Consider the following 55435-nt stretch of genomic DNA (forward strand, 5'->3'; position numbering starts at 1 on the left):
CTGGATGGCTCCGTGATCGGCCGCAATATGCAGCGGCACCGGCATCAGGAGTTCATCCGTTTCCTGAACGCCATCGAAGCCGAGATGCCCGCGGACAAGGCCATCCACGTCATTCTCGACAATTACGCGACCCACAAGCAGCCCAAGGTCCGTGCCTGGTTGGCCAGACATCCGCGCTGGACCTTTCACTTTGTTCCGACGTCCTGCTCGTGGCTCAATGCCGTCGAGGGCTTCTTCGCCAAGCTCACGAGACGCCGCCTGAAGAACGGCGTCTTTCATTCCGTCGTCGATCTACAGGCTGCCATCAATCGCTTCATCAAGGAACATAACCAGGACCCGCGCCCCTTCGTCTGGAAGGCCGATCCAAACGAAATTATCGCCTCTGTGAGGCGCGGGCACCAAGTGTTGGAATCAATCCACTAGATGCGCGCAGGGTAAGTCCGAGCACGCCACGCGGCGCGACTTCGAGGTCCAGTTCCACTATCCCTCCTCTGCTCGCGCGATCGCCCGCGCAAGCCGCCGATCTTGTCTTCAAAAATGATGACGCGCCCAGCTGCGCACGCGGCACCTATCTGTGCCGCCGTATCCTGCTCGTGGGTAAAGACGCGCGCGTTGCCGCAGATCGTCATGTTCACCCAGATTTTTTGAAACTGAGCCATTTTGTTACAAATCAACTAATGAGACCTGTGCGCGGGTGGGCGTAGACAGGCGCGTCAATTGCTGATTCTATGGGCTTTCCAAGGAGGAGAGCGGCCGTGGCGCAGCGTTCAATTGGTCAGGAGCGGTTTGGATTTTCAGGGTCGGAGCGCACGACGTCATCGCTGGACGCGCTTGTATCGCTGATTGATTGGCATGCGGTCGTGGTTCTTCTCGATCCGCTTTATCCCGCCTCCAAAGGTGAGCCCGCCTGGCCGCCCCTAGCAATGTTCAAAGCGCTCCTCTTGTCGATCTGGTACGATCTTTCCGATGTAAAGCTGGCTGAGGCCCTGGACGACCGGGCCTCTTTTCGCCGCTTCTGTGGGTTTTCCGCTAATGAGGCGACGCCAGAGCGTACCGCGTTTGTCAGGTTCCGTCGGCTGCTGGTCGCGCACCAACTGGACCGATCGCTGTTTGGAACCGTGACCATGCAGCTCAAGGCCAAGGCTGTGACGGTCAAGACCGGTACACTGGTGGATGCCACCATCATTGCCTCCGCCAGTGAAGACGATGATGACGCGCGCTGGGTGAAGCACAAAAGAAAACGGGCTGTCCACGGCTTCAAGGCCCACGTGGGCGCCGATGCCGATACCGCCTTGGTCGAGGAAGTATCGATCACATCGGCAAATATCAATGACGGCAAAGCAGGCCCCGATGCCTTGCCCGATAATCCTGGTGAGGTTTTTGCCGACAGCGCCTATCGCGGCAATCATTTTTGTGATGCCGTGCTGGCCAAGGGCGGCATTCCCCGGATCGTCGCGACTGGCATGTGGGGCCGCGACGAAGCTGAAACGCTCCGCAAGCTCCATGAATGGAACCAACCGATCCATCGCGTGCGCGCCCGCATTGAGAAGATCTTCGGTACATGAAGCGATGCTACGGCCTGCGCCGAATGCGATGGCGAGGTCTCGCCAAAGCCGCCGTCCAAGTCCACCTCACCGCCATCGCCTACAACCTCAAGCGCACGATGAATATCCTCTCCGTTCCAGCATAATATCCCCTCCGACTGCAAAGCGCAGGCCGGATCGATAAATCATCGAATATCGGCGCGATTACATAGCTCTACGCCCACCCGCGCACAGGTCTCATAAGGGATAAACTGGTAGGTTGCTACCGGTACGGAGGTTCTATTCGGAATGCTCGAAGGAATCGAACCGGTGTCACACATATTAGCGGGGGAAGACGGCGGCGAATCGCATACGTCTGCATCCGCTTGAGCAGGATTGTAGAGGAATAGGTAGCAGGGGTTATTTTTCTTTTCCGAAAGGATCAGGTCCAAAGCGCGCAATAAGCCTAATCCCTACATTATGAATATAAAGATTTTTCCTCCATGTAACCCGGCTGTGATAGCGACCAATCGCTGTCCAGTAATTTCGCACGCCCTGCAATTCAGTCAGAAATATCCAGCGTGCGGTGTACACATTGAAGCAGGCCTCATGTTGGAGCCGATGCCATATCTCAGATTCCGATCGGTGAACCAACGCCGAAATTCGCGGCACCCACCAACTGTTGATCTGCAAGGGACCCAAATCATAGCTGCCGTCAACGTTCCTGATCTTGGCTCCAATCCACCCTGCTTCCTGATCTCGAAGCCCCCAGAGCGTCTTTTCCAACCAGCCCTTTCCATTCGATGCAAGCCGAATACACCGTGCCACCTCGACATCCCCAGCAAGCTGCGTTGCCTTAGCGGGAGTTATATGCACGATTGACATGCTTATGACGATCATTGCTGCCGTCAGCAGGCCCCAAAGATTGCTCATCGATCCTGCCCCCTCGTATGATGGGGGCCCTGATTATGGGTCGGTTCCGGCGTAGGCCGATCACGCTCGATGAATGAACGCAAAAATGACTCAATCTGCTCGGTGACCGATCGCGCTCTACCTGCCAGCTTTTCAGGCAAACTCAACCCTTCCGCGCGCGACCTGGGGTTTGCCGAACCCAAATGTTCTCGCCTCTCCCACCGCTGCAGTTCCTGCTCGATGCGTTGACGGCGTAGTGTTTCCCCATGTCGCCCCAAGAAATTACGCCGTCTATCTCGATCAAGGCGGCCAAGACCTTCCAGGGACGACGTCTTTTCACCAGAGTTCCGCTCCAATTTCTTCGCTAATTTCTCCCTGTCTTCCGTCCAGAGCTTCACACCGAAGCGCGATCGGGTAATCGCCGTGTAGAAATTCTGACCATTGACGAGACTTGACCCAATCGGAGCCAAAATATATGCCCGCGCATAGGTCTTGGACTGAGACGAATACACGGTCTCGGCATAGCCATGGTCCCAAGTCTTGTGTATCGACAAGTCTACGGTCTGGATTCTAGCCTCCCGATCCCACCTGATCGTCGCAAACGATCCATCGAGCTTTTCGACCGTGCCCCGCTCGGCATTTTTCAGATCAAGTTCCTTGTTGGCCAGTCGCCACTGAACACGATCCCCTGCCGCCAGATCACGTTCGCCCTGCTCGAATACATTGACCTGCCGGGGTCGCGTCGAACGTGGGCCCCACCGGATAACCCGCCCCTGCTCATCAACCAGGCGTACGATTTGCCGACCATTCTCATTGCGGCCAAGTCCTGCCACGCGATATTCCGCGTCCCGGACGATACCGATCTCGGCAATGGCGCGCCCAAATTTCACGACCTGCCCACCCGAATAAAACCGCGCGAACCGCTTCTCTTCATCGGTCATCCCCGCCGGTGACAAAATCTGGAGACGGCTCTCCTCGACCGCGATGCCCCCCTCCTTCTGGAGCGCTTCCCGTATCTGGGCGTTGACAGCCAGGCGAGTTGCATTTTCAAGCACGAGAATGTTCGTGCCAGCGCGATGCTCCGGTTTGAGCCGGGTCCACTCCCTCACCATGTCCTTGGCAAGCTCATCCACGCTCTCCCCACTTACGACCTTATCGAGCGCAGCGAGCGAAGCAGAATAGTCGGCCTCCCGCGCGCGCGTGACCGCCGCCTTCATTGACTTGGTTTCCTGCCGTACCGACTCCTTGAGTTCCGCGGTCGGTAATCCCAGTCGTTGCAGCAACCAGAAGGCTTTGCCCTGCTCGATGGCGCCGGTCTGGTGATCGTCACCCAGGAGGAGAAGGCGGGCACCGGTTTTCCGGCTGATCTCCAGCACACGGGAAGCTTGCCGATTGCCGAGCTGCCCGGCCTCATCCAGCACCAGCACATGACGGTCAGTGATACCATGCCCGCCCCCGGCAAGCAGGCTGGCAACGGTCCGGGACTCGATGCCGGCATCCTGCCCGAGCTTCAAGGTCGCCGACGAGGTCGGGGCGGTCGCGATGAGGATGGTCCCTGGCTCCGCAGCCTCTTTGAGCGTCTTGACCAGCGTTGATTTCCCCGAACCGGCCACCCCATGGATGCCATTCACCCGGTCGCGGGAGGTCGCGACAGCCACCAGCGCCTGTTCCTGGGCAGGCGTCAAGCCTGCCTTTTCGAGAGCGACCAGCAGCCGGTCCGCAGACGCGATGGGCCGAGCATCGTTCAGCGCAAGCGCAAGATGCTGGGTCAATGCCAGCTCAAGACGGGCGGTTTTTCTCGTCGTGCGCCCCCGGGTCAGTATCCGGTCGCCCGTTTGCTCGTGCGTTGCCAGGAGCTTGCGCCGTGCCTCATGGGCTTCGATCATCGGGCGGACGTCAGACAAGCGCACTTCCCCAACATGGGAAGCGAGGCCGAGACGGAATATGCGTCCCAGATTGTTCACCGCTTCGCGCGATTCCGCCTGTCGCATGCCGAACAGGGCGGCCCGGCCGACGTCAGCGGTCTGTGGAACGATCTCCCTGCTGTCCTTTCGGCTCAATAGGTCAAGACCTTCGTGATACCGTTCCGATCGTTGCTGCCATTGCTCCCGCAGCGCCTCGATACCGACCTTCTGCTTGGGAGGTCGGGTCGCATAGAAGGAGGCCTGGCGTCCGGCCTGCCCGGTCAGCCCCTGTTCCTGCGCATGGGCATCGATCTGTTCGGCACGTCTGGAAAATGCCTTTACCAGAACCTGCGGGACATCCCTGATTTCAAAAAGGCCGGTGCGCGGGTCATGCTCGATTTCATAACCCAGCCCCCGAAGGCCATGGGCCAGATCGTTGCGATACACCTGTCCCGCCGTCATTTGCTCCGCAAACATGGCGCGGGTTTCCAAGCTTGCCATTTGCGCCTCGCCATCCCTGCCGGTGATATTCATGACAACCACATGGGTGTGAAGATGGGGATCGAGTTCCCGGCTGGCATGTTCCGTGAAGCGAGCAAAGATCAGCCGTCCGGTCGTCTCATGGACGATCTCGCCTGCAACCCGGCGCCGCAGGGCGGCATGTTCCTCCAGATAGTCCAACGCGGTCCCGACCGCCTTTTCATGGACAGCCAGTATCCGCCCGTCTCCCGCAACCAGCGCCATGATGGAAACCGACTTGGGCGCGTTGACCGCGAAATCCCAGCCGGGATGATGCTCGATCTCCCCATCCTTGCGGTGCCTTCCAAGCTGCTGCTCTCCAACCCGGCCAGACAATGTTTGCTCGAATATCTTGGGATCGACCTTTCCTTCCAGACCAAGGTCGCGGGCTATGGCTCCTCCCCATTCGGAATGCTCGTCGGGGCCCTTTTTGTAATAATCGCCGAGCGCATAATAGCGCGCGACGTTATCGGGTTTGCCATGCAGGCGGACGGGATTGATCATGCCGGCCTCGCCTGTTCACGGGGACCATCGGCACGGCCATGCTGGACGAGGTTCGACTGGATGCTGCCCTGGCGTGCCGCCAACAAGGTCCAGGCGTCACGCGGCGGGATCGGCAATTCACCCTCCTCCGCGCCGAGGATCGCATCAACCTGCTTAGCCTCGTTCTCGGCCGCGGGCGACCCACCCTCACTCGGTCTCGGTGCGGTGGCGGGAGAAACCACTGGCCCCTTCCCTTCCTCAGCGGGAGGACGCAAATCATCACCCTGCTCCCTTTCGCGTTCGAGCGCCTCGCGCACACGCGCTTCGGCCTTGGCCAGTTTTACCAATTCGTCCGCCTTGCTGAGCCGCTCCGGCGGCCCCACACGTTCAACAAAGGCAGGTTCTTCAGAGGAAACATCATTGAACCGATCTGCGAATTTCACGACTGGAAGATTGCGCCCGAACCGGAGGAAGCCGGAGAGGTTGGGAAGGTTCGTGACCTCCGTGTGCATCACAAGCGGCCGAGTCACCTGTATCCGGGAGAGATTGACGCCGTCCCGCATGTCGTTGACTCCGTAGCTCATGCCTTCATTTGCTTCGACCTGCTCGACCTGACCCAGATTTTCCGAAACATGCTTGGCGGTCGGGGTATCATTGGCGCGCAGCGCCACCCAGGTCGAACAGTAACCTGTGATGGCGGCGGCATCCTGGATGCCATATGTTGCCTCAAGCTGCGGATAGCTTTGAAATCCTAATATGCCGCAGCCGCCATATTTGCGCGCGCGGGCAAGGAAGTCGCTCAAGGAGGGCAGTTTCTGGAGCGTCGGAAGTTCGTCGATGACGCAATAGAGACGCCGGTCCCGATCCGGCATGAGACTCATGATGGCGCTGATGGCGATGTCGAGCCAGACCGTGATCAGGGGACGCAGCGAGGGGAGCTGGTCCGCTTTTACGGTGATGAACAGCCAGCTCCCCGGCTTCCCTTTTTCCACCCAGTCGCGGATGGAGAAGCCGTCCTCCGTGTCATCGAGATAGGAGAAGCTGCGCATGACCGAGGCCAGTTCCGCCTGGATGCCGGCCGATGTCCGGTCTCCCTCCATGCTCAGGAAGGCTGCGGCATCGGTGCCCGCCGCAAACGCCACAAGATCCTTGAGCTTGGACCGGAGCAGCCGATCAAGGAGCAGCGAGACGAAGGTGTGCTTCTGCCGGGCAAGCTTGCGCAAAACCGCGACCAGCGTTCCTCTCGCCGCCTTCGCCCAGAAGGGATCACCGCCCTTGTCCGGGATCGTGGACTCGGCGATCTGGTCATAATGATAGTCGCGCGGGACATCGACCCAGGGGGACCATCGCGCGGTCCGCTGGTCGAGAGGATTGAGCAGCGTGTCATATTGCGGCCGATAGAATTTCTCGACGAAGGTGCCCGCCGTATCATAGACGATCGCCCGTCGACCCGATGCGCGAATGCCCTCCAGCATCGTAACAATAAGGTTGGTCTTGCCGGTGCCGGGCGCCCCGCAGAGGAGAATATGCTCGGGTTCGAAAGCCTCCGGCACCGGAACGCCTCCGATCGTCAGCGGCCCCTTCTTCTGCCAGAGAAGCGCCCGCTTCAACTGTCTGACGGTGCCAAAGCGGGCGCCGCGCAGGAACTGATTGGAACCAAGGCCGCGTCCCGTGCGGGTGAAATAGAACCAGGCCCACAGCAGCATCGCGAGGGCGAAGACACCCGACAAGGCAGCCCCGTGCAAAAGATAGCCCTCGAAGGCCGCGAGGGTCTTGTGGGCAAGCCTGGAGTCGAGCAGCGCCTTGGGCGATGTCCAATATTGCTGGCCCGTCGGTGTCCTGAACAGGATCGGCGTGACATTGCCAGGAACCGCATCTCCCATGACAGTCGCCTGCCCGATCTTCACCAGCACGAAGCGCTCATAGTCGGAGGATTTTTCGAGCGCATACCAGATGATGCCGCCGATCCAGATCACGAGACCGGCAAGGCAAGTCTGGTAGAAGACCTGGGTGGTCATGCGGACATTGTGAACGATGGCCTGCCCACCCCTCGTCCAACTGCCAAGCGTATCATTGCGAAAGATGCTCATGAGCGTCCCTCCTCGGCAAGCAGACCCCGCTCATCGAGCAGTTGGCGGGCATAGCCCTGCCCTTTTTCGAGGGCCTGCGGCGATCGTTCGCCAACCGCGGACACGAGGATCGCGAAGGTCTGGATTGCCACCGCGAGGATCTCGTCCTTCGACGAGTAAATATAGGTCCGATCCGGATCGGCGGCCCGGGACAGGACCGATCGGATGAAGGCCGACAGGCTGAGATCGGCCCCATGGGCGCGACGCGACAGGCGCCGATGGAGGGCGTCGTCGAGACGAAAAGTAACCGTGACCATGCAGAAGCTCCGATGACGCGAAGCCCCTGCCGGGGAGAAGAAGCACGGCTTTTATAGTTGAAATAACCCGATTTTTCAACGCCTAAACGATGCGGCATTCGCAATGTCAGGTGGCGGCAAAGGAATACAGGTAATACCGCATGATTTCAGCATTTTATCAACTGGCAGCGGTAGTTCGGTCATACCCGTATTACATTTAGCAGTGGGGCGGGTAATACAGGTACGACGACCGCAAAGCCGCAGAAATGCTGGAAAAATGCCGCGCAGCACCCGTGCGTGGGGTGCATTACAAACGGCCAGCGGCCGTGCGTCCTTTCTTCGCAGCGCGCTTGTCCGCTGCGTTGCCTCGTGCCGGAAGGCGCGGGGCTCCCCCGCAGGGGGTCTTGTTCTTCCCGGCGGCACGCCGGGCCGCAATTCTTTGGTCGCCTGGGCGCGAGACCTGGATTGCAATCATGATGGTCTCCATCGATAAGAGAGGTTGGCGGGCAGACCATCCGATGAGGACAATGATCATGCCCAAATTGACTGACCGGGAACGGCTTGCCGACCTTGAAGCGCGACAGAAGAAGATCGCGCAGGATATCCTCGACACCCGCCGCGCCTTGCGCGGCAAATATGCCGCGATGCTCGCGGATATGGAGATTGAGCGCCTTTCGGAACGGGAGTGCCGCGACATCCTTGCCCATGCGATCCGGGCGGGTGGCACAGCCTCGATCGCTGCCCTGAAATCCCTCCCCGCGGCACATAGCGCCGACCCCGACAAGCGCCCATAGGGCGTCCCTGCGACGAGCACGGCGGAGCCGCGCGCAGGAGGCCGGGGGCGCCCACCGGGCGCCATCGCATCGTTCCGCGACGGACCCACCTGCGGGTCCCTGAGCGGGACGACACTTCCCATATGACAAATGAAAAAGAGGACCGGCCGGATGGACCGACCGGTCCCCCTCAACCGTCCTTAGACGGCTTCGTGACGCCCGCGATACTGCGCTTCGATGCGTTGATCCGCAAGCCGGAAGAAGTGCGCCGGCACACCCTGCGCCCGCACCATCCGGGCGAGATGGGATTGCAGCCCGGAGCCTTCGCAAACCACAGCTTCCACCGGACGCAGCGCCAGCAATTGCTCGTTACGGGCAAATCCGGCGCGTTGCCCGAGCTTGCGGTTGAGGGTGAAAGCGATAAGCGGCGTTCCGGTGCGTGCTGCCCAGGATGCGGCAATGACGTCGCACCCCTTGTCCTGCGCGGTCGTCGCCAGCACCATGGTCGGCACCCGCGCGCGGATGGCATCGAGGGTTTGCGTGATCTGGCCATGATCCTGCCAGACCTGCCCCCCGGAGAAGATCACCACCGGCCCCCTGGGCGCGTGACTCTCCATTCGACACTCCCGGCGCGCCGCCAGGAAGTCGCTGGCGGCTACCACCGAGGCGGTACGCTTGGCCGACACCAGGGACCCGCGCGGCGAGGACCAGGGCTTTCCGGTTTCGGCGAGATAGGTGCCCGCGGCATGGTCGCGCATGCACGCCACGGCCTCGCGGGCTTCGTCGAGCGACTGGCAGATGCTTTGCGCCTCTTCCAGTTCGGTCATCAACACCTCGCTGCCGTCGGCATCCCGAATGAGATCCTTGACCTTGAGGGCGGCCTTGTCGGCTTCCCCCTCCAGTTGCCCGGCGACCTTGTGAAAGCTGTGCACGATCCCCCATGCCAGTCGCCCGGCCAGGCTTTCCAGGCGGGTGTCGCGCAGCACGTCGAAGAGCGTGCCGACCAGCAATTCGGTGGCCTGTTGGACCTGCCATGCGTCGGGCATCGCCGCATCGCACACCTCCTCGGCATGACCCATCCGGAAACCGTCCACCGTCTCGACAAAGGCGTCGGCAAAGCGGTCGGAGACCTGCCCGGTTTCGAGCGCGAGCAGGTCGGCAATTTCGGGGAAAGAGCGGACGGTGCGGAAAATCCTGGTCATGAAAACCTCCTCTGCAAGTTTGAGATTTTCTCCCCGGCACGGGCTCCGAGTACCGGGGTCAAGGATCGGGCGCAGCCCGACCGCGTCAGCGGCGGTGGGGGTCACGATTTTTTCTGGCGGCCACTGTGCGGGATGGAAGCGCGCACGTCGGACCCGCCGGAAAAAATGGTGGGGCCCCGCCGTCCTTGAGGCCGGTGCTGACCCCGTGCCACAATCAGAAGAGTTGAGAGAAGAGAGGAGGCTCCCGGACCGGGGGCTCGATGCCCCCGGGCCGGGAATGGGTGCCTCCGGGCGGAACCTCAATAGACCCGACACAGGCTCGATGCCTAGTCTTCGTCAACTCTTGGGGGTCGCGCCGTGGTCGTCATCGGGCGGAAAATAGGCGGCGTAGGGATCGCCATCATGCAGGTGACCAAAGGGGGTCATGATGAAATCACCCCGCTCCCTTCCCACAGCGCAGATCACGTAGCGTGGTTCACCGCTGGTGGTGTCGGTGCATTCGAGCAGGGCAAGATTTCCATCCGCTGCGGCGCGCAGCAGCGTCTCGAAATTGCGGCGATGAGGCTTCGGAATGGCCATGAACAGCTCCCGTAAAAATGGGGACGGTCGCTCCCGCGCCGTCCCCTGGATGATGTCTCGTCAGGGCTGCAATCAGCTGCGCCGGTTGCGCCAACTGGCCTTGGGACGTCCGACGGTTGCGGCGGCGGCCTGGTCCGCCTTGCGGAAGGCATGGATCGGAACGCTCGCCTTGCGCAGCGCCTGATAGAGATTGGCCTGAATGCCGGACCCTTCCCCCAGCACGGCTTCCACCGGTTGCAACTCGACCATCTTGCGGTTGCGGGCGAAGGGCGCTTTGCGCCCCGCCCCCGGCAGGGTGTAGGCGACAAGGGGAACCTGGCGGTCCCCCGCCCATGCCGCGACGATGGCGTCGAACCCCTTGCGCTGGGCGGTGGTCACCAGCGTCATATGCGGGATGCGCTCGAGGATTAGGTCGAGACGTTCCCAGATCGGTTGCCAGTCGTGCCAGTCGGCATGGCCCGACGCGACCACGATCGGTCCCGCTGGCAGATAGCGCTCGCGCGCGGCAAGATCACGGGCCCGCAGATAGTCCTGCACGGCGACCTGGGTTGCACTCGATGCCTGCAGCGCGCGGGCCGGACGACTCTTGCTGCCCTTCGAAGGAGACCAGGGCCAGCCGGACTGGGCGCGATACATTTCGGCGGCATAGTCGCGCATGCATTCGATCGCCTCGCGCTGTTCGGTGGTGGACTGGCAGAGAAGCTGCTTTTCCTCCAGTTGCTGGTTGTAGACTTCGGAAAGGTCCGGCCGGTTCGCCAGATCGCGCAGTTCATCGGCAAGTGCATCCTCGCGCCGTTCCAGCTTATTGGCCACGAAGTGGAAGGAATTGACGAAGCCCCAGGCAATCTCCGCCGCCAGCGGTTCAAGCCGGGTGTCGGTGAGGAGGTCGAAAATGGCCGCGATCACCGCCCCGCATTCGGCCTGCGCGGCGAGCGGTTCGGGCATGTCGTGGTCGCCCGGTTCCTCCCCCGGTTCGATGATGGTGAGGGGGATGGGATCACCGAAGGCGCGCTGGAAATCGGGGCTGGCGGTGATCGCGGCATAGAGGCTCTTCAGGTCAGCGAGGCTGTCGACGCTGCGGGGATGAATGTCCGTCATGGGATCTCTCCTCATGGGATGAGGGCAAAGGAAAAGGGCTGGAGAAGCGATGCTCCTCCAGCCCCATTGCGACGATGATGAGGACCTTAGAAGGCAACCTCGTCATCGAAATCGGCACCGGCGCCGACGAGTTGGCCGCCCGGTTCCGCGGTGCTTGCGCCAAAGCCGCCTTCGCCGCCCCGTTCATAGTCGGTGTCGCCACCGCCCATGCTGTCGTAATTGGCCGCACCAAAGCCGGAGCCGCCAAAGTCGGACCGGAGCGTATCGCGCCGCCAGGCGATGGAGTAACCACCCGTCTCAATCGGGAACAGGGCGATCGCCAGCGGTTCGGGAAGGCTCGGGTCGTCGATATTGCCGGCGAGGAAGACCTCCCCGGACTTCTTGGCGACGGCTTCCCAAAGCGCCCCCACCTGCACCCAGCGCCGCGCGACATTGAGGGCGATGACTTCATAGGCGGGTGACCTGGGGTTCATGCTCTCGACCTTGCGCAGGCCGATCCGGGGGAGATCGATCGTCCGGGTGGCGATGCGGCCTTCGAGGCGACCATTGATTTCACGAACTTCACCGATGTTCATTGACTTGACCTTTCATTCTGTCGCTCGAAACCCATTTTCGGCGACAAAAATCTCAAATCCCTCTCTTCTCTGATCCCGGCAGCGCGGCTGGGCGCGCCCGTCGCCGCATCGGCACTACCTCTCCAGGCCACGCTCCCCATTCGCGCGCATGTGTCGCCCACTGACAGCCGCGCGACGTCTTCCCCCCACACGCCACCGCGGCAGGGATGAAAGCCCGCCAGGGCCGAGACCCGCGCAGCCGGGCTCGGGGCGCAGCCCGTCAGCCCGGCGCCCGCGTCATGCGCGGGGCGGTCGCCCAGCCCCAAACCCCACACCGTTCCACCCTTGACGCCCTGCCCCATCTGGCGACAGACAGATTCCATGGCTTCTTCCAAAACCCTCAACCAGGCCAATCTCGAGGCGCTGGGCGCCAATCGGCTGGCCCAATTGCTGCTGGAGCTTGTGGCAGGGGATGCCCAAGCGAAACGGCGCCTGCGGCTGGAGCTTGCCAGCGCAAGCGGCAGCGGCGATGTGGCCGGAGAGGTCGCCAAGCGCCTCGCCACCATCGCCAAGGCGAAAGCCTTTGTCGACTGGAACAAGGTGAAGCCCCTCGCCCAGGATATCGAGGCACAGCGGCGCGCGATCCTGGAGCATGTCGCGCCGACCGATCCGGCGACGGCGCTGGATCTGCTGTGGAAGCTGATCGCGCTCGCGCGCCCAGTGCTCAGCCGGTGCGACGACAGCCATGGGACGCTGGGCACCGTGTTTGCAACGGCGCTCTCCGATCTTGGCTCGCTCGCCGCTGCTGCCCGCCTGCCCACTGACCGGCTTGTCGACCGGGTGTTCGACAGCGTCTGCGACAATGACCATGGCCAATTCGACGGCCTCGTCGCCCTGATGACGGAGCCGCTTGGCGAAGCAGGACTGAAAGCCCTCAGGCACAAGTTCGAGGCCATGGCGCGCGAAGGACCGCAGCGGCCACCCCAGGCCGAACGGCGCGTCATCGGCTATGGCTCAGGCGGCGTTTTCTACGAGGACGAGATGGAAGCCCGGCGCCATGAGCGGCTTGTCCGCCAGGCGCTGGTCGACATTGCCGATGCGCTGGGTGATGTCGATGCCTTCATCGCGCAATATCCAGTCGATCAGCGCCATAATCCCGCGATTGCCGCTGCCATTGCCGAGCGCCTGCTGGCTGCGGGCCGCGCGGCGGAGGCCATGACCGTGCTCGGCGCGGCCGAAGCAATACGGCGTCGGGGTGGCCATTGGCCGGACTGGGACCGGGTGCGGATCGCGGCGTTCGATGCGCTGGGCCACGCGGACGAGGCCCAGGCGGCTCGCTGGGAGCGGTTCGCCACCGCGCTCGACGCTGAATATCTCCGTGCTTATTTGAAACGCCTGCCCGACTTTGACGATCTGGAAGCAGAGAAGCGGGCGCTGGCCCATGTCCGCGCCTTTCCATCGCTCCCGCACGCTTTGCATTTCCTGCTCGCCTGGCCAGCTATCGACAGCGCTGCGACAATGCTGCTCGCCCGCGCCGACGAACTGGATGGCGGCCCCTATGAAATCCTCACGCCTGCGGCCGAGGCGCTGGAATCGCGTCATCCCCTGGCCGCAACGCTGGCGCTTCGCGCCATGATCGATTTCGCGCTCGAAAAGGCCCGGGTCAAACGTTATCCGCATGCCGCACGCCACCTGCAAAGTTGCGCGCATCTCGCGCGGCGCATCGATGATTATGGCGGCCATCCCGACCATGATGCCTATGTAACGGCGCTCAAGGCCAAGCACGGCCGCAAGCGCGGCTTTTGGGACGGCTAGTCTGATGAAAGGATGGCGCCGATGTCGCGTGCGCCATGCAGAATGCGCTCAATGCGGATGACCGAAACCAGAACGCTGTAGAATATGACATAGCTGCCATGAGGCCTGGATCGAAGCCGGCGCGAATCTCGGAAAGGGCGACGCCGGATTGGGAGAAGTCGACGATCTTCGTCAAGCCGCTTCGAGTTCATCAAGGAAAGTGACGTCCCGAACGAGATTTTGCAGGGAGAACGCTGCCCATCGAGATGAAAAATCGCCTGAACGGATATAAGCTAGATCGCCAGCAGAGCGCGGATTTTTCCCTGAACTTCCAGCAGCGCCGCTTGCGATACTGTTCCTTTTTTTGTCGCCTTCCGTGCCATCCAGTCAACGCTTTTGAGCTGATCTGCCAATACAGCGCTGGGTGGGTTCTGGCTGATTAACACCTCAAAGGGATAGCCTTTGATCTTGCTCGTCATAGGACAACAAATCATCATCCCGCGCACGCGATTATAGGCCGCCGGTGACAGGACAAGGGCGGGTCGATGACCGGCCTGCTCATGTCCAGCCTGGGGATCAAAGTTTAGCCAGACGATATCGCCCATATTGGGGATATATTTCGCCATTACCAAACCTCATTGCCGACAGGCGGACCGAAATCGACGTCTTCGGGAAAGTTTTCAGGCTTCATCCCCGCCAGCAACCCCTCAAGGGTGAAGGCAGGCGCGGTGATCGGCTCGATGATGACCCGGCCCTCTTCTTCCCTGACATCCACCTCCTGATCGATATGCAGCGCAGCAGCGGCCATGATCGAGGTAGGAATCCTGACCGAAGCACTGTTGCCCCACTTTTTCACTTGCACACGCATGACCATCTCCAATGTATCGACATTGATGATACATTATCATAGCGCGAATCCGTGTCAACATTGTATCGACTTTTGTTGCGTGGGGTGTGCACAAGCTGCGGTGCCGATGCCGTCGGCATCCGATGCGGATTTGCCGGATCCGACCAGTCGATATTTTCGATCACCCAGTCGGGCACGAAATCCCAATCAAAGCAGAGCAGATAGGTTCCGCTGACTTCCTGCCAGGCTTTCTCGACGGCGCTCGTCCAATCCACGACGATAAGGCGCAATGCAGCGGTCCCGACGGTCTCAAAGCTGCGCGCAATCGCCGCGGCCAAAAGCCTTGCAGCCGGATCGCCGCCGGCCTGGTCCCGCAAAGCAAGCACGGCTTCCCAGAGGCACGCCGCGGTTTCGAGACTGACCTCTTCACTCTGGTTCATATGCCGATCCTTTCTTGTGAAGCTCAGGCCGCGTTTTGGGCGTCGCCCTGGTAAAGTCCGAGATCGCACGCCATCAGCGCATCGAGAGCCAGCTCGAGCCGATCAAATGCATCTGCGAGGTCCATAATCGGAACGCAATGGCAGGCATCGCCCGCCTCATGATCGCCGTGATAATGGATCGGCAGCATATCGGCGGTCATTTCGGGAAAAACCGCCCGGACAACCAGCGTCTCGACCCGCCGGGCCACAAGACCGATGCGGCAGGCCAGAGAGGACCGCTCAGGTTCCCGGCATGGCGAAATAGCGATCGGGCGCGATCAGCGGTGCGATGCGTACACATTGAGGCCGGCCCGCTATATGAGGACCAAGGACCGAGGGCAGCATCGCCTGTCGGTCAGTTGAGAGTGCCGCCCATGGCACCAGCGCACGATATTGGAATAGGAACGCCGCGCCCGGAAGCCGGACGCGGGTAACGATCATGTCCATGATGGACCTCCGATGAAAGAGAGGATCGCGCCACGAAGTCCTGACGAGGACGGATCGATCAGATTATCGCCGATCGCCGGCCAATGGCGCCGTTGTGGTCTTGCGCGTCAAATATTATTCTCGGCGCATGCCAGACTCGGCGCCGATGGCAATCCCGCCCGAGCCGGCCATGCTCCAGGATTTCAACCACCCTTTGGATCGACGCAGATCGGGGAGGCTTTATGCGCGAACTTGACGAAGAGGAACGTGAGATACTCCGCATGCTGGACAGTGGCATCTCCACCCCGGACCTGATCACGATTGTCCGTGATCTGGGCGATGTACTGCGGCAGCAAGGCTATGTGATCCAGGCCAATGTGGCCGAGCTTGCCGCCGACCGCTTGATCCATCTCGATGCTCGCCTGAAGGCGTTGTTGGCAGGACCAGCCGATTACCAGTCATGAACGGGCAGTTCCGCGAGCACTGGGCCATCGCAATCGAAATGCAGCAGGCCTATGCCCCGGCTGCGGGCCAGGCGGACCGCGTCCAGAAGATCCTTGGGAAGCAAACATTCCCGCATGGGATCAAACTGCCTCGTCGCGACAAACCAGCCACGCGCGTTCCGGGCAACGGTGATCGGCGCCTCATGCGCGTGACCGTTGGTCCAACTGTCAAGCACCGCTGCGGTCGCCATGGAGAGATGAGAGGTGGCAAGGACGCAGTACCGCCCGATGTCCGCCCCTGGCAGCGCTGGAAGTTCGCCATTCGGACTTCGCAGCTCTGGATGGGTTCCGGTTGAGGATGGAGAAGCTGACAATAAGGATGCCAGCCCGCGTGAGGAACAGGACATGGGAAATGCTCCGGATTTGAAGAATCTAACAAGAGTGCGAACTGAAGATGGACCGATCCCGGGGTGATCGATCCATCCTTCTCAGGCCTGCCTGGCAATAGCGCGGCGCCGCAAATCAGGGATCAGCGGGTTATCATAAACGCTCATCCCTGAGCGTTCGAGCGCATGCTGTTCGGCGCGATACCAGTTCGGCGCGTCGATCGTGTAGAGTTCCATCCCATATTGCTCGTCACCGCTCAGGAACTGGACTTCGACAAGGAAGGTCTGGATTTGAGGGGAAGCGCCCATGACGGGATCCTTTCGCAAGAGTGATTGCGGCCCCGGCGGGCGCCGGGGCCGAAGGGGATCGAAAAAGCGGATTGACGTCAGGCGCTCAGTGCGCCTTTTCGAGGAGCCTGCGCCCCTTGACCTCGACGTCGAGGCGATTGTCCTGATGGGATTTCGTCCGCGCATGGGCGGTGATGCCCTGGACGAAATCGAAGAGACTGGCGGGCGGGTGGCCTTCCTCGGCCAGCACCGTCGAAATGATCTTGCCGGTTTCAGCCTTCGAAAAACCCTGCTTGCGCAGGAAAGTCTCGCGATCCTCGTCGGTGCGCGCCACGATCCGCTCGCGCGCGGTGCGAATGCCATCGATAAAGCTTCGGGCTGAGGAATCCGCGAAATTTTCAAGCGCCGGCGCGGCTTCAAGGGCGAAGCGATTGGCGGCGAATTTGGAGTGGCGGATCGAGATTTCCTCGAAATTCTCCACGCCCCACAGGTTCCTGTTCATGCACACCGCGCGGAGGTAGAAGGTCGCCATGCCAAGGGTTTTGGAACCAACCTCCGAGTTCCAGCAATAGAAGCCCCTGAAGAAGAGATCAGGATCGCCATTGGCAAGCCGACCCGCTTCAATCGGGTGTGTGTCATCGACCAGGAACAGGAAGACGTCGCGATCAGATGCATAGAGCGTCGTCGTGTCGCGGGTCACATCGACATAGGGGTTGTAATGCATGTTTCCCCAGTCAAGCACGCCCGGCACTTTCCAGCGCGTGTCGCCAACGCCATTGCCTGCGATCTTCATGACCGCGGAAACCAGTTCATGATCCCAGATTCGGCCATAATCCGGCCCGGTAACAGCCCGCAGTTCCGTGCGCCCTTCTTCTGTCTGGAGCAGCTTCACCTGTTCACCGCGATGGGCGAGCAGGCCATGCTGGAGATTGATGCCAGCCAGAGCCGCCGGCAGCGAGCGGAGATAGGAAGCCGGCGCACCGACCAGGCTTGACAGCTGACCGAAGGACCAGTTGGTGGGCGCAACAGGACGGTCGTCGCCGGGAACAAACAGGCTGAGACGCTCGGGATCTTCGGACCGTGCTTCGACCCGGACCGCCCTGCTTTCGACGATCCGGGTCGAAGCACGGTCGGCGCGGGCGCGGACACTGTCATAAAGATCGGTCAGCGAGAGAAACTTCTCATCGTCGGGACGCGAATACCATTCGGAGGACACGCGGCCGATATTGCGGCCGCGCGAGATGTCGACGCGATAGGCGCCGCCAACAGGCGACTCATCATCGTGCGGGATGAGACTGGACATGGGATGATCTCCTCATTCGGGCTGGACATCGGGCGCATCGACACCCGGTCCATATCCACTCCGCCCCCTTCCCTCCCGTTCCTGCCTCGCTGCCCGGTCTTACAGACCATCCAAGCGCGAATATTCGCGTCATATCCTCATCGAAAAACGGCCCCGGTTCAGGCACGCAATACAGGATCGATCAGCGCATCCTCTGCAAAGGCGGTAGACCAGACAATGGCGTCAACACAGTTCCTCCCGCGAGCGATGACTTCATTCTCTGGGAAGATGGCAATGCTGCCATCGACATCCTGGATGAGACAGAAGATCTCGCCGCTTTCGCGGGCACGGACCATCGCCCACTGCTGCATCTGGTAAATGATCATGACGAAGTGCTCCCGGTAGCGGATGGGGCATGAAGTTCTGTATCCGGGGTTGTTTGATCGTGCGATTTGGCGCGATCAAACATGGCGACCATTGACTCAGCCCGTCGTCTTTCCTTTGACTCCGCGAACTGAACGGAGCATGGCTTTACCGTTTCGCAACTGACCCGAGTCCAGGGTCACTTCCTTCTCAATATCCCAGGAAATATCCTCATGGCTGACACCGAACAGACCGACACCACGACTTTGGCCGTTCAGTTGCTGAGCGCCTATGTCGCCAATAACAGGGTCGAGAGCTCTGACCTTGCCGCCCTCATCCAGTCGACGCGCGCAGCGCTGGTCGACGAGCCTACCGCTACGGAAGCGGCACCCGTCGAATATGTTCCCGCAGTCAGCATTCGCAAGAGCCTCGCGTCGAAGGACCATCTGATCAGCCTCATTGACGGCAAGCCCTACAAGACGTTGAAGCGTCACCTGGCCGCAAACGGGCTTACACCAGAGGAATATCGCGCACGCTATGGTCTGCCCAAGGCCTATCCCATGGTAGCGCCCGCCTATGCGGACATGCGCCGCGACGTCGCCCAGCGCAACGGTCTTGGTCAGCGGCCCGCCGCAGCTAGGGCAGCGGAAGCCGCACCGGCGGCAAAGACAGTGACACCAACTTCGAAGCCCGCTTCCGGGAAAAAGGCCAGCGCAAAGGCTGCCGCTGCGCCGGCCAAGGCCGCAGTAGCTTCTGAAACGGCCGGGACGCCGGCTGCGACAGCAGTCACCGACAATGGAGTGACGAAGTCGACGCCGAAGGCAGCAGCCGCTTCCAGCAAGCCTTCCGTCAAGGCGTCGAAGCCCAAGGCGGAAGCGAAGCCTGCCAAGACGGCCACGGCTGAAAAGGCAGCGAAGCCAAATGCGAAGGCAAGCCCGGCCACCGCGAAAACTGGCAAGAAGCCGGTAGCGGCAAAGGCGACGCCTGATGCCAAGGCGGCACTTACGGCCGCGCGCAAGAAGCTTGGTATCAAGATTTCCTCGGCTGAACCGACATCGCCGGCAACGGGCGAAGCGGCGGCTCCCGCAACCGAAACCGCATGAGAGCGAATGCCGCCTTCGGCTGTTTCAACAGGGCGAAGGCGGCATGATTGGAAGGTAAGCCGCGCGACGCTTGTCAGCATCGTTCAGCGATAACAGCGTTAAGGATTGCCTCCGCCTTCTCAGGCGGCAGAAACAATCTGGTTTTATACTGGATGATTTCAGTGAAGGCGCCGCGCGCCTTCAGCCATTCCCTGTCATGGGGTTGGAAGTCTCGGATCTCCATTCTTCGGGTGCCGTTCACGATCGACGATATCAGTCGCGCGCCACCAAGGCCGGGAACAGAGGCCCCCTCTCCATTGTGAGCGGCGGCGATCAACTCTTCAGCGCTCAGCTTGATGGCCTGTTCCAGGCCGAACGCCGATTGCAACTTGTCGAGGGCCGATGGCCTGATGATGCGGCCCAGCACCGACAATCCCGCGCCATCGTCGATCCGCCAGACACGAACATCGTCCTGTGGCAATTTGTGCCATACAGGGAGCAACAGACCGGTCGCGACGCTGATGGTTTCCACATCGAGCCGTGCCTCGGCCTCCGCGACTTCAACCTCCCAAAGGTCCCTGAATGGCTGGCGGCTGATCGCAGTCCAGTGGCTGTGCGCAAGCGCTGCGATTTCCATGCGTGATGCACCAGTCGGCCGGACCAGCTGGCACATGACGATGGGCCGCCCGTCTTCGTCCGTGATCGACCAGGATGGCACGCGCAAGGCGACGCGACCGGACCGACCGTTGCGGAGAAAGGCGATGTCGCTTGTCTCTCCCCAGAGATGCATGAGGCGGTTCCAACTGGTCGCGTGCGGACGCAGATGGAGTTCCAGGCGCATGAGCTTTGTCTCTGCGCCCGTCACCGGATCGGTCCGCAGAACCTGATCTGTCAGGGTGACGATCTTCTCCGCACGGATCGTTTCGACGCCAAGATCCAATGTCCCCGCCTCACGCGCGGCGTCGACGCGGGCCTGGATGAGGCCCATATATTCTTCGAAGATGGCGTTCTGGGTCGCGATCCGCAGGGCCAGGATGCGATTGAGCCAGCGCTGGATCGGCGGGAGCCGTTCAAGCAATGCGCCGCCATCGTCGACAAGCTTGAGACCCGTCATGTCCATGAAGTCGTCCAGCGTGACGCTGGCGAGCTTCCCCGCGCCCAGCAGATGATACCATTGGGTCAGCGCTTCGCGCGCATCATCGCTTTCGAGATTGTCGGCCGGATCGAAGAGATTTTGTCCACCGGTCTGTCGCTGACCGCGCGTCAAGGCGCCCAGGCTGTCGAGGCGCCGGGCAATCGTGCTGATGAAACGTCGCTCGCCCTTGCAATCGGTGGTGACCGGCCGGAACACCGGCGGAAAAGCCTGGTTGGTACGGTGCGTGCGCCCCAGCCCCTGGATCGCCACGTCGGCGCGCCAGCCCGGTTCGAGCAGGAAATGAATGCGGCGCTTATCGGCGCTCTTGCAGGCAAGATCGGCATGATAGGATCGGCCGGTCGACCCGGCGTCGCTGAAGACCAGGATCGACTTGATCCCATCCATGAACGCCTGCGTTTCAGCGATATTGGCGCGGCCACTGCGGCGCTCGACCTTCTGGTGGCCATGACTGTCGATGACGATACGGCGTGAGCGGCCTGTTACCTCGGCGACCATATTGGTCCCGAAATGCGCGATCACGGCATCGAGCGCGGCGGGAACTGGAGGCAGGGAGCATAATTCCTCGATCAGGGCTTCGCGCGCCACAATGGCCTCCTGGCAGTGAACCGGCCGCCCCTCGGCATCGGCCATGGGCTCGGACCGCAGGCTGTCGTCGCTGGCGCGGAAGACCCGCATCTGGCGCGTGGGGAAGGCCGATGTGAGATAGTCGATCAGGATCTGAAGCGGCGATAAATCCAGATCCAGCGTGGCGCGTTCCTCCGCCGACAGGCCCGCGAGGCGCCGATCAAGAATGGCTTCAGCGGTGGTAACGAGCTGCACGACAACCGCGTGCCCCGCGGTGATTTCGGCCTCGAACGCCTTGATCGCCGTGGGCATCTTCATGGAGATCAGCAGCTGCGAAAAGAAGCGCTGCTTGGCGCTTTCAAAGCGGCTAAGCGCCGCCCCCTTGGCCTGGGCATTGAGAGTCGCGCCCGACATGCGGTCGACGATGTTGGAGGCTTCCAGGACTTTCTGGAGTCCGCGATGCACGATCGCCCAGCTATCGGCGTAAGCGTCGTAAATCGCGATCTGATCGACGGTCAGCTTATGTTCGAGCGGCTCATATTCGACGCCGGCGAAACTCAATGCCCGGGCGGTATAATGCCCCATGGCTTTCAGGTCGCGGGCCACGATCTCCATGGCGGCAATGCCGCCGTCGTCCATGGCAGCCATGAAGGCATAGCGATCGGTAAAGGCGGTACCCGGTCCCCACAGGCCAAGCCGCGAGGCATAGCTCAGATTTTCCGGCTTGGTGGCGCCGGTTGCCGAGACATAGGCGATGCGTGCACGGGGCAGCGCATTTTGGAGCCGGACGCCAGCCAGGCCCTGGTCCGAGCCCTTTGCGGTCCCGAAATCATTTTCGGTTCCGGCGGCATTGCCCATGGCATGGGACTCATCGAACAGGATGACCCCCTCGAAATCCGGTCCGGTCCATACAAGTATCTGTTGCAGGCGGGTGGCGGTCTCATGACGCGCGGAGCGCAAGGTTGCATAGGTGAGGAAGAGAATGCCCGACGCCATGCTGATCGGCTGCCCGATCGGGAAAGCGTCCAGGGGCTGGATATCGATGGGAAGGCCGCCAAGGGCGCTCCAGTCCCGGCGCGCATCCTCGAGCAGCGCTGCGCTCCGCGATATCCAGATGGCGCGGCGATTGCCCCTGTTCCACTGGTCGAGGATGCAACCGGCCCCCTCGCGGCCCTTGCCGACGCCCGTGCCGTCGCCGATGAAATAGCCGGACCGGTAGACCTGCCCCTGCGCATCCTCGACAAGCTGATCACCGGCGCTATTCGGGGTGAATGTGCCGGGCAGATCCCTCGCAAAAGCCTCGCCGGCATGGATGATGGTCTCAAGCTGCGCGTCGGACAGCTGTGCACGGGCGCTGCGCTGAAGCATCGGCCGCCAAGCTGGCACCGGCGGCAGAACCGACGCCATGGCCAGGGATTCCACGAGCTGGTCGGGATGCTGCGTTGCCCCCTCGATTGTCATACGGGCAAGCCGCCAGGGCGTATAGAGGCCAACCGGCGCGCCCGGCGGCACCGGCTCGTCCAGTATCTGATAATTTATGGGTTCAAGATCATCTTTCTCATCCGGTCGCCGCGTGGGCGGCGCAAGGCGCGACGCCGCAAGCGCGCTGAAAAGCGGCGACGGGCGGGCACCGCGTGGCGGCCGAGGCCGGGAGCTTGCAACTGGTGTGGAGGGTTCGGGGGGCAAAGAGGTGTCCAGCCTTGGCGGCAGCTCCAGGACAGGGGCAAGCGCCGCGCGGATATCGGGCGCGCAATAACAGGCCGCAGACCCCGTCCAGCCCTTGTCGAACAGGAGCAGGCGAACGGCGATGCTCGTCCCATGCCTGGCATAGGGCGATCCCAATATCGTGATCTCCGCGCGCGGCGGCACGATCTCGGCAACCGAGGCATAGGCCGCCGCGCCGCTGCCGTCGGCGGCAAAGGTTGGAGGCATGATCGCAACGCAGCGTCCGCCTGGCGCCAGGCGCAACAATGCCGAACGGAGATGGCGGGCGCCGGCATGACGGTCGCGGCCCCGGCCCTCGCTGCGGCTGAAAGGCGGATTGATGAGGATGACGGAAGGCCTGATATCCGCCGACAGATGGTCATGGATGAATTCAGCATCATGGGAGGTGACGGTCTGGCCCATGACAAGCGCGAGCAGCACAGCGCGGGCCGGGTCGCGTTCGTTGAGCGTCATTTGCGCTGGTGCTGCCGCCCCGATATGGGCCAGCAACATGCCCGTGCCGGACGAAGGCTCCAGGAGGTGATCATCGACGCCGATCCGCGCCGCCTGGTTGACGAGCCAGGAAAGGGCAAGCGGTGTGCTGAACTGTTGCATCGCCACCTGATGCTCGGAACGATAGCTGTGGGTCGGAAGCCGGTCCTGGAGGAGCAGCAGATTGTCAAACCGCGCCTCAGCGGTCCGGGGTTCCGCTTCGTTTGCCCTGCTCTCGCGAAGGAACAGGACCTGCGCGGCTTCGAGCGCGTCATAGGCGTCGCGCATCGACCAGCCGCCCGCTGCATCGCTGGTTCCAAAGCTCTGCGTCATCAGCCGCTTGAGCGTCTGGCGGCTGGGCGGCCGGGAGGCCGCCAGCAATGCGGACACGGTTTGGGCAACATCGAATAGCTGCCGGACCTTTTGGGGCACATCTGCATCGGGCGCCTCGATGGGCGCGAAGAGTGGGAGGGTCATGCAATTTTCCTGGTTGGGGACCGTCACGGTCCGTCGGCATCCACCTGCGCCGCACATGCGACCGGACGGAACGGATGCAAAAGGGGCCGCAGCGCAAGGCGGCGACCCCAAGGATGATCAATGGTGGCTGTCAGGCCGCATGGGCGATGTCGTCGTCCTCAGCCGGGGGCAGCCCTTGCGCATCCGCGACAAGATCGTCACCGCTTGCGCCCGGTTCGATGTCGCCTTCCACCAGATCGACCAGCGGACTGAAGCGCATGGCGTCAGGCAACCAGGCCAGCGCCCTTTCCTTGAGCTCCGCCTCGATGATCAGCGCGCCGGAGAAAAGCTTTTCGGCCGACAGGGCGAGATCATGCTTCTTCGAGGCGCTGTAACGGCTGCTGAGTTCGATCCCGCCGATCCCCTCGAACTCCGACAGGATCGACGCCTTGCTGATCCGGTCGAAATAGTTGGTCGCGGTGGGCCGCCACCATGAAGCAACGTCGATTTCCAGTTTCTGGCCGAGATGATCGACGAAGCGGCTCCCGGTGCGACCAGCGGGTATGGCCTGCATCGTTCGGGCGATCGACCAGCCGAACCAAGCGGCACGGGCTTCCTCGGCCAGCGCGCAGAAGGCGTCATAGCGGTCCCGCTCATCGGCATGTTCGGTCCAGCTGCGATCGAGTCCGGCGTCGAACTTCATCCACTCCTCAGCCGCCGGCGTCCCGCTCTCATAGCCGGTGAGCCGGGAATAAGGTGCATTGGCGCGCAGTTCTGTGGCAAGGTCGCTGCTGCCATATTTGCGGGTGGCGGCATCGGCCATAGTGAAGGTGGCAAGGTCGAGCGCGAAGCGGGGATCGCTGGCGACATGGACGCGGAGCAGTTCGGCCTTCATCTCGGCCAGTTCATCGGCAAGGCGCTGGCTGATGCGGGGCTGGCCCGGAGCCTCCTCATCTGATGCCGTCTCTTCTTCTTCATCCTCGCCGGACGGCTCCTCCTCGTCGACGGGTTCGACCGATGGGGCGATATAGAGCTGCTCATGGATGCGCGGCTGGCCATCCTGGCCGATCACGACATAGGCGAGGGCGGAAGCCTTCTGTTCGTCGGTCAGGATCGGCGCGCGTTGCTGGATCGCCTCATATTCCGCATTCAGCCGATCATAGCGTGCCTCGGCCTCGTCCTCGCTTTCCTCGGTGTCGGTGGGATTGTCGAAGCCCTCGAGTTCCGCCTTGAGTTCCGCCAGGCGCTGCTCCTGCTCTTCCGTCAGCGGCGGTTGCTCACCATCGACCGGCTTCAAATCCCAGGTCGCGCTATAGGCGATATGGGTTGTCGGCACGACGCGGATTTCTCCAAAACCTTCCCGCTCCTGGATCGCCTCGGCGGCCTGCGCCAGTTTGTCGCCCGCCATTTGGCTGAGCAGATCGCCGTCGATCCACATCTCGGTCGCATTGTCGGTGAAGAGATCGCTGTCGATCCGGCCACCGGCAGCCAGATAAGCCTCGCGCCCGACGAGCAGGGCCTTGGGATCGCTGCCCCGATAGCTGCCCTGCGCCAGCTGGCGCCGGATCTCGCTCACATTGTCGCGATAATAACCCTGGCCCAATTCCTCGAAGACGTTCGCCTGGCGCACGGGATCGGGGCTGCTGCCATAGGCCATGGCCACCTCCAGGCTGATCTCGCCGTCGCGCAGCGCGTCGAACACGCAGGGCGCGAGATCAGCCAGGCGAAGCCGGCCGAGCACGAACCGTTCGGTGAGGCCAAAGCGTTTGGCGATCTCGGCCGGCGTCTTTCCCTCGGTTTCGACAATATCCTGAAAGGCCCGGCAGGTGTCCGCCGCCGACATGCTGAGCTTGAAGAAATTCTCTTCAAGGCTGGTCGCGATCGCATCCCTGGCTTCGTGAAGGACCAATACCGGAACCTGATAATCCGCCGCGAAGATGCCCTTTTCGATCAGGCGGTGGACAGCATCGAGGCGGCGGCCGCCGGCGGCGATACGGTAATGGCCCTTCTTGCGGGAAACGGGCAGGCCGATGAGATTCTGCCGGATGCCCTTCGCGGCGATATTGGCCTCAAGCTGGGCATCGGCGACGGGGTCGCTGGCCTTGCGGACATTGGACGGCGATTTGGTGAGGTTCGCCGCGGGAACGAGGATGGGAAGCTGGTTCATCGATATATCTCCTGGCGAGGGAAACCTGACCATCAGGTCCCCTCTCGCCACCCATTCCTCCCCCACTTCCCTCCATCCTGTGGACATCGTTCCAGTCGTTCATGCCCATGGGCGGCCAGATCGTCTGGATGATCCTTGCGGGATGTTCATAGGCGGCAAGGGCTTTGGTCACGGCCCGTCGGCCTGCCCGATCATTGTCGGGCAGGAGAATGAGCTGCGCCACGCCGGATGGCAGCGCAATATTATGGAGGCGTTCGCTGCCGAGCGTCGCCCAGACGGGAATGTCGAGCAGATTCATGGCCGAGATCGCGGTTTCCAGACCTTCGGCCAAGCCCAGAATGTCGGTCGCCGGAGCCAACATCACCGCCCCCTGTCGTGGCCGCCCCAGCATCAACCGCGAGTCGGGCAGGTCGTCGGCGATTCTTGGCGCGTTAAGCGCAAAAAATGTGCGGTGAACCGCCACAATTTGGCGGCGCTCGCGCACGGCAGCGATCATGGCGGGACGAAAGGTCGCTTTTCTTCCGCTTCCCAAGGGCGCGCGTGGATGAAAGCGAATGGAGGACGGGATCTGTTCGATACCGCGCCTGCGGAGATAGTTCTCCCCGATCGTTCCAACGAGGGGAATGCTGGAATGCCAGAGATTATGAGCGCGCCGCAGATTCCAGGATGTAGGCGGCGATCCGGGCGGCGAATGGGTAGCTATCGATTGCAGGGCGCCGCGATCGATGGCCCGGACGATGCGCAGCACGTCTCTCGTGTCGCAGCCGGCAAAACATTTGAATAGAAGCGCTCGATCGCCGACCCGCACGGAGAGGCTCGGCGTGCAGTCATCATGTGCCGGGCAGTGGCACATCCCACCTTGTGGCGTCCATACTCCACCCAACTTCTCGACGATCGCGCGCCCTTGCGCATTCAGCGGCGAAACCATGCCACGTCAGCCCGAAGAACCGCGGCCGTTGGGTACGGCTCCTCTTGCGATGGTGCGGATCGCACGGCGAAGATGCCTACGGATCTTCCATCGAGGAATCGCAAATCGCTCGGCGATGGCATCAACGCCCATGCCGTGATGCACCCGAAGAGCAAGAATCGCGGCGGTCAGCGGAGGCATGGCATCAACCATCGACTGTATCGCAGTGTCCGGTGTATGCGAAAACCCATCCTGCTGGTCGGCGCCAACTCGATCGCAGACAGCCGCCAGTTCCGTTTCAGCAAGGGCCTGGCATTGCCGGTCTGGACGTTCGGCAGCCGCAAGATAGGCCCTGATCGCCCGCGCCACCGTAGCGTCATTGCGTAACGAGCCGCGACACAGCGTTCCGACGGCCAGCAGATCGCGCAATGCCTGAAAAACCAGCCGGCATGTCATGGGAATCTCCGGGTTGAGGGGAAGAGCGCGACCCACTTGCCGCATCACTACCCCTCCCTCTTTCCCTCCTCCCTATGACTGGGCGGTATCCAGACCCATCATGTAAATGCGGCGAACTTCTTTCGCGCGGCTGCCTCCGCGGCGGACGTCTCGACGGACCGATTCGGCATCCATTCTTCGTTGCTTTTACACTTCCATTTCATGACACTGCTGCGGTGCGCGACCGATCGCGCATCGCAGCTCGCGGCACATTCAAGGCGGCAGAGATGTGGAGGAGACATTGACCGTCATGACGTCCGACCCTGAACCGATCGACTGGGAACCATATCGAGAACGGCTCGAACGTCTGAGCGAGCGCGAGCGCGAATTGCTCAAGTTAGCCGGAAAGGGATATAAGGCGAAGGAGATCGCCAGGCAGTTGGACTCCACCTTTCACGCGGTCAACAAGGCGATCCAGAAAGCCCGTGAGCGGCTCGGCGGCGAGTTATACCGGACAGAGGCCGGACGTATGGTTGCTGCGTACGAAGCCACCCTCGTGCACGCCCAAAGCGGGGGCTATTCTTTAGCCCCCCAAAAATTAGACCTTCCGCAACCCGATAATTTCGGACCAGATGAACCCGCTAATGTTCAAGCGGATGCACAGGCCCCACAGGCAGAACCACCGGCGTTGGAACAGGATGCTTTTTCCAGCCTCCTCCGCCTTCTGGCCCGTCGGGACATTCTGACGCTCCGCAAAAGCGGGAGGCAAGACAATGACCTGAAGCTCATCGTAACCCTGGCCGTCATTGCGGCCGTTGCCGTCCTCGCTCTTGTATTGGCAGGGTCGGCCGCTTCGCTGCTTACGGCGCTCAATAGCGCATACACTTAAGGCAGCATTTTCCACATCATCAATGCAAGGACCCGCTCCTTACGGACGCGGGAAGGAGAAATCATGCGCTCACAACGTGAAACCATCGCCAAATCCGTGGCCGGAAAACTCTTTGCCGCCGAAGAGGCCATCGACATCGCGGCAGCCCGGATTGCCGAACTCAATGCCGCCTTGCCGATTGCCAGGCTGGATGCCCGCTTTGCGGCGGCCATCGGCCAGGACGCGCTCGTCAGTTCGGCATCGGCTGTCATGCTGATCGCCCAGACACGGCAGGAGATTGTCGCGACCCACGCCAATCTCAAGCAGACCAACGATGATGTCGGGCTTGCGGAGGTCGGCTATGGTGATCTGTTCAAGGCGCAGCACAGGGAGCGGCCCTCTGACGGACGCTATCTTCGCGCGGCTTGATCACGGCTCCTGCAGTTGTTGACGGATGCGCGCGGCTCTGTGCTTTTCCTATTGTTATGACACGACAATCTGGATTTCTGATGCTGCTGATCCTGAGCTGCCTCTATGCAGCGATGAGGGGCGGCCGACCCGAAAGGATCGGGGCGGCCACCCTCTTCGGCGGCGCCTGCCTGTCCGTGATCCTCGTTGATCCGTTTGGCGGCCGGTTCCGTCACATTGAACCGGGTTTGCTTTTGACGGACCTTGCAATGCTGGGCATTTTTCTATGGCTGTCAGTCCGAAGCACGAGATTTTGGCCGCTCTGGATCGCCGGGCTTCTGCTCGCGGAGGTGATCGTTCATGTCATGCGGGGCGCGATGCCGAACATCGTCCCCAGGGCCTATATCGATGCGGTCGGCTTCTGGAGCTGGTTCGCGCAACTATTCTTGGCGGTGGGGACATGGCGGCACGGAAAACGCGTGAAACGGCGGGGTGTCGACGGGCCCTGGAAGAACTGATCAGCCTTACCTGCCCCTCTCAAGCCAATGAGCTTTCCAACCGGCTGGTGGATCGCTTCGGCTCCTTGGGCGACGCAATGGCGGCCCGCGCCGCGGACAGGACTGGAATTCTTGGTGACGTGCCCGAGGTGGAACGAACCATCCAGTGCCTGCGAAGGACCATGAACCATATTCTGCGCGGTCGAATCGAGCAAAGGCGCGTCGTGTCGAATGAGCGGGCGCTTCTCGATTATCTCCGCATGGCCATGGCGTTCGAGCCGATCGAACAGTTTCGGGTATTATTTCTGAACGCAGCCAATGAGTTGCTGGCAGATGAGATACTGGGGATTGGAACCGTGTCCCGAGTCCATCTCTATCCGCGAGAGGTGATGAAGCGTTGCCTCGAAATTGGCGCCACGACCATCATCCTGGTCCACAACCACCCAGCCGGAACCGCTGAGCCTTCACGGGCCGACCGGAATTTAACGCAACGGATGATGGCCGCGGCGCAACCGCTCGGCATCGCGGTCGATGACCATCTGGTGATCTGCCGTTATGGATATGTGAGCTTTCGTAGAGCTGGTCTGATGTAGGTTCCGGCGCCCCCGGCTGGGTATCGCCCTAGCCCCACGCGGCACCATCGGCACGCACCGGCAATTCGTCATGAAATGGGAATTCAGCTTCCACGGGAAGGGAGTGCGCAAATGACGCAGATGATGCCAATAAACCGCAGGACGGCGATGTGCCGCAGGCTTATCGATATGCGCAATGCCGTTGGCGACGCGCTCGGCTATGAATTTTGTCCCAGCCCGATCTGGGACATGCTCCTCGATCTGTATCTCGCGCGGCACGAAAATCGGGGAGTCTATCTTTGGTCCCTGTATATGGTCGCGCATGTTTCACCATCCACGGCGCACCGGAGGGTCCTGGAAATGGAGAAGCAAGGCCTGCTCATGCGGGAGTTGTCCGACCGCGATCGCCGCTGCATCGGGGTCGAAATGACGGAACGCGGCGTTGAAACAGTGAATAGCCTGCTCGATCGGCTGATCGGCATCTGTCAGGCCTCGCCCTTATGATATGCCGTGCCAACGGGGCCGGTCAGCTCCCCAGTACAAGATATCGCAGCCCTTCGGATCATCTCATCGCCAGGTCGATTCCTGTTTCCATGCCAGCGAGCCGCGATCATAGCATCAGGAGGGGATAAATCGGACGAACGGCCCGCGATGCTCGACCCTGGATTACTTCAGGATCGGCTATTGCCCCTTCAGCCACCCCGAAGCATAGCGAATGCGATGGACGATGAGCTGATGAAAATTGTGCTGACGATGTTGCAGCGGGCGCCCGAATGGATCCGACACGATCTTGGCGCAAAGGACAGCAGTCTGCGCGCGCGAGCCGAGGAGGTTTTGGCAGCGATGGTGGAAGCTGCGATTCGTGAGCGCGGGTTCGCCAAGTAGTTGGCGGGGTTTCTGACCATGGAGGGGTCGCAGGCGATGTTGCCTGGGAGGTGCCGCTCCCCTGTCGCTCAATCCCGGTTTGACATATCCGCGTTTTGCTAAGCCAGACTTTCGAAAATGAATGATCCTTAAACAGGACGTCAGTTTGGAGCCTTCATCCAGCCGCAAGGCGATGATCGGCACATGATCGCGGATATGGGCGAGATGACATAAGCCCCGAAACAAGGCGGAGGGCGCGGCCGCGAACCATTACGGATGATCGTGAACAACGCTGACATGATTGGGCACTTCGCCTCGTCAGGCATAGGCATATCCTGCCTCGCTATCGATCATTTTGCATGAATTTTTAATGATATTTCTTGCATTTCACAGCGTATCTGCCTATATCTCCGGCGGAGAACCAGACCATGTCAGCCCTTTCCGAACTCAAGCGCCATCTGCGCCCAGGCCAGGTTTATCGCCGGAAGGATTTGTCGCGCTGGTCGAAGGCTGTCGATCGTCACCTGCGACAGCTGCTCGATGAGGGGCGGCTTGAGAAGGTGTCGGCAGGCGTCTACATGGCGCCGCGCAAGACGCGATTCGGCGCCGCGCCGGCAAAGCCAGAGAAACTCGTCGAAACGTTCCTGGGCGATGACCGCTTCCTCATGGTTTCGCCCACCGCCTTCAACAGCCTGGGTGTCGGCACGACGCAACTCCATAATGAGCCGGTGGTCTATAATCTCAAACGGCACGGCCGGTTCAGGCTGGATGGCCGCTATTATGATTTCAGGATGCGGTCATCGGTGCCCCGGCAGCTCTCGAAGGAAGTGCTGCTGGTAGACCTGCTGCACAATCTCGACCGCCTGCCTGAAGACCGTTCAGAAATACTGCCCCGCGCACTGTCGAAGGCTCGGGATATGGCCCCTGCCCGCCTGGCGCGCGCGGTGAAGGAATTTGGCTCCGCCCGCGCCGCTCGCCTGCTTGCGCCCGTGCTCGATCAGGCCTGACGGGCTGCGCCGTGCCAATCCTTCTGCATGAGATCAGTGAATTCTCCGACCTGCTCGACGTGGCCGGCCGCGAGCGCGGCATAGACCCTGCGCTGGTGGAAAAGGACTATTGGCTCATGCACGCGCTATGGGGCTTGCAACAGCTGGGCTTCACCTTCGAGTTGAAAGGTGGAACATCGCTGTCCAAGGGCTTTGGCCTCATCCATCGTTTCTCGGAAGATATCGACATATTGATCCGGCCGGACGGCGAACTCCCGACCGGAAAGAACCAGGACAAGGATCAGCATGTCGCGGCAAGACGAGCATTTTATGACGGCCTGCCACCCCGGATCGCGATTCCGGGCTTCGAGAACGTGGAACGCGACGAGGCCTTTGACGACCGACGGATGCGCAGCGCTGGTATCAGGCTCCACTATGCGAGCGTACATAGCCTACCAGAAGGCGTGAAGGCCGGCATTCTACTCGAAGCAGGCTTCGACCAAGTCGCGCCCAACCGCCCCTGCCTGATCAGCAGCTGGGCCTATGACAAGGCGCTGGCATCGGGCCTTGACGATCTGACGGATAACCGGGCCATCGGTGTACCCTGCTATGAACCGGGCTATACGCTCATCGAGAAGCTACAGACGATATCGACCAAATTCCGGCGGCATGTCGAGGATGGCGGCATGCCGCAAAACTTCCTGCGTCACTATTATGATGTCTATTGCCTGCTCGACGACGCCGATGTCCAGGCCTTCATTGGCTCGGACGCCTATTTCACTCACAAGTCGCGCCGCTTTCCCGCTGCGGACGAGAAGGACATCACGAAAAATCCGGCATTCCAGCTTGCGGATGCCGGCCTTCGCATGCGCTTTGCCCGCGCCTACGAGACGACCCAAGCCCTCTATTATCAGGGTCAGCCACCCTTCGATGCGCTGCTCGCGCGCATTACCGAGCATGCCGTCCGCCTGTAGATGCGCGGTGGGCATGGGCGCCGGAAGGCAGAAGTCGCAGAGCCGCCGGATTGGTCGTTAATGGACTTCCCCAACGCATAATCTCTGCCCGCAGTGAACTGGAAAATGCACAATCTCGGCAAACTCTCGCCCGTACGGCGCAACGCCCTCGTAGAGAACCTGCGAAGCGTGCTGTTTCCCGAGTGAATACCGTCCACGGCATGCCGAAGAACGGAGGAATTGGCGCCGGACGCAGTTCCATACAGCGCGCCCCTAAGGCTTGCTTATGCTCGTTTCGTTCGCCACGATGTGCCACCATTTCCCGAAGGTAAAATATTCTCGGTCTTTGATTGGCGAGTCGTGCGCATGACACCGGAAAATCGTCAGCCAGTGCCCATTCTGCTGAGCGATCTCATCGATGCGCTCGAATTTGTCAGCACTTCCCAACTAGACGAACATCACGCCTATATTTGCAGGGAAACGGGCCGCATCCTTTTTCTGGCCGACAGTGTCGACATGGGCGATGCTGCGAAGTTGCCTGACGATCCGGAGGCCGCAGGCTATATCCTGGTGCCCCATAGACGCGACCTCGACCTTGGGAAAAAGCTGGCGCTCGCATTCGTCGCCGAGGAACTGCCAGAAGCACAGATGGACGTACGGGACATTTTCAGCCGGAAAGGCGCCTACAGGCGTTTCAAAGATCTGCTCGAGGCGAACGGTGCACTTGAAAGATGGTATGCCTATGAGGATCGCGCAGTCGAGGCAGCGATGTGCCGATGGTGCGACGATGTTGGCTTGACCTGGACCCGCGATACCCATCCAGATGAGACAGGCAGGAGTTGAGCGGAGAATGATGCCGCGCATATCATGCGACGAATGCCATAGCGGCGTTCCAGACTTCGAAATAACGCATTTCGGGAACATCGAGGCCGGTTACCGGAAGCTTTGCAGCCGCTGCCATAACGAGGAGGTCGCCCGCCGGAGCGGGCTGACCTTCACCCATATCGCCTTCCTGCCAATGGAATTGCCCGATGCGAACGGGACCGGGCATCGGTTCCATTTTGTGCTGCGGCTCCTTGGCACGATGCTGTCGCTTGCGGCTATCGAGGTCAAAGGCGGAGGACGGGAAGGTTACGAATTCCAGGTGCATGGCGCCGCGGACGCCGATCCGTTTGATCTCATGACGCGCCTACTCGAACGGATGCGGCATGATCTTGCCAAGACGTACCTGATCGAAGGCGATCTGGGGTTGGCCATTTCGGGAACGACCGTCCGAGGCCAACTTACCTGCGACCCGGAATCCGCTGATTATATGCCGCTGCTGGTCATCGATGGGCAGGAGGTGAGTTGGGAGCAATTTGGTCGCATGCTCATGACCTTCGAGGGATGGCGCATCCATCTCGAAATCCAGGATCCAAGCGAGGAAGTCTGAGAGCATAGGCGAGAACGCATGCGTCAGCAGCGATGATGCACTGGCGACCGTGGGCAGAAATGGTGTATTATACACCGCCCGACAAATTCGAGCTTGCCTCAAGGCGTTAATCGCGCAAACTAGGCCCGCTTCCGGGAAAAGCACGGAAGTGGGGCGTCGAAACCCCAACCAAAGGTAGCTCGGTCACACAGTTTCACTGGGGCCGGGTGGCATGCGCGCATGTCCAACCGGCAACGGTAAAGGCGCATGCGCCTGTTCCTTTGGTCAGGTTTCGAACATCCGGCTTAGGCCGTCGCCCCGAGTGGACATAGGTGCGACGAATGAGCCAGGGCCAATCACGACCGGTACGGGACCGGTCTAATTCGGGAATATCTCCCTTTCACGACGACCACAGCTGGTACCTTTTCCAGCCGCGTGGCGCGCGCCCAGCGAGAATGCCAAGATGAGCATCTCTCCTCAACGGCACACGTCCCTCGACGATGATGACGCCGCCCGCGCAGCCCCTGCCGCCCATGATTTTGCTGTCGTGTATCAGCGCGAAAAGCCCCGTCTCCTGCGCTACTTCCTTCAAAAACTGGGCAATCGCGCCGATGCGGACGAGATGGCGCAGGAAGTGATGACCCGGTTTCTGGGAGCTTCTCCCGCAATCGCCGTCGCAACGCCCCGCGCCTATATCACCCGCATCGCCACGAACATGTTGCGGGATCGCGCGGAACGCGGCTCAACGCGCCTGTCGCAACTCTCGGTGTCACTCGACGAAGGGTTGCATAAATCCGATGGCATCGACCCGCACCGCGAGGTCGAGGCGCGGCAAGAGATTCAGCACTGGCGAACGATCTTGCAACAACTGCCACCGCGTACATTGGAAATCTTCCTTCTCAATCGTGTCGAAGGCTATAGCTATCGGGAGATAGCAACGGATCTGAGGCTACCCTTGTGGCGGGTGCAAAAGCATATGTTGAAGGCCATCCGGCATATCGCCGCCAATATGGGAGGCGAGCATGAATAAGCTGTCCTGGTGGGATCGCCGCGCCGCTTCGCAATGGCTCGTGAAAATGGAATGCGACCCTGAACGGCATCAGGCGGGCCTTCATCGCTGGATGACGGCGAAGGAGGGCCGTCAACATTTCTATGAAAAGTTGTCGGCCAGCGTCGGCAGCGCAGCCAGCGCCGCAGCCATTGCACCCATGCATGCCGAGAAGCGCAGTGTGTCTGCACCTGAATGGCGGATTAGCCTTGCCGCGGCAGCCGTCACGATCGTGATTGCCGCCGTTTCGGCCATGACACTATTCCCCGCCCCGACCTCGCACAAAAATGACGGTGGCGACCAACTCGCGACGAAGATCGGCGAAGTGCGCGAGGTCCGGCTGGCTGACGGATCGGTCCTGATCCTCGATACCGCGACGCGCATCAATGTCGATCTCTCGGCAGAGCAACGTGTCGTGAATCTCGAACGCGGCCGGGCAAGGTTCAGAATTGCGCATGATGCCGCGCGGCCTTTCATCGTGCGCTTCGGTCAAAATGAAATCACGTCCCCCGGTACGATCTTCGATGTCAGCTATGGCAATCGGGCGGCCGTTCATCTTCTTGAAGGGCATGCCGATGTGAGGGTGCGCAGTTGGCGGTCGAGCGCCCGCGCCGAGCAACTGTTTCGTCTCCGTCCTGGTGAGCAATTGGCCTTCCTTGATGGACAAGCCCTGTCGCATTCTGTCATGTCGGCAAGACCTGCGGATGAACAATGGGTTAGCGGCGTGAAGAATGTAGATGATGTTCCGATCAGCGAGGTGATCACCGAAGCCAATGGCTATAGCACAACCCAGATCGTGCTTGCTGATCCAGAACTAGGCAGCCGAGAAATATTCGGCTCGGTTCACATCCGCGACATTGAAGCCGTTGCCAACGCCATTGCGGCGTTCCTGGAGGCAAAGGTCGACCGTTCCCATCCAGGAAAATTGATCATCACGAAATAAATTTCGATTCTGCCAGCTTCGATTTTTCCTTCCCCCGTCTTTCCCCGGATGAGCCTTTCAAAAAAAGGCGCGGCGAAAATGATGGGGGAAGCATCATGGATTTCAGCAAAACTAGATTATTGATCGGCGCGGCGACCGCCCTGGTGGCGATGAGCCCGGATAGCAGGGCACAGGAAAGCGGGCGACGATCCTATGATGTTCCTGCCCAGGATCTCAAACATGCCCTGCGCGCCATTACGCGCTCGGCGGGATATCAACTGATCGCGGATTCAAGAGCACTTCGGGGAAAGCAGGCAAAGGCCCTCAAGGGCGATTATACGATGAGTGAGGCGGTGGAAGCCCTCGTCGCAGGCACCGATCTCACCGTGGAAGTTCAAAATGGTTCGGTGGTTGTCCGGGGGCGAGGCACGCCGTCGCGCAGCGCGGTAGCGGACGCGGCGGATGACAGTCACCTCATTGTCACCGGGTCGCGCATCCGGGGAGGCACCGTGGCGTCCAAGACCACCCGGCTGTCGCAGGACGACATTCGCGATGCAGGGCTTGGTACGCTTGCCGAAGCAATCCGCACCATCCCACAAAATTTCGGCGGCGGCCAAAATCCCGGCATTGGGCTTAACGTGCCCGAAGGCAATGGCGCCAATTATGGCAGTGGATCATCGCTCAATCTGCGGGGCCTCGGCTCGGATGCGACCTTGACGCTGCTCAACGGCCATCGCCTGGCCTATAATGTCGCGGCCCAATCCATCGACATTTCGACCATTCCGTTCGAGGCCATCGACCGGATCGAGGTGGTCGCGGACGGCTCGTCAGCGCTGTATGGCTCGGACGCCGTCGCCGGCGTCGCGAATATCATCCTGAAGCGCGATTTTTCGGGCCTCAAGACCACGGCCCGCCTGGGCGCCTCTACCGATGGCGGCAACAAGCAACAGCAATATGGCGCCGTTGCCGGCAGGCAATGGGCATCGGGCGGCCTGATGATCGCCGGTGAGTTTGCCCGCACCACACCGATCCTCGCGCGCCAGCGGGACTATACGGAAGTTCGCGCCAAGGGCCTCTATCTGTCGCCCTTCCTCAAGCATTACAGCCTCATGGGCAGCGCCCATCAGGACATCAGCGACAGCCTCGGCTTCGAGATTGACGGCGTCTACAACAAGCGCAAGAGCAACAACCGCTATGCTCTCGATTCCCGAGGTGATCCCACCTTCTATGGGTCCACCTCCTATTATGACAGCCAGTCCTTCGTGGTCGCACCCAGCCTTCGATGGGATTTCGCCGATGGTTGGCAGGCTCGCGTGGCGGGAATGTTCGGCGAAGACCGGACCCGCTATGCCTTCAATGTGTTCGTCAACGGTACCCTGGCGTCGTACCAAGCCGGCTGTTATTGCAACAAGGCCAGCTCAGCCGAGATCAATGTTGACGGCACCGTCGCGCAGCTGCCCGGCGGCCCCGCGAAGATTGCCATTGGCGGCGGTTTCCGACGCAATGATTTCCACGGCTATCGCACCGCTGGAGGAACGCAGAATGTGAAGGTGAGCCAGGACGCCTATTTCGCGTTCGGAGAAGCCAGCCTTCCGTTGATCGGTCCCGATCAGATTGGATGGCTGCATCGCCTGACCGTGAATGCGGCGCTACGCTATGAACGCTATCCGGACGTGGACGAGGTCGTCACGCCCAAATTGGGTATCATCCTCACGCCCGTCGAGGGTTTTAACCTGAAGGGCAGCTGGGGCAAATCCTTCCGCGCCCCGACCCTCTTCCAGCAATATAATCAGACGACCGGGACAGTGTTCCTGACATCCACGCTGGGCGGGACCGGCTATCCCGCCGGCTCGACGGTGATCCTGCTCGCCGGCGGCAATCCCAACCTCAAGCCCGAACGGGCAACGACATGGTCGACGACGCTGGACATCCATCCCCCAGCGATCCCCAATGCACGCGTCGAGATCAGCTATTTCGACGTTCGCTATCGCGACAGGATCGTCACCCCGATTCCCTTTGCCGGTCAATCGCTCAGCAACCCGATCTATGCTGATCTGGTCGATTTCAGTCCGGACGCTGCCGCCGTCCAGGCCGCGGTCGATAGCGCGGACGTGTTCCAGAGCGCAGTCGCCGGGTCGTTCGATCCGAACAAGGTCGCTGCCATCGTCTATAATATGAACCGCAATGTGGCGCGCCAGTCGATCCACGGTGTCGACATCGCGGCCCGCTACCAATTCGACACACAGTCGATGGGGTCCTTTTCCCTGCAAGGCGATGCAAGCTTCCTGGAGAGTTCGCAGACCCGCAGCGCACTCCAGCCGACGACAGAATTGGCCGGAACCTTGTTCAATCCGCCGAAATTCAGGGGACGGGCCGGGATCGGCTGGCGATATGACAATACCCATATCTCCTTCTTCGCCAATCATATCGGCGCTCTCAGGGACCAGCGCGCTACCCAGCTGGCCCGGATCGGCGCGACCACCACATTCGACGCCAGTCTTCGGCTGACGACCGATGCGCAGGCCGGACCGCTGGCAAAGATGGATTTCATCCTGTCCGCGCAGAATCTGTTCAACAAACGGCCGCCCCTCATCCGGACGTCCAGCGTCTATGAGGCGCCCTACGACTCCACCAACTATTCGGCCACTGGCCGCTTCGTGAGCCTGAGCGTCAGCAAGCAATGGTAAGCACCTCACGAAGTGGCCTCGCCCTGTCGTGCGCGGCATCGGTCCTGGCCCTTGTCCTGTGCCCGGTCGCCGCCGCATCGACCGCCCCGGCCATGCCCGCTGCCTGCAAAGACTTCCTGCAGCGCAGGAGCATGGTCGGGGACCGTCGGGATATCGGGATCGATGATCTGCTCCGCGTGCGCGATATCGGATACAGCTATGTCCCCAAGGGCGCGCGGCTCTTTAGCGTGTCGCCCAACGGCCGAAAACTTGCCTTCACCATGCATCGTGCCGACCCTGTGTCCAATCGCTACTGCTTTGCCTTGATGGCGCTGGACCTCGACCGCCCGAACGACCCGGTGCTACTGGATGCCGGCGACGAGGTGATCGTGGAGTCCTTTGCGATCCGTGGCATCAAGGTCGACTATGGCTCCATCAAGAATGAGGCGCCAGTCTGGTCGCCTGACGGCAACAGCCTGCTCTATCTCAAGCAGACGGACGGTCGCGCGCAACTCTGGAAGGCTGGCCTGGATGGGGAAGCGGCGCAACTGACCCATTCAGAGGTCGGCGTCGATCGCTTCAAACTGTCCCATGGCGGCCGCAAGATCATCTTTTCCGATCGCCCCGGCATCAGGGCGCAGGAACAGGCCATCGCCAGGGAAGGCGACCAGGGGTTTCTGCTCGATGATCGCATCGCGCCCTATAGCAGCAGCCGTCCCGCGATACGGCTTCCCCAGCCGGAGCGGGTGCAGGTGTTGGAACGCGGAAGCAACAGCATCGCGCCTGCGTCTCCTGCGGACATCGAAGAATTTGGGTTCCCGCTCAATGCCGATCCCAACGAGAATATGCTGTCAGCCCGGTCGACGGATGGCGCGACCGCATCGGTCGACCGCACCACCCCAGCATCCTATGCCAGCCCCACCATCATCACGGTGGCGGACGCAAAGGGCCGCAAGTCGGTCTGCCCGGCCGATGCCTGCACGACCAGCCTGCTGTCGGGGTTCGAAGGCCTATGGTGGACCGGACGGGAAGGCGAACTGGCGTTTCTGCGGCGGGAGGGCTGGGGTGGCGGCAAGCTTGGGATCTACCGCTGGACAGTGGGACAAAGCCAGGCCCAGCGCATTTACGAGACGTCAGACCTGCTCATAGGCTGCGAGATGAACGCGGCGGCGCTGATCTGCGCTCAGGAAGGATCGGAACAGCCTCGCACGATCGTCCAATTGCCGATACGCGCGCAGCCCCAGGAAACGGTCCTCTATGACCCAAACCCGCAATTCAGCGCCCTGCGTCTCGGCAAGGTCGAACGGCTCGAATGGCGGAACGAGAATGGGTCCGAAAGCTTTGCCGACCTTGTCCTGCCTTATGGCCACAAGCCCGGCGACAAACCGCTTCCGCTCGTTATCGTCCAATATACGACGCGAGGGCTTCTGCGCGGCGGAACTGGGGACGAATATCCGATTCAGATCCTCGCCCACGCCGGCATAGCTGTCCTCAGCTTGCAGCGGCCTCCGGCCATTACGGCTTCGGCAGGCAAGGGCAAATCCACCGCGGAAATCTTGAAAAGCCTGTCGGATGACTGGGCGGACCGGCGCAGCATCCACAGCTCGCTCATGCAGGCCCTTAAGATCGTCACCGCCCGGGGCGATATCGACCCCTCGCGCATCGGGATCAGCGGCGTCAGCGACGGCGCGACCACGGCCCAGTTCGCCATGATCCACGCCCCGCAACTCTTTCGCGCGGCGTCCATGGGGTCCTGCTGCCTCGATCCGACCAGCATGATGATCTACGGTGGCCCAGGCCTTACCGAGGAGCGCGAGAAATGGGGCTTCCCGCCGGCCGACGGGCCGGGATCGGGGGCATGGCAGGCGGTATCCCTCGCCGTCAATCGATCGGAAGTCATGGCGCCTCTGCTCATGAACCTTGCCGATCATGAATTTCTGATCTCGCAGGAGACCTATGCCGCCTATCGCCGCGCGCGTCGCCCGGTCGATGTCAGGATTTTCCCCAACGAGTTCCATCTCAAATGGCAGCCCGCGCATCGACGCGCGATATACTGCCGGAATGTTGCCTGGTTTTCCTTCTGGCTGGACGTGAACGCCGCCGACATCGGCTGCGAACCCGATGCCGCCGAACGGGCGCGCTGGGTTGGCATGCGGAAGGCGGCGGCTGGGTAACGGAGACGCCCAGTCAACCCGTATGCACCCAGCTTTGGACCCATGCCTCGACGTCCACGAGCCGCATGACCTGCCAATAGCTATGGCCACGCGTGGGCACTGAGGGGTGACATCGCGCCGCGATCGCTTCGCGGTCGATCAGTCCTTGCGAGGCCAGCCACCCATCGCAGAGCATCTCCTGAATGCTCCTCCGGTTGCGTTCGAATATCTCGACAACAAAGCTGTCGGGCGTGCCCTTGGTCCTTCGGCGCAACACGCGCTCTGGGAGCAAGGGCACAAAGGCTTCCCTGGCGACCACCCGGTCACGACCGCCGTCGAGCCAGGCCCATGTCGGCAAGCGGAGACAATATTCAACCACCGGCTGCGTCAGCAAGGGCCATAGGGTCGCGTGGCCCTGCTCCCTGCCATAGCCTTCGATATGGTTGCGCACACCCAATATCCAGGCGATATGCTGGGCCTTCCCCGGCAACTCTCCCTTGGGCGGCGATGTCCAGGGATGGGTGGACCATGTTTCCGCGACCTCCTCAAAGTCGGGATTGAGGAAGCTGCGATCCTGGGTCCAAAGATAATCATGCGGCCGAAACCAGGCGCGCTGGACGCCCTTGACCCACGCACTCCAGAGCGAGCTGTCGGTCAGCCGGCTGAGGTTGCGCGCCGCCTTCCACGACGTCCAGCCTGGGCCATTCATACGCAGGCTATCGGCCAAGGGCCGCGCCGATTGCAAATAGCAAAAGACATTGTCACCACCACCGCCGCTCGCAAAGGCATCGGCACCCAGCTGCGCGCCGAGGGCGAGATGTGCCGCATTGCCGGACTGAGCGAAAGCGCGCGCCAGCGGCCTTGGCAGATGAGAGCCATCGCTGCGTAGAAGATCGATCGCATCGAAGGATTCCGGGATTTCGTGGAGAGGGACACCCAGATGCGCGGCCACCTCGCGCGCATAGCCCCGTTCATCTCCTGACGGGTCGCGCGTGACGAGGTTGAAACAGGAAAAGGAAATCCCCGCTTGCGCCAGGCTCGCGGCGACGATCGAGGAATCCAGCCCGCCGGAAAGACCCAGAAGGACGTGGCGGCTGCCGTTCGACGTTTTCCGAACAGAATCGACGACAATCTTTCGCAGCATGCTTGGCGCCGCGGACAGATCCTTGATCTGCGCTTCACGGGATGCAAACCTCCATGGATTCCAGAATTCGGTGACGGTCGCAGCCTCCGCGCTGATGGTCAGGACATGCCCCCCTTCCAACTCCATCATGTCCCGGAGGCAGGTTTGCACGGGACGTAAATTCAGATTGTGGAGATGCCGATAAATGGCCATCGCATCGATGGAAGGACGATAGCCAATGGCCGCCAGGAGGCGCGTATCGGACGACATCAGCGTCACGCCATCCATCTCGACATAATAGCAAGGAAGCTGGCCCTGCGGGCTTCGCGCTACATCGACCACGCCGCTTTTGCCGTCATGATTGAGAACGACGAAATCGCCCCAATTATCGCGCATGATGACGTGCCAGTCCCCCCAGGGGAGCAGCGGCCGGTGTAGCGGCTCGCCGCCAGGACCAGCTATTCGATCGGGGCCGTGCACTTGCCCCATCAACGCGCCCCTCTCGTCGCGCAAGGCTGAAAACGGGAGATGTCTGTCCGCGGCGAGGCAGTAAGTGGGGCCGTTCTGGACGACCTCCAGCCCATGGGATCTGAGCACATCCCAGAAGCGGGGCGTGCAAAAGGCGTCGAACTGTTCGCCGGCCGCTATGACGGCAAGATAGTTTCCCCTGATCATGCGGCCAGGATCGGCGTGAAGTTGATCACATGATCGAGGCTGTCGTTGAGGACCAGGTTGCCATGCTGCACCCAGCAATGGGCCTGGAATGGCCTTGCCGTTACTCCGAACACAAGATCCAGCGCCATCCCCCTGGAGGTCGCCCAGCGCACCAGCGCAAGCGAACGAAGGAGACATTGGTCGTGGCGTGTTACCATAGTGCGAATGTCTTCCAGGGCCCGGGCCATGGCGATATCGAACGGTCCGGACGAGCATTGCACTTTGCATTTGCGGATATCATCAATATGCGCTTGCAAAGGCCGATAATGGAGCGCCAGCTTCGTCGTGCAAAGCCAATAGACGGCTACAATCTTGCGGCTGAACGGCGCAGGCACGGAATCCTCGTCAAGCAAGCTGCGGATCGGCATCATAGCCAGTTTGAAAGGTTCGACCCCATGACCCGCGGAAGGAACGAGAAGTCGCAAAAGTCCGGGACTGAGATCCTGCTCCTCACTTGTCGCAGCTCCTGAACTGATTAGGGACTTGAGCAAAGTCTCGTCGCTTTGCGACAAGCCAAGATAGCGTCCTGCGCTGAGGTCAAGAAACACGGCTTTCTCTCCAGCCAAACAGAAAGTGACATTGTCTCGCAGCGCATATCCCACCGCCCGCCTCCCAAAGGGTCCGGCGCGGCTTCCGCCGCGCCGGGTTGAGGATCATTCGTCGGAAATACCGCCGCCGAACAGCGTCTGCTGGCCGACTTGATCGCCGGTAATGGCGACGGGTCCCTTGGTTTCGACCAGCACCTCACCGAGGTCGATCAGATCGTCATCACGTTCCATCTTCATCTCCATCAATGTGTCGCGGGATGCGACCCCATGATTTTAGAGGAGAGCGCCCAATGTTCCGAGCATATACGTTTTCATTTTGGGGACTTATATGCTGGACAAGTCAAAATGACTCGGATCATCGACTTGCCCCCGATCGAAATCCCGCCCATTCTCTATCCCCGGTCGATGAATCCATTCGTCATCATTGCCGCAAAAATCTCTTCAACATTGAACAAACGTCGACGATGATAGTGCCAAAGCGCCGTTCTCGTTGAACGTTTGTTGCCCGAACGGACGATATTCCACAGCGATTCAAGCTCGGGCAAAGCGCGCGGCAAGACAATTTCATGGACTCGCACGAGGTGGAGTCGCGTACTCATGGAGATGATCGCGTACAGATGCTCGGGGTTCGTCGAGCACGACCCTATCCTTCCGAAGAGTTCGTCGGCAAGGTCCGCCAGATGATGCGAGTCAGCAGAATCCGCCCTGCACACATCACCGGGAAACTCTCCAATATCCGCTGGGTCATTGATGCTCCGCAAAGCGACGCGCAGAAGATCGGCGTGCCAGCCATAATATTGGGTAATGCGCTCGCATGTGACAGCGGGAACGGCAAATCCTCCACCTCCCGACATTTCGAGCAAGCGCTCGCCAACCATGCGCAATATTGCATCCCGCACGGGGGAAACGCTGGTTCCGGCATTTTCAGCGATCTGATTGAGGACAAGACTGGCCCCAGGGCGCAGTTCTCCCAGCATGATCTGGCGCTTCAATGCGCGATAGACGCGATCAGCCGTGACGGCATCGGGCGACATGGCGGTCAGTCCTCCTCGTCGCCCTCATTCGTGGCCGGAATTGGGGTTGAGTGGACAAATGATCTCATGTGGTATCTGGCAATGAGCTCGATGCATTCGGCTTCCAGTTCATCCATGTTCCCGTCAAAGATCTGTCGTGGAAAGTGCATTTTTCGCTCCAGAAACAACATTGGCAGGTATAGATGCGATCCAGACAGTCCAAGGCCATCCGCGCACCGCATATGGTCGTCGAACCGGGACTTGGGGCTTCCCGATTCCACTTCACGAAGCCAGCGCACAGATATCCCGATCTGGGCCGCCAGCTGCTTTTGCGTCATGCGCCTGTCCCGCCGTTGTTCCTCGATGCGGCGGCCCGAGATCCGTTTGACCTCGGCATCAATAGCGGCGCGGTTACCCGCCCGCCTGCTCTGAGTCGACATCATCAGGTTCTCCCTGAATGTTCCTCAAAGCTTCCATGCACATTCCGACTGTTTTCACTTTTTGTGTGAAACAATCACAACGTCAAACAGTATCGTTTTCATTTTGAAAGTGATTGCAACCAGAGACTTCCAATTTGAAGTGACTGATCCAGCTCATTTATCTGCCACAAGATTGCTCATCCGGCTATAGGCCGCCTTCAGGGTCTTGTCCTCGCTTGCGGCCATCAGCGCGATACAGGCTGCGTAGAGGGCGTTCTTGGTCGGCCGATGGCTGAGCTCATCCGAGTTTTCCAGGCGATCGCTGATCGCGCCCGCGACTCGCTGCAGTCGATCGGATGCGCCGACAAAATGGTCATTTTTCCCGATCAGCCGCCGCAGCCGTGGGGGTTCGAGCTCAGCGGCAATCTCGGATGCATCCGAGGATTCCGCGATCAATATGGCGACGTACAGCGTCGAGCCATAGGAAATCAGACTGTTAGCGAGCTTTGCCAAACGGCCGTGGCAGACGAGAAAAAGATCCGTACCCTCAGGCGACAGGGACAGCCTGTAAGTCCGCGATTGGCGTTCTGTCATGATGTATCCCTCATCCGATTCGGGGTTGGTACTCATGATGATGACGACCCAAAAAGAGAATAAAGCCGATTTTCGATAAGGAAAGCGGCATTTATGTGCCGCTTTCGGCACGCGAATGCCGCAATCGGCACGACAGTGCCCTGCCCCTTGCGCGCCTTTTCAAGCTGTGGGCAACTGCTCTCACCGGATCGACGACTGGGCAGCTCATTCCGGCAATTTGAGCAGAGCTTCCGCCCGCCGACCCCGCCCTGATCAAGAAGGCGGCCGAGAGGATCGTCCGCATATATGGAGTAGCTTCATGGTGCATTCTCCTCTTGTCCTTGGCGCCTGCCTGGGCCTGGCGCTCGCCACGATCCCGGCGAGCGCAAAACCTCCCCGGATGGCATCGACGGACGATGCGCACCGCCGGCTGGACATCATCCAGGAGAGCAATGCCTTCCAGATTGTTCTCCGCGCAGCCGTGCAGGCCTTCACGGCTCCCGGCGGCGGAATGGCTGTCGGCAGCAGCATCCGCATCGACGCTCGCATCGCCCGCGCCCTTGCGCAGCATGGTGGAGACAAGCAGTGAAGCACCCGCATACCCTTCCGCGGTTGGCGATCGGCGCCTTGCTCCTATGCGTCAGCATGGGCGCCGCCCAGGCCCAGTCAAAGTCCGACGATGCACAGCTGCTGCAAAAGACGGCCAATGACGCCGAGCAGAAACTCCGTCAGAGCTTCACCAACCTCCAGTTCGAGGGGTTCGAACCGGCGCCGGTCAAAGGACCGATCTACCAGGCAAGCGCGGGCAGCCGCATGTTCTATTATGCCCCTGAGAGCGACCATATCCTTTTCGCCACGGTCTATGACCGCAACGGCGTCAATGTGACGGCGCTTGCCCAGGATGCGCGAGCGCAGCGGCAGCTTGCCGCGATCGATCCCAAACAGGCGCTGACGATTGGTCCCAAGGACGCTCCTTCGGTGATCGAATTCACCGATCCCGATTGTCCTTACTGCCGTGCGCTCGATCGCTTCTGGGCGGCCAAGGCAGCGGAAGGAAAACCAGTCCGGCGGCTCGTCTATTTCGTGTCGGGTATCCATCCCGAAGCGGCGACCAAGGCGGAACATATCCTCTGCGCGCCCGACAAAGAGGCCAGCTTCAAGGCCCTCTATGCCGGTGCGAAACCGCCTACCCTGCTGACATGCCCGGAAGGCCATGCCAAGGTTCAGGCCGACGCGGCGCTGGTGAAAAAAGTGGGCATCAGTGGCACGCCCACCCTCATCGTGGGCGGCAAGATCATCTCGGGTTTCGACCAGGCGGAAATCGAGGCGTTTCTCGGACAAGCCTATGCGCCAAAGGCGTCCAGCCATGCGCAGCGCTGATGCCCTCCCCTTTTCTGGCGGCCGTCCGGCGCGCGCGGCGACCCGCGCGGCCCGGCGGAACGAAATGCCGGCGATCGCGGCCCCATGGAGCCGTCCGACACGATCACCGGCAGCCTACGAGGTCCCTCGCCGGCACACATCCCAGGCGGACGGCTCCTTCTTGCACTTGGAGTATGACATGATCAAAGCCCTTGGACGGCGCAGCCTCACCGCTGCCGAACATTCGATTGCCGCTCTCCTGGCCATATTCGCGGCCATGGGGATTGCCCATGCTTTTACGGCGCCCGCCGCCGGCGACCTTGGCTACGACATTTACGACATTGTCGTGAACCAGGGCGTCAAGGGACCGCTGGGCTTTGTCGGCGGCGTCGCGGCTTTCCTGTTCGGCGTCTCGCGCCTCTTTTCCAATATCATGATCGGCATCCCGACAATCGTGGCGGCGGTCTGCCTCATCAAGGCGGATTCGATCCTCCAGACGTTCGGCATGACCATCTGAACTGATCGGCGCGGGTCGCCAGTTTGCCAAGCAGCCCGCGCCCCCGAGCCTGGAAGCCAATGGTGGCTCCCGGGAAACCCCGAGCTCAGGCCGGGGAGATGAAGCAGGAGGAGAAGGGACAATGGACGAACGCCTGCCCCAGTATCTGCATCGGCCGGTCCAGATCCTATGGTTCGGATCGGACGAGTTCATCCTGGTGGTTTCGACCATCTTCGTCGCCGTCATCGTCGGCGGGTTGATCGGATGGGCGCTCGTCCTTGCCCTTCTCCTTTTCATCCCCTGGAAGCGCAGCAAGCCCCGCGGGTTCTTAGGGCATCTTGCCTGGCGCTGGGGCCTGCTGGGCTTCCGCCATTATCCAGGTCCGACCCAGACCCGCTTCTATGAGTGAGGTAGAGACAATGCCGCTCTTCTCAAACCGAACCAGCCCAGCGGCTGATCCGCTCCTCGGCAAACCAGCGAGTTTCGGTATCCACCGCTATCTCCAGGGCTCCTCCAATCTGTTCGAGGAGAACCGCCTGCTCAAATTCGCGATTCTGGGCCTGTTCGGTATCACGGCGGTGCTGGGCGCGGTGGTCTATTCGACCGACCAGAACCGGCGCACCGTGGTCGTGCCCTTCGGCGCCGGCGGCGATCTCTATGTGACCGGCTCGAAACCCTCGACCGACTATCTGCGCACCATGACGCGCAACATCGTCGCGCTCTCGGGCACCTATTCGGCCTATTCGGCGGACCCGCAGTTCCAGGAACTGCTCTCGATCGTCCATCCGAACGCCTATAACAGCATGCGCGACAGCCTGAACGCGGTTCTGGACGAGCTTTCCAAAAACCCGACCCTGTCGATCGCCACCTATATCCGACCCGACCAGCCGGTCAGCTGGACCGACAGGGACATCATCGTTCCGGTCGAGAAGGTCCGCATCATCGGCGGCGTGATCCGCAAATTCCGGGGCACGCTGCGCATCGGCTACGGCGTCGAGAACGGCCGCTTCTGGATCACCCGCCTTTCGGAGGAGAAATTCGATGCCGAGCTTCGGTAAAACCCTGCGCGCGCCCATCGTCCTGCTGGCCATAATCGGGTCGGCGCCGGTGCTCGCCCAGTCCATCATTGCGCTGCCCGACCAAACTAGCACGATCCGGCTGTCGAACCGCGACGTCAATCATGTGATCTGCTTCGGCGGCGAGATCGAGGATGTCAAATTCTCGGCGGAAAAGGCGATCGCGGTCGAGAAGGGCGGCGCGGACGCCTGGATCAAGTTTCTGGTGAAGGAGGTGGATGATGCCGGTGCGGTTACCCGCAGCTATGTGACCGCGCCGTCGGAATTCTTCGTGTCCTGCAACGGCGCCATCTATCCGCTCTATGCCGAGCCCTCGGACATTCCCGCCCAGACCGTCACCCTGGTGCCGGGCAGCGCGCAGCGCGCCAAGGCCAATGACGAAATGCTGGGGCCCCTGGTCGAGGAGGAGCGCGCCGTCTCGATCACCCTCGCCATGCTCCAGGACCGCATCCCGGCCAGCTTCACCACGGTCGCGCCCAGGGCCGAGCGGGTCGTGCTGCCCTCCCTTCCTGCCGCGCGGATCATCGAACGCCGACGGGTCGAGATAGAGGGTTCCGGTCTTTCGGCATCGGAATATCGGGTCGAAGCGGACGCGTACCTCGGCCTTGATGAGCGGCTGTTCCTCGACCGCGCCTTTGGTGCCCGCGTCTTTGCGGTCAGCGCCGATCGTCTTTCGCTCAAAGCCGGAGAGACCGCCCGCCTCATCATCGTACGGCGGGGAGCAAACCAATGAACGAGAAGAAGCAAGGCGGGAAAGAAACCCCGCAGGATCTTGGCGCCCCGATCAAAGGCTTTTCTCGCCCCCCCAAAGATCAAAATGAGGCCAGGGACGGAAAGCAAGGGCAAGCAAAGGATCAGGTCGCCGTTCGCGGTCCGGCCCTGCTCGACCTGAAAACCCATTGGCGCGCCATGTCGGCAAGACAGAAACTGCGCGCCAAGCAGGTCGGCGTCGGAGCAGCCGTCGCCATCCTCGGCTATGGTCTCTACGCAGCGTCCAGCAGTTCCTCTGACGACAAGCCCGATCTGCCCGCAGCCTCGAAGCTGGACATGGGCGCGGGCCTGCGCGGTGACAGCCTGGAAACCAAGCTGCGCGGCGACCTCCAGAAGGTGCTCGACGGCCAATCCCTGCTGGGCGATCGCATCACCGCGATCGAGGAAGGCAAGGTCATGCCTGGCAGCAAGATCGGCGGCATGTCCAGCGACGGTGGCGATCTGCCATCGGCCATGCCGGGCACAATGCCGGCCTTCCCGCCGTCCCCCAGCGACGCGGAGCTAGACAGCGCGATGGGGTCGATCCCGCCGCCTGTGCCGCCGGTCGCTCCGGCAGCGCCGCCCGCGCCTCCCGTCGAGAAGACCGTTGGCGCCATTGGTGCCGCCACCAGCGCGATCATCCCCACCGGAAACAAGGAGGGCGCCGGTTCCGGCACCGGAAAAAAGTCGCGGACGATCTATTTGCCGCCTGGTTTCATGAAGGCACGGCTCCTGACCGGGATCGACGCGATGGCCAGCCGGGACGCGACCTCCAACCCGGAACCGCTGATCGCCCGCGTGCAGGCTCCCGCCGTGCTGCCCAATGATGTGAAGGCCAATCTCGCCGGCTGCTTTGTCATCGGCAATGCTACCGGCAGCCTCGCCAAGGAGCGGGTCGAGGTTCAGCTGGTCTCGCTCTCCTGTGTCGATTTCGACGAACGCTCTGTCGTCGATCAGCCGATCAAGGGCTTCTTCGTCGATACCGACGGGAAGAAAGGGCTTTCGGGCAAGGTCGTGACCCGCGCCGGCGCGGCGCTGGCCCGATCCTTCATCGCCGGGACCGTGAGCGGCTTTACCAGCTCGGTCGAGAACAGTTTCGGGGACCTCTCTACTTCCGCACTGGGTTCGGTCCGCACGCTCGATGCGACCGATGCCGCCAAAAGCGGGATTGCTGGTGGCCTGTCCAAATCCTCCGACAAGCTCACCGACTTCTATCTCGACCTTGCGCGCCAGGCTGGCCCCATCGTCGAGGTCGGGGCCGCCAAGGAGGTGGTGGTCGTCATCCAGGAGGGCGTGACCCTCGACATCAAACCCAGCGCAGGGAGCAAATTCTGATGGCCTATCATCTTTTGAAGGGCATTCGCCCCATGCCTGACACGTCCGCCGGCGCCGTGCGCCGGGCCGGGTCGCCAGCGTTGATCAGCCTGGCCCTGCTGCTCGCCGGCTGCTCCACCATCGGGTCGGTCATGTCCCCCTACAGCGAGAAGTTCAGCTGCAAGAATAGCGACCATGGGCAATGCATCCATCCCGACAAGGCCTATGCGGACGCGGTCGCGGGCGTGCCGTCCCGCTCCGATCCCGCGGTCACCCATGACAAGGCTCTTCTGAGCCAGGGAGACGGTGCCGCGGCAAGCAGTGCCACCAAGCGGGGCAAGACGGGACCATCTCCCTATCTTGGCTATCGCGACAGCGTCTATCGCGAGCTGCAGGGCCTCGTCGACGCGCCGGTCACGCCCATGCTCCGGCCCGGCCGCACGGTGCGCACGCTGATCCTGCCCTATGCCGATCGCGAACGGCCCGACCGGCTCTACATGCCGCGCTATGTCTATTCGATCCTCGAGAGGCCGCAATGGGTAGTGGGCGATTATCTGGTGAGCCCGGTCCAGCCCACAACGCGCGCGCCGGTGTTGGAACAGGTGAGGGACAAGGGTTCGGCCGACCGCGCCGTCGAGGGCGAGCCCGCCGAGATACCCGCAATCCCTGAGGAGACACGGCCATGATCGCGCTCGGCACGCGCCATGGCGGCGGTCTCACCCGGTCGGACCTGCACCGCGCCGTGGCGCGCGACGCCTATTCCGATTTCCTGCCGCTCGTCGCCTGGAACGAAGAGGAGGAAGCCTTTCTCTGCATCGACGATGGTTGGGGCCATGCCTGGGAGCTGACCCCCTCGGCCTATATGTTCGCCCATGTCCATCAGGCCTTGCTGGGCCTGCTCAACATCCATTTCCCCGATGGGACGGTGTTGCAGCTTCACGGTTTCGCCGATCCGCTGATCGACCATGCGCTCGATGCTTTCCTGGATATGAAGACCCGGCCCGATCCGCTGATTCAGGCGTCGGCCCGGCGCACCGCCGACTATCTGCGCGCCGGAACGGACGGGCTTGATGCGCTTCATGGCATTCCGGTGCGCGATTTCCGGCTGTTTCTCTCGATCAAGACCCGCGTGGAACTTGGCCATGACCTGCGCCGGCAGGTTGAGGAACAGCTCTCAAAGCTTGGAATCCGCCGTCTGCCGCCCGAGGAACTGGTCAGCTTCTATCGCCGGATCTTCAACGGTCTCTTCGATGCCGCGCCAGGCGTGTTCGCCGATGGCAGTGACGGCCAACCCGCCCCGCCCGTTCGCAAGCAGATCATCGATGCGGGTCCCGACCTGCTGTTCGACGGCCCGGAGGTCCATCTGGGCAATCAGGTGGCGCGCTGCCTGACGCCAAGGGCACCGGCGCGGCGCATCACCGCCGAGCGCGCCAATCGCCTGCTGGGCGGGATGCGCGGGGCGGCCGAGGACAGCGACCAGATTGGCGGCCCTTTTCTCTTCACGCTCAACATCCTGTTCGATCACAGCCAGTTCGAGATTCACAAGCGCGCCCAGATCCTCTCCGCGCAGAAAGCGGCGGGCAGTTTTGCGGTCGAGGTGGGCAAGCAGATCGAGGAAATCGGCTGGGTGCTCGATGAGGCGGGCAACAGCCGCTTCCTTTCGGTGATCCCGATGGTCTGGGTCTTCGGCCGCACCAGCGCCGACGCGCGGGAAATGGCGGCGCGCGCCAAGCGACTCTGGGAGAGCGAGCCGCTCCCCTGGATGATGCAGGAGGAGAGCTATCTCAATCCGGTCCTGTTGCCGATGAGCCTCCCCTTCGGGCTCTATCCCGAAAAGCGCACGATGCGGATGCTGGAACGCGATTTCCGCATGCCGGTCAAAGCCGCCGTGCTGCTGGCGCCGGTGCAGACCGACTTTCGCGGCGGCGGTCGCCCTGCCCTTCTCTATACCGGCCGCAAGGGCCAGCTCATCACGCTCGATCTCTTCGATCCGCGCATCAACAATTATAATTTCATCGTCTCGGCCGAAAGCGGCGCGGGGAAGAGCTTTCTCCTCAACAATCTCTGCCAGCAATATTATGCCCAAGGCGCGCTCATCCGCATCATCGATATTGGCGGGAGCTATCGCAAACTCTGCACCCTCTGCTCAGGCCGCTATATCGACATTGGCGAAGAGAAGCTCGTCCTCAACCCCTTCGACATGGGCTTTGCGCTCGATGGCGATGATCGCCAGTCGGCGATCTCCATGGCGGTCGCGATCGTCGCGGAAATGGCCAATGCCGCCACCCGCAAGGGCGTCACGACCTCGGAATGGAATCTGCTCAAATCCGCCGTGCAATGGACGATCGACGAAGGCCATGCCGAAGAAGGCATAGACTCCGTCCGGGCCTGGCTTGGTGCCTATCCGCAATTTGCAGCGTCCGATCTCGACCGGGTCGATCATCTAGTTCCGGCCGCGCGGGAACTTGCCTTCAACCTGCGCGATTTTGGCAGTGACGGCGCCTATGGCCATTTCTTCAACGGTCCCTCGACCTTCGACATCAGCAACGATGAGTTTGTGGTGCTGGAGCTTGAGCGGCTCAAAGCCATGCCAGACCTCTTCAACGTCATCGTCATGGTGGTGGTGAACGCGGTCACCCAGGAACTGTATCTGTCCGCGCGCGACCGGCCACGCTTTGTCCTGTGCGATGAAGCCGCCCAGTTCATGACCCGAAGCGAAGGGCAGGACTTGTCGCGCCTCGCCGAAGCGTTCGGCCAGGGCTATCGCCGCGCGCGCAAATATCAGGGCAGTTTCGGCGTTGTCCTCCAGAGCATGAACGACCTTCTGCTCTTCGGCGGCACCGGACAGGTGATCCTCGAAAACGCCGCGACACGCTTCCTGCTTCAGGGGTCTACCTATGCCCAGGCGGTCGAGAACAAGATCCTCGACTATTCCGGCTTTGTCCTCGACCTTTTGAAATCCGTCCGCAACGCCAAACCCCATTATAGCGAGATCTTCATCGACTCTCCCCTGGGGCTCGGCGTGGCCCGGCTGGTGGTGGACCCCTTTTCCTACTGGATCAACACCAGCGCGCCGCAGGAGGTGGCGGCTTTCGAGGCGCTGATCCGCGCCGGGCGCAGTCCGCTTGAAGCCGTGTGCGAGCTGGCCGGGGTCGATCCCGCCGAAATTCTGCCTGCAATTCAAGATGGAGCGCCAGCATGATGCGCAAGTCTCCCACCCATCCCGATCAACTGCCGCTGGGTTTTGGCAAGGATGCCGAGATCGAGCGGATCATCGAGGCTAGGGTCGCGATCCGCGCGGAGGCGGAAGCCATTCGATGGCGCTTCCGGCTTATGGTGATCGAAACCATCTTGCTCACCAGCCTGGTGATCGTGACCGGCCTGATGCTGCACCAGCCGCCCATGCTGATCGCGCGCGGCGCGGTCCTGATCGGCGCGACCTGCCTCAGCACAGGCCTGCTGCTCATCCTGCTGACCGGCTTGACGGGGAAATGCCTCTCAGCGCTGCGCACCTGGAAAGCCTGGCGTTCCAATCTTCTCGCTGCCTGGAAACGGCCATGACCGGCCTCTTTTCATCCCGGCCCGGACAGCCCGCCATCCGCATGATTGTCGGCACGCATCTGCTGCTGACAATCCAGGCGGGGCTGGTGCTGTGGTCAGCGACGGAGCTGGACATGGGCCTTCGGTGCATTGTTGGCGCGGCCGCCGTGCTGGGGCTTGCGGCCATCATTACCGCCATCCGCGGGGGCGATGAGGAAGATGACCGGGTGTGGCAGCCTTATCGGCTGCGCCATCACGACCGGCGCGGAGGTCTCCGACCATGATCCGCCGCGCCTTCATTATCGGCGTGACGATGGGATGTTGTGTGCTGGCTGTCCCTGCGGCCATCGCGGACACCGCGACGATCGGCCGGACATGGCCCATTTCCGAGCCTGACGCGCTGGCAGAGATCGAAGCGCGAGCCGCGCGACAGCCCGCCAATATGGCGACTCACTTTGGCCCGCGCGCGAACTGGTCGGCGCTACGCGCCGCGTCGCTCGGGAACGCCAGACAGGACCGGACCCGCTTCGTCGTCCCATTCTATACCCTGCCCGACGAAATCCGGCTGCCTGACGGCAAGCTGCTTTACCCCAAGGGATTCACCTTCAATCCCTTGAGTTATGTCTCGCTGCCGCAGCGGCTCATCATCGTCAGGCCCCACGACCTCTCCTGGGCGCTTAAAGCTGCGAAGCTCACCGACTTCATCCTTCTGGCAGCGGGCGATGAGAAAAATGCCGACGCGATCACCCTCGGGGAGCGCCATGGCCGCGCGCTCTTCATCCTGGAGGAGCGGGTCAAGGAAAGGCTCGGCCTCGCCGTTGCGCCCGCGATCGTGCAGCAGGTCGGCCAGCGCCTGGAAATCCGGGAGTATCGCCTCGCAACGCCCGCGTTGGCGGAGGCGAGGCGATGAGCCGCCTCGCGATATTGCTCCGGACCAGCGCCGCGCTTCTCTCCTGTGCACTGCTGGCGCCAGCCACGCCTGCCTATGCCTCCAAATGCGAGGCGGGAACGATCTTCAATCCCATCACCAAGGTGCGCTGGACCTGCATCTTTCCCATCACCATCGGCGGCGTGCGGGTCGGCAGCTTCGACAGCCTGTCCAAGGAACTGGACGCCCAGTCCGCCTCCAAGCCGATATGCGCCTGCCGGAAGGGCGCCACCTTCTGGTTCGGCGTGAAAGTAAGCTTTTGGTCGCCCAACCGCATGGTCGACGTCGTCACTGAACCCGGCTGCATGATGGCGCTGGGCGCCGACCTCATGCCGACCGGCGGCAAGCTCCAGGGGAGCCAGAGCAGCATCGCCGACGGCACCAACACGCGCAAGATGTTCGCGCAGATGCATTATTATATTTCCCCGGTCTGGAAGATGCTGGACATGTTCACGGACCTGCCCTGCATCGAGGATGACGGCTTCGACGTCGCCATGATCACCGAGGTGCTGCCGACCTGGCAGTCGGGGACTTTGGGCGCGATCATCCAGCCCGAAGGCATCTTGTTCGGCAATCCGGCAGCAGGCCTTGCCTGCATGGCCGACAGCGCGGCCGCCGCCGCCGGCAAGGTCATCGATCCGCTTTTCTGGTGCATGGGGAGCTGGGGAGCGACCTATCCGATCGCGGGTGACATCCATTTTGACGACAGCGTCGAGGCCTGGGCCGGCATTGCGGCGCGCGGTACTTTCATGATGGGGCGCCTTGGCGCGCTCACCATCTCGTCGGCCGACGGCTGCTCGTTCAAGCCCCAGCCGATCTGGACCAAGAGCCGCTACAAGCTCCAGATCATGGAACCGGTCAAGGGCGGCAAATGTGTCAATATCGGCCGACCCGGCGCGCTCTGGTCCTCGGGCAAACATGCGCCCGGCAAGGACAATGCCCAGTTCATGGCTTTTGAAAAGGTGATCTGCTGCGCGGGGGTGACGACCCCATGAGCCGGTCCCTTCCTCCCTCCCTCGCGCCGGTGCGGGCTTTTGCCTGCTCTGCCCGC

62 protein-coding genes are annotated in these 55435 nt (G+C 61.6%); 34 read left to right on the top strand and 28 right to left on the bottom strand.

The window, feature by feature from the left end; genetic code table 11:
* The 3 genes from ACFC3J_RS07455 to ACFC3J_RS07465 all read left to right on the top strand — a co-directional run.
* On the top strand, positions 1-423 hold a 423-nt coding region (locus ACFC3J_RS07455), incomplete at its 5' end, for an IS630 family transposase (protein WP_375195562.1).
* A gap of 332 nt (positions 424-755) precedes the next feature.
* Complete coding sequence (locus ACFC3J_RS07460; RefSeq protein WP_375195563.1) at positions 756-1565, top strand: IS5 family transposase; 810 nt, start codon at positions 756-758, stop codon at positions 1563-1565.
* A gap of 23 nt (positions 1566-1588) precedes the next feature.
* Positions 1589-1690 (top strand): hypothetical protein, encoded by a 102-nt coding sequence (locus ACFC3J_RS07465; protein WP_375195609.1) that lies wholly within the window; start codon positions 1589-1591, stop codon positions 1688-1690.
* A gap of 253 nt (positions 1691-1943) precedes the next feature.
* On the opposite strand, the gene ACFC3J_RS07470 is transcribed toward ACFC3J_RS07465, so the two are convergent.
* The 4 genes from ACFC3J_RS07470 to ACFC3J_RS07485 are packed head-to-tail and all read right to left on the bottom strand — an operon-like array spanning position 1944 to position 7727.
* Entirely contained in the window at positions 1944-2456 is a 513-nt protein-coding gene (locus ACFC3J_RS07470; RefSeq protein ID WP_375195564.1) for a lytic transglycosylase domain-containing protein, read from the bottom strand.
* Entirely contained in the window at positions 2453-5362 is a 2910-nt protein-coding gene (gene mobF, locus ACFC3J_RS07475; protein WP_375195565.1) for a MobF family relaxase, read from the bottom strand. Before mobF ends, ACFC3J_RS07470 begins: the two co-directional genes overlap by 4 nt.
* Positions 5359-7431, bottom strand: a complete 2073-nt coding sequence (locus ACFC3J_RS07480; RefSeq protein ID WP_375195566.1) for a type IV secretion system DNA-binding domain-containing protein — start codon at positions 7429-7431, stop codon at positions 5359-5361. The genes mobF and ACFC3J_RS07480 overlap by 4 nt, the downstream gene beginning before the upstream one ends.
* Positions 7428-7727, bottom strand: coding sequence for a CopG family transcriptional regulator (locus ACFC3J_RS07485; RefSeq protein ID WP_375195567.1), 300 nt, complete (start codon positions 7725-7727; stop codon positions 7428-7430). The genes ACFC3J_RS07480 and ACFC3J_RS07485 overlap by 4 nt, the downstream gene beginning before the upstream one ends.
* Before the next feature lie 512 nt (positions 7728-8239).
* Here ACFC3J_RS07485 and ACFC3J_RS07490 point away from each other — a divergent pair.
* The gene (locus tag ACFC3J_RS07490) at positions 8240-8500 is read left to right on the top strand and encodes a hypothetical protein (protein ID WP_375195568.1); all 261 of its coding nucleotides are present in this window, start codon (positions 8240-8242) and stop codon (positions 8498-8500) included.
* A gap of 179 nt (positions 8501-8679) precedes the next feature.
* Here the strand turns inward: ACFC3J_RS07490 and ACFC3J_RS07495 are convergent, their stop codons facing one another.
* The 4 genes from ACFC3J_RS07495 to ACFC3J_RS07510 form a co-directional block, all read right to left on the bottom strand.
* Positions 8680-9681, bottom strand: coding sequence for a DUF2493 domain-containing protein (locus tag ACFC3J_RS07495; protein WP_375195569.1), 1002 nt, complete (start codon positions 9679-9681; stop codon positions 8680-8682).
* Between the two features lie 336 nt (positions 9682-10017).
* Entirely contained in the window at positions 10018-10260 is a 243-nt protein-coding gene (locus tag ACFC3J_RS07500) for a DUF6117 family protein (protein WP_375195570.1), read from the bottom strand.
* Positions 10261-10332: 72 nt separating this feature from the next.
* Positions 10333-11358, bottom strand: a complete 1026-nt coding sequence (locus tag ACFC3J_RS07505) for a DUF2493 domain-containing protein (protein WP_375195571.1) — start codon at positions 11356-11358, stop codon at positions 10333-10335.
* An 86-nt stretch (positions 11359-11444) separates the two neighbouring features.
* Entirely contained in the window at positions 11445-11933 is a 489-nt protein-coding gene (locus tag ACFC3J_RS07510) for a DUF736 domain-containing protein (RefSeq protein ID WP_375195572.1), read from the bottom strand.
* 360 nt (positions 11934-12293) lie between these two features.
* On the opposite strand from ACFC3J_RS07510, the gene ACFC3J_RS07515 reads away from it, so the two are divergent.
* Positions 12294-13727, top strand: coding sequence for a DUF6880 family protein (locus ACFC3J_RS07515; RefSeq protein WP_375195573.1), 1434 nt, complete (start codon positions 12294-12296; stop codon positions 13725-13727).
* On the opposite strand, the gene ACFC3J_RS07520 is transcribed toward ACFC3J_RS07515, so the two are convergent.
* The 6 genes from ACFC3J_RS07520 to ACFC3J_RS07545 form a co-directional block, all read right to left on the bottom strand.
* On the bottom strand, positions 13724-13918 hold the full coding sequence (locus ACFC3J_RS07520; RefSeq protein ID WP_375195574.1) for a type II toxin-antitoxin system RelE/ParE family toxin: 195 nt from the start codon (positions 13916-13918) through the stop codon (positions 13724-13726). The two genes, ACFC3J_RS07515 and ACFC3J_RS07520, sit on opposite strands and share 4 nt — an antisense overlap.
* Positions 13919-13999: 81 nt before the next feature.
* On the bottom strand, positions 14000-14332 hold the full coding sequence (gene mazF / locus ACFC3J_RS07525) for an endoribonuclease MazF (protein WP_100239424.1): 333 nt from the start codon (positions 14330-14332) through the stop codon (positions 14000-14002).
* Positions 14332-14574, bottom strand: coding sequence for an AbrB/MazE/SpoVT family DNA-binding domain-containing protein (locus ACFC3J_RS07530; RefSeq protein WP_375195575.1), 243 nt, complete (start codon positions 14572-14574; stop codon positions 14332-14334). Before ACFC3J_RS07530 ends, mazF begins: the two co-directional genes overlap by 1 nt.
* Complete coding sequence (locus ACFC3J_RS07535) at positions 14559-14993, bottom strand: hypothetical protein (RefSeq protein ID WP_375195576.1); 435 nt, start codon at positions 14991-14993, stop codon at positions 14559-14561. The genes ACFC3J_RS07530 and ACFC3J_RS07535 overlap by 16 nt, the downstream gene beginning before the upstream one ends.
* A 23-nt stretch (positions 14994-15016) precedes the next feature.
* Positions 15017-15193, bottom strand: coding sequence for a hypothetical protein (locus ACFC3J_RS07540; RefSeq protein ID WP_375195577.1), 177 nt, complete (start codon positions 15191-15193; stop codon positions 15017-15019).
* 79 nt (positions 15194-15272) lie between these two features.
* Positions 15273-15479, bottom strand: coding sequence for a hypothetical protein (locus ACFC3J_RS07545; RefSeq protein ID WP_375195578.1), 207 nt, complete (start codon positions 15477-15479; stop codon positions 15273-15275).
* A gap of 221 nt (positions 15480-15700) precedes the next feature.
* Here ACFC3J_RS07545 and ACFC3J_RS07550 point away from each other — a divergent pair, with 221 nt between their 5' ends.
* On the top strand, positions 15701-15922 hold the full coding sequence (locus tag ACFC3J_RS07550) for a hypothetical protein (RefSeq protein ID WP_100239426.1): 222 nt from the start codon (positions 15701-15703) through the stop codon (positions 15920-15922).
* On the opposite strand, the gene ACFC3J_RS07555 is transcribed toward ACFC3J_RS07550, so the two are convergent.
* The 4 genes from ACFC3J_RS07555 to ACFC3J_RS07570 all read right to left on the bottom strand — a co-directional run bounded on the left by ACFC3J_RS07555 (position 15910) and on the right by ACFC3J_RS07570 (position 18243).
* Positions 15910-16152: a hypothetical protein gene (locus ACFC3J_RS07555; RefSeq protein ID WP_100239427.1), complete on the bottom strand. Its 243-nt coding sequence runs from the start codon at positions 16150-16152 to the stop codon at positions 15910-15912. The genes ACFC3J_RS07550 and ACFC3J_RS07555 overlap by 13 nt on opposite strands.
* 237 nt (positions 16153-16389) lie before the next feature.
* On the bottom strand, positions 16390-16596 hold the full coding sequence (locus tag ACFC3J_RS07560; RefSeq protein WP_100239428.1) for a hypothetical protein: 207 nt from the start codon (positions 16594-16596) through the stop codon (positions 16390-16392).
* Positions 16597-16681: 85 nt separating this feature from the next.
* Positions 16682-17878, bottom strand: coding sequence for a DUF932 domain-containing protein (locus tag ACFC3J_RS07565; RefSeq protein WP_375195579.1), 1197 nt, complete (start codon positions 17876-17878; stop codon positions 16682-16684).
* A gap of 158 nt (positions 17879-18036) precedes the next feature.
* Entirely contained in the window at positions 18037-18243 is a 207-nt protein-coding gene (locus ACFC3J_RS07570; RefSeq protein ID WP_100239430.1) for a hypothetical protein, read from the bottom strand.
* 210 nt (positions 18244-18453) lie between these two features.
* On the opposite strand from ACFC3J_RS07570, the gene ACFC3J_RS07575 reads away from it, so the two are divergent.
* Positions 18454-19323, top strand: coding sequence for a MucR family transcriptional regulator (locus ACFC3J_RS07575; protein ID WP_375195580.1), 870 nt, complete (start codon positions 18454-18456; stop codon positions 19321-19323).
* A gap of 73 nt (positions 19324-19396) precedes the next feature.
* Here ACFC3J_RS07575 and ACFC3J_RS07580 read toward each other — a convergent pair whose 3' ends face one another.
* The 4 genes from ACFC3J_RS07580 to ACFC3J_RS07595 form a co-directional block, all read right to left on the bottom strand.
* Positions 19397-23695, bottom strand: coding sequence for a strawberry notch-like NTP hydrolase domain-containing protein (locus ACFC3J_RS07580; protein WP_375195581.1), 4299 nt, complete (start codon positions 23693-23695; stop codon positions 19397-19399).
* Between the two features lie 130 nt (positions 23696-23825).
* Positions 23826-25841 carry a ParB/RepB/Spo0J family partition protein gene (locus ACFC3J_RS07585; RefSeq protein WP_375195582.1) on the bottom strand — a complete coding sequence of 672 codons (2016 nt, stop codon included), beginning with the start codon at positions 25839-25841 and terminating at the stop codon, positions 23826-23828.
* A complete protein-coding gene (locus ACFC3J_RS07590) occupies positions 25744-26769 on the bottom strand; it encodes a toprim domain-containing protein (RefSeq protein ID WP_375195583.1) in 1026 nt (341 codons plus the stop codon). The genes ACFC3J_RS07585 and ACFC3J_RS07590 overlap by 98 nt, the downstream gene beginning before the upstream one ends.
* Before the next feature lie 6 nt (positions 26770-26775).
* On the bottom strand, positions 26776-27204 hold the full coding sequence (locus ACFC3J_RS07595) for a sigma factor-like helix-turn-helix DNA-binding protein (RefSeq protein WP_375195584.1): 429 nt from the start codon (positions 27202-27204) through the stop codon (positions 26776-26778).
* Between the two features lie 289 nt (positions 27205-27493).
* On the opposite strand from ACFC3J_RS07595, the gene ACFC3J_RS07600 reads away from it, so the two are divergent.
* From ACFC3J_RS07600 to ACFC3J_RS07665, 14 genes are all read left to right on the top strand, one after another.
* Positions 27494-28072 carry a sigma factor-like helix-turn-helix DNA-binding protein gene (locus ACFC3J_RS07600; protein ID WP_150293354.1) on the top strand — a complete coding sequence of 193 codons (579 nt, stop codon included), beginning with the start codon at positions 27494-27496 and terminating at the stop codon, positions 28070-28072.
* Positions 28073-28135: 63 nt separating this feature from the next.
* Positions 28136-28480: a hypothetical protein gene (locus ACFC3J_RS07605; RefSeq protein ID WP_150293352.1), complete on the top strand. Its 345-nt coding sequence runs from the start codon at positions 28136-28138 to the stop codon at positions 28478-28480.
* A gap of 80 nt (positions 28481-28560) precedes the next feature.
* A complete protein-coding gene (locus ACFC3J_RS07610) occupies positions 28561-28977 on the top strand; it encodes a hypothetical protein (RefSeq protein WP_375195585.1) in 417 nt (138 codons plus the stop codon).
* A complete protein-coding gene (locus ACFC3J_RS07615; protein ID WP_375195586.1) occupies positions 28920-29549 on the top strand; it encodes a RadC family protein in 630 nt (209 codons plus the stop codon). The genes ACFC3J_RS07610 and ACFC3J_RS07615 overlap by 58 nt, the downstream gene beginning before the upstream one ends.
* 111 nt (positions 29550-29660) lie before the next feature.
* A complete protein-coding gene (locus ACFC3J_RS07620; RefSeq protein ID WP_375195587.1) occupies positions 29661-30032 on the top strand; it encodes a MarR family transcriptional regulator in 372 nt (123 codons plus the stop codon).
* 216 nt (positions 30033-30248) lie between these two features.
* Positions 30249-30413 (top strand): DUF6771 family protein, encoded by a 165-nt coding sequence (locus tag ACFC3J_RS07625; RefSeq protein ID WP_162854746.1) that lies wholly within the window; start codon positions 30249-30251, stop codon positions 30411-30413.
* Positions 30414-30820: 407 nt separating this feature from the next.
* Positions 30821-31399 (top strand): hypothetical protein, encoded by a 579-nt coding sequence (locus ACFC3J_RS07630; protein WP_150295615.1) that lies wholly within the window; start codon positions 30821-30823, stop codon positions 31397-31399.
* A gap of 11 nt (positions 31400-31410) precedes the next feature.
* Positions 31411-32352, top strand: a complete 942-nt coding sequence (locus ACFC3J_RS07635) for a nucleotidyl transferase AbiEii/AbiGii toxin family protein (protein ID WP_240334434.1) — start codon at positions 31411-31413, stop codon at positions 32350-32352.
* Positions 32353-32571: 219 nt separating this feature from the next.
* A complete protein-coding gene (locus ACFC3J_RS07640; protein ID WP_375195588.1) occupies positions 32572-33174 on the top strand; it encodes a hypothetical protein in 603 nt (200 codons plus the stop codon).
* A gap of 7 nt (positions 33175-33181) precedes the next feature.
* A complete protein-coding gene (locus ACFC3J_RS07645) occupies positions 33182-33763 on the top strand; it encodes a hypothetical protein (protein ID WP_375195589.1) in 582 nt (193 codons plus the stop codon).
* Positions 33764-34205: 442 nt separating this feature from the next.
* The gene (locus ACFC3J_RS07650) at positions 34206-34772 is read left to right on the top strand and encodes an RNA polymerase sigma factor (protein WP_375195590.1); all 567 of its coding nucleotides are present in this window, start codon (positions 34206-34208) and stop codon (positions 34770-34772) included.
* Entirely contained in the window at positions 34765-35733 is a 969-nt protein-coding gene (locus tag ACFC3J_RS07655) for a FecR family protein (protein WP_375195591.1), read from the top strand. Before ACFC3J_RS07650 ends, ACFC3J_RS07655 begins: the two co-directional genes overlap by 8 nt.
* Positions 35734-35828: 95 nt before the next feature.
* On the top strand, positions 35829-38399 hold the full coding sequence (locus tag ACFC3J_RS07660) for a TonB-dependent receptor domain-containing protein (protein WP_375195592.1): 2571 nt from the start codon (positions 35829-35831) through the stop codon (positions 38397-38399).
* Between the two features lie 131 nt (positions 38400-38530).
* A complete protein-coding gene (locus ACFC3J_RS07665) occupies positions 38531-40552 on the top strand; it encodes an Atxe2 family lasso peptide isopeptidase (RefSeq protein ID WP_375195593.1) in 2022 nt (673 codons plus the stop codon).
* Between the two features lie 13 nt (positions 40553-40565).
* Here ACFC3J_RS07665 and ACFC3J_RS07670 read toward each other — a convergent pair whose 3' ends face one another.
* The 6 genes from ACFC3J_RS07670 to ACFC3J_RS07695 all read right to left on the bottom strand — a co-directional run bounded on the left by ACFC3J_RS07670 (position 40566) and on the right by ACFC3J_RS07695 (position 45053).
* Complete coding sequence (locus ACFC3J_RS07670) at positions 40566-42329, bottom strand: asparagine synthase-related protein (protein ID WP_375195594.1); 1764 nt, start codon at positions 42327-42329, stop codon at positions 40566-40568.
* On the bottom strand, positions 42326-42970 hold the full coding sequence (locus tag ACFC3J_RS07675; RefSeq protein WP_375195595.1) for a lasso peptide biosynthesis B2 protein: 645 nt from the start codon (positions 42968-42970) through the stop codon (positions 42326-42328). The genes ACFC3J_RS07670 and ACFC3J_RS07675 overlap by 4 nt, the downstream gene beginning before the upstream one ends.
* Positions 42971-43021: 51 nt before the next feature.
* Positions 43022-43147 carry a benenodin family lasso peptide gene (locus ACFC3J_RS07680; RefSeq protein WP_375195596.1) on the bottom strand — a complete coding sequence of 42 codons (126 nt, stop codon included), beginning with the start codon at positions 43145-43147 and terminating at the stop codon, positions 43022-43024.
* Between the two features lie 161 nt (positions 43148-43308).
* On the bottom strand, positions 43309-43950 hold the full coding sequence (locus tag ACFC3J_RS07685; protein ID WP_375195597.1) for a GntR family transcriptional regulator: 642 nt from the start codon (positions 43948-43950) through the stop codon (positions 43309-43311).
* Positions 43951-43955: 5 nt separating this feature from the next.
* Positions 43956-44372: a helix-turn-helix domain-containing protein gene (locus tag ACFC3J_RS07690; RefSeq protein ID WP_375195598.1), complete on the bottom strand. Its 417-nt coding sequence runs from the start codon at positions 44370-44372 to the stop codon at positions 43956-43958.
* A gap of 150 nt (positions 44373-44522) precedes the next feature.
* Positions 44523-45053 (bottom strand): hypothetical protein, encoded by a 531-nt coding sequence (locus tag ACFC3J_RS07695; protein ID WP_375195599.1) that lies wholly within the window; start codon positions 45051-45053, stop codon positions 44523-44525.
* A gap of 187 nt (positions 45054-45240) precedes the next feature.
* On the opposite strand from ACFC3J_RS07695, the gene ACFC3J_RS07700 reads away from it, so the two are divergent.
* The 13 genes from ACFC3J_RS07700 (at position 45241) to ACFC3J_RS07760 (ending at position 55379) form a co-directional block, all read left to right on the top strand.
* On the top strand, positions 45241-45510 hold the full coding sequence (locus ACFC3J_RS07700; RefSeq protein ID WP_375195600.1) for a hypothetical protein: 270 nt from the start codon (positions 45241-45243) through the stop codon (positions 45508-45510).
* 56 nt (positions 45511-45566) lie between these two features.
* Positions 45567-46301 carry a DsbC family protein gene (locus ACFC3J_RS07705; protein ID WP_375195610.1) on the top strand — a complete coding sequence of 245 codons (735 nt, stop codon included), beginning with the start codon at positions 45567-45569 and terminating at the stop codon, positions 46299-46301.
* A 178-nt stretch (positions 46302-46479) separates the two neighbouring features.
* Positions 46480-46797, top strand: a complete 318-nt coding sequence (locus ACFC3J_RS07710; protein ID WP_375195601.1) for a hypothetical protein — start codon at positions 46480-46482, stop codon at positions 46795-46797.
* A 121-nt stretch (positions 46798-46918) separates the two neighbouring features.
* Complete coding sequence (locus ACFC3J_RS07715; RefSeq protein WP_137708796.1) at positions 46919-47185, top strand: type IV conjugative transfer system protein TraL; 267 nt, start codon at positions 46919-46921, stop codon at positions 47183-47185.
* The gene (locus tag ACFC3J_RS07720; protein ID WP_375195602.1) at positions 47178-47834 is read left to right on the top strand and encodes a TraE/TraK family type IV conjugative transfer system protein; all 657 of its coding nucleotides are present in this window, start codon (positions 47178-47180) and stop codon (positions 47832-47834) included. Before ACFC3J_RS07715 ends, ACFC3J_RS07720 begins: the two co-directional genes overlap by 8 nt.
* On the top strand, positions 47818-48585 hold the full coding sequence (locus ACFC3J_RS07725) for a type-F conjugative transfer system secretin TraK (protein ID WP_375195603.1): 768 nt from the start codon (positions 47818-47820) through the stop codon (positions 48583-48585). The genes ACFC3J_RS07720 and ACFC3J_RS07725 overlap by 17 nt, the downstream gene beginning before the upstream one ends.
* 146 nt (positions 48586-48731) lie before the next feature.
* Positions 48732-49937 carry a TraB/VirB10 family protein gene (locus ACFC3J_RS07730; RefSeq protein ID WP_375195611.1) on the top strand — a complete coding sequence of 402 codons (1206 nt, stop codon included), beginning with the start codon at positions 48732-48734 and terminating at the stop codon, positions 49935-49937.
* A gap of 32 nt (positions 49938-49969) precedes the next feature.
* A complete protein-coding gene (locus tag ACFC3J_RS07735) occupies positions 49970-50602 on the top strand; it encodes a TraV family lipoprotein (RefSeq protein WP_375195612.1) in 633 nt (210 codons plus the stop codon).
* The gene (locus tag ACFC3J_RS07740) at positions 50599-53118 is read left to right on the top strand and encodes a TraC family protein (protein ID WP_375195604.1); all 2520 of its coding nucleotides are present in this window, start codon (positions 50599-50601) and stop codon (positions 53116-53118) included. Before ACFC3J_RS07735 ends, ACFC3J_RS07740 begins: the two co-directional genes overlap by 4 nt.
* Positions 53115-53477, top strand: a complete 363-nt coding sequence (locus ACFC3J_RS07745; protein ID WP_375195605.1) for a hypothetical protein — start codon at positions 53115-53117, stop codon at positions 53475-53477. The genes ACFC3J_RS07740 and ACFC3J_RS07745 overlap by 4 nt, the downstream gene beginning before the upstream one ends.
* Complete coding sequence (locus tag ACFC3J_RS07750; RefSeq protein ID WP_375195606.1) at positions 53474-53740, top strand: hypothetical protein; 267 nt, start codon at positions 53474-53476, stop codon at positions 53738-53740. The genes ACFC3J_RS07745 and ACFC3J_RS07750 overlap by 4 nt, the downstream gene beginning before the upstream one ends.
* On the top strand, positions 53737-54366 hold the full coding sequence (locus ACFC3J_RS07755; protein WP_375195607.1) for a conjugal transfer protein TraW: 630 nt from the start codon (positions 53737-53739) through the stop codon (positions 54364-54366). The genes ACFC3J_RS07750 and ACFC3J_RS07755 overlap by 4 nt, the downstream gene beginning before the upstream one ends.
* Positions 54363-55379: a TraU family protein gene (locus tag ACFC3J_RS07760; protein ID WP_375195608.1), complete on the top strand. Its 1017-nt coding sequence runs from the start codon at positions 54363-54365 to the stop codon at positions 55377-55379. The genes ACFC3J_RS07755 and ACFC3J_RS07760 overlap by 4 nt, the downstream gene beginning before the upstream one ends.
* Positions 55380-55435: the final 56 nt, after the last annotated feature.

It is taken from the genome of Sphingobium sp. (genome assembly GCF_041987595.1).
Taxonomy (GTDB): domain Bacteria; phylum Pseudomonadota; class Alphaproteobacteria; order Sphingomonadales; family Sphingomonadaceae; genus Sphingobium.

Coding starts and splice junctions, on each gene's coding strand:
- ACFC3J_RS07465 (WP_375195609.1), top strand. CDS start 1,589: ATGCGATGGCGAGGTCTCGCCAAAGCCGCCGTCCAAGTCCACCTCACC.
- ACFC3J_RS07470 (WP_375195564.1), bottom strand. CDS start 2,456: ATGAGCAATCTTTGGGGCCTGCTGACGGCAGCAATGATCGTCATAAGC.
- mobF (WP_375195565.1), bottom strand. CDS start 5,362: ATGATCAATCCCGTCCGCCTGCATGGCAAACCCGATAACGTCGCGCGC.
- ACFC3J_RS07480 (WP_375195566.1), bottom strand. CDS start 7,431: ATGAGCATCTTTCGCAATGATACGCTTGGCAGTTGGACGAGGGGTGGG.
- ACFC3J_RS07485 (WP_375195567.1), bottom strand. CDS start 7,727: ATGGTCACGGTTACTTTTCGTCTCGACGACGCCCTCCATCGGCGCCTG.
- ACFC3J_RS07490 (WP_375195568.1), top strand. CDS start 8,240: ATGCCCAAATTGACTGACCGGGAACGGCTTGCCGACCTTGAAGCGCGA.
- ACFC3J_RS07495 (WP_375195569.1), bottom strand. CDS start 9,681: ATGACCAGGATTTTCCGCACCGTCCGCTCTTTCCCCGAAATTGCCGAC.
- ACFC3J_RS07500 (WP_375195570.1), bottom strand. CDS start 10,260: ATGGCCATTCCGAAGCCTCATCGCCGCAATTTCGAGACGCTGCTGCGC.
- ACFC3J_RS07505 (WP_375195571.1), bottom strand. CDS start 11,358: ATGACGGACATTCATCCCCGCAGCGTCGACAGCCTCGCTGACCTGAAG.
- ACFC3J_RS07510 (WP_375195572.1), bottom strand. CDS start 11,933: ATGAACATCGGTGAAGTTCGTGAAATCAATGGTCGCCTCGAAGGCCGC.
- ACFC3J_RS07515 (WP_375195573.1), top strand. CDS start 12,294: ATGGCTTCTTCCAAAACCCTCAACCAGGCCAATCTCGAGGCGCTGGGC.
- ACFC3J_RS07520 (WP_375195574.1), bottom strand. CDS start 13,918: ATGAACTCGAAGCGGCTTGACGAAGATCGTCGACTTCTCCCAATCCGG.
- mazF (WP_100239424.1), bottom strand. CDS start 14,332: ATGGCGAAATATATCCCCAATATGGGCGATATCGTCTGGCTAAACTTT.
- ACFC3J_RS07530 (WP_375195575.1), bottom strand. CDS start 14,574: ATGCGTGTGCAAGTGAAAAAGTGGGGCAACAGTGCTTCGGTCAGGATT.
- ACFC3J_RS07535 (WP_375195576.1), bottom strand. CDS start 14,993: ATGAACCAGAGTGAAGAGGTCAGTCTCGAAACCGCGGCGTGCCTCTGG.
- ACFC3J_RS07540 (WP_375195577.1), bottom strand. CDS start 15,193: ATGACCGCCGATATGCTGCCGATCCATTATCACGGCGATCATGAGGCG.
- ACFC3J_RS07545 (WP_375195578.1), bottom strand. CDS start 15,479: ATGGACATGATCGTTACCCGCGTCCGGCTTCCGGGCGCGGCGTTCCTA.
- ACFC3J_RS07550 (WP_100239426.1), top strand. CDS start 15,701: ATGCGCGAACTTGACGAAGAGGAACGTGAGATACTCCGCATGCTGGAC.
- ACFC3J_RS07555 (WP_100239427.1), bottom strand. CDS start 16,152: ATGGCGACCGCAGCGGTGCTTGACAGTTGGACCAACGGTCACGCGCAT.
- ACFC3J_RS07560 (WP_100239428.1), bottom strand. CDS start 16,596: ATGGGCGCTTCCCCTCAAATCCAGACCTTCCTTGTCGAAGTCCAGTTC.
- ACFC3J_RS07565 (WP_375195579.1), bottom strand. CDS start 17,878: ATGTCCAGTCTCATCCCGCACGATGATGAGTCGCCTGTTGGCGGCGCC.
- ACFC3J_RS07570 (WP_100239430.1), bottom strand. CDS start 18,243: ATGATCATTTACCAGATGCAGCAGTGGGCGATGGTCCGTGCCCGCGAA.
- ACFC3J_RS07575 (WP_375195580.1), top strand. CDS start 18,454: ATGGCTGACACCGAACAGACCGACACCACGACTTTGGCCGTTCAGTTG.
- ACFC3J_RS07580 (WP_375195581.1), bottom strand. CDS start 23,695: ATGACCCTCCCACTCTTCGCGCCCATCGAGGCGCCCGATGCAGATGTG.
- ACFC3J_RS07585 (WP_375195582.1), bottom strand. CDS start 25,841: ATGAACCAGCTTCCCATCCTCGTTCCCGCGGCGAACCTCACCAAATCG.
- ACFC3J_RS07590 (WP_375195583.1), bottom strand. CDS start 26,769: ATGGTTTCGCCGCTGAATGCGCAAGGGCGCGCGATCGTCGAGAAGTTG.
- ACFC3J_RS07595 (WP_375195584.1), bottom strand. CDS start 27,204: ATGACATGCCGGCTGGTTTTTCAGGCATTGCGCGATCTGCTGGCCGTC.
- ACFC3J_RS07600 (WP_150293354.1), top strand. CDS start 27,494: ATGACGTCCGACCCTGAACCGATCGACTGGGAACCATATCGAGAACGG.
- ACFC3J_RS07605 (WP_150293352.1), top strand. CDS start 28,136: ATGCGCTCACAACGTGAAACCATCGCCAAATCCGTGGCCGGAAAACTC.
- ACFC3J_RS07610 (WP_375195585.1), top strand. CDS start 28,561: ATGCTGCTGATCCTGAGCTGCCTCTATGCAGCGATGAGGGGCGGCCGA.
- ACFC3J_RS07615 (WP_375195586.1), top strand. CDS start 28,920: ATGGCGGCACGGAAAACGCGTGAAACGGCGGGGTGTCGACGGGCCCTG.
- ACFC3J_RS07620 (WP_375195587.1), top strand. CDS start 29,661: ATGACGCAGATGATGCCAATAAACCGCAGGACGGCGATGTGCCGCAGG.
- ACFC3J_RS07625 (WP_162854746.1), top strand. CDS start 30,249: ATGGACGATGAGCTGATGAAAATTGTGCTGACGATGTTGCAGCGGGCG.
- ACFC3J_RS07630 (WP_150295615.1), top strand. CDS start 30,821: ATGTCAGCCCTTTCCGAACTCAAGCGCCATCTGCGCCCAGGCCAGGTT.
- ACFC3J_RS07645 (WP_375195589.1), top strand. CDS start 33,182: ATGATGCCGCGCATATCATGCGACGAATGCCATAGCGGCGTTCCAGAC.
- ACFC3J_RS07650 (WP_375195590.1), top strand. CDS start 34,206: ATGAGCATCTCTCCTCAACGGCACACGTCCCTCGACGATGATGACGCC.
- ACFC3J_RS07655 (WP_375195591.1), top strand. CDS start 34,765: ATGAATAAGCTGTCCTGGTGGGATCGCCGCGCCGCTTCGCAATGGCTC.
- ACFC3J_RS07660 (WP_375195592.1), top strand. CDS start 35,829: ATGGATTTCAGCAAAACTAGATTATTGATCGGCGCGGCGACCGCCCTG.
- ACFC3J_RS07665 (WP_375195593.1), top strand. CDS start 38,531: ATGGTCGGGGACCGTCGGGATATCGGGATCGATGATCTGCTCCGCGTG.
- ACFC3J_RS07670 (WP_375195594.1), bottom strand. CDS start 42,329: ATGATCAGGGGAAACTATCTTGCCGTCATAGCGGCCGGCGAACAGTTC.
- ACFC3J_RS07680 (WP_375195596.1), bottom strand. CDS start 43,147: ATGGAACGTGATGACGATCTGATCGACCTCGGTGAGGTGCTGGTCGAA.
- ACFC3J_RS07685 (WP_375195597.1), bottom strand. CDS start 43,950: ATGTCGCCCGATGCCGTCACGGCTGATCGCGTCTATCGCGCATTGAAG.
- ACFC3J_RS07690 (WP_375195598.1), bottom strand. CDS start 44,372: ATGATGTCGACTCAGAGCAGGCGGGCGGGTAACCGCGCCGCTATTGAT.
- ACFC3J_RS07700 (WP_375195600.1), top strand. CDS start 45,241: ATGGTGCATTCTCCTCTTGTCCTTGGCGCCTGCCTGGGCCTGGCGCTC.
- ACFC3J_RS07705 (WP_375195610.1), top strand. CDS start 45,567: ATGGGCGCCGCCCAGGCCCAGTCAAAGTCCGACGATGCACAGCTGCTG.
- ACFC3J_RS07710 (WP_375195601.1), top strand. CDS start 46,480: ATGATCAAAGCCCTTGGACGGCGCAGCCTCACCGCTGCCGAACATTCG.
- ACFC3J_RS07715 (WP_137708796.1), top strand. CDS start 46,919: ATGGACGAACGCCTGCCCCAGTATCTGCATCGGCCGGTCCAGATCCTA.
- ACFC3J_RS07720 (WP_375195602.1), top strand. CDS start 47,178: ATGAGTGAGGTAGAGACAATGCCGCTCTTCTCAAACCGAACCAGCCCA.
- ACFC3J_RS07725 (WP_375195603.1), top strand. CDS start 47,818: ATGCCGAGCTTCGGTAAAACCCTGCGCGCGCCCATCGTCCTGCTGGCC.
- ACFC3J_RS07735 (WP_375195612.1), top strand. CDS start 49,970: ATGCCTGACACGTCCGCCGGCGCCGTGCGCCGGGCCGGGTCGCCAGCG.
- ACFC3J_RS07740 (WP_375195604.1), top strand. CDS start 50,599: ATGATCGCGCTCGGCACGCGCCATGGCGGCGGTCTCACCCGGTCGGAC.
- ACFC3J_RS07745 (WP_375195605.1), top strand. CDS start 53,115: ATGATGCGCAAGTCTCCCACCCATCCCGATCAACTGCCGCTGGGTTTT.
- ACFC3J_RS07750 (WP_375195606.1), top strand. CDS start 53,474: ATGACCGGCCTCTTTTCATCCCGGCCCGGACAGCCCGCCATCCGCATG.
- ACFC3J_RS07755 (WP_375195607.1), top strand. CDS start 53,737: ATGATCCGCCGCGCCTTCATTATCGGCGTGACGATGGGATGTTGTGTG.
- ACFC3J_RS07760 (WP_375195608.1), top strand. CDS start 54,363: ATGAGCCGCCTCGCGATATTGCTCCGGACCAGCGCCGCGCTTCTCTCC.